Here is a 56,706-nt window from a genome sequence, read left to right on the forward strand (position 1 = left end):
TTTTAGTTGAAATTTCTCTGTGTCAAAATAATGGTTAATTTGCGTATCAATCATAGTTTCATTTATCAAAAATTCGGTTATCAAATGAAGGTATTCCTCTTTCGTGAGCATGTTTTTAAATTCAATTTCGATATGTTGGCTCAAGATTGTTCTTCCTTTCTCTACTCATGCTATGTTTAATTATCGGTTGTTACGTGTTCAATTTCAATATGTGATTGCATGTGAAGTGGATAATTCAGCCACTTATGATAAAATAGGGGAAGTGTGGAGGTATTAAAAATGAGAGAAAAAATTTATGTGGAAAAAGCAATCAAAACTGAAAAAAATGAAGTGATATTAGTAGTAAACAATGATTATTCGATAAAAGAGCTAAGTGCAACAGGTCAAGTACTTGTTGATTCAAATGAATTGGCTTTTGTATACATTGTTGAAAAAGATGACAGCTTTATGTATATTGAGCTAACTCTCAATACATGGCCAATCTTAAAAGAAGGATTGGGAAACAATTGCGAATATAAGCTTTCTAATGGTGAAGAAACTATTGTGTTACCAAACCTGCAGGAAGAATTATTGTACTTAATTGACAATATAAAAGGTAATAGCAACTATGGAGAGGAAATGGTTACAAAAGTAGAAGAGTGTTTTTGTAACTAATATCACCCACCAATATAAAAAAATGGTCCGGATGAGGTGACTTTATGAAGCACTGGGAAAAATTCTTGGCTCCCTACAATCAAGCGGTGGAAGAATTAAAGGTAAAGCTCAAAGGGATGAGACGGCAATTCGAAATGAAGTCCTCTCACTCACCTATTGAATTTGTTACTGGTAGAGTAAAGCCAATCGCAAGTATCTTAGATAAAGCCAATCAAAAATCAATTCCCCTGGATAAGTTAGAGACAGAAATGCAGGATATTGCAGGCCTTCGGATGATGTGTCAATTTGTCGATGACATAAAAAGGGTTGTGGAACTTCTTCGTCTTCGAAATGACTTTGAAATTGTTGAGGAAAGAGACTATATATCTCATAAGAAAGCAAGTGGGTATCGTTCTTACCATGTTGTTGTACGATATCCAGTTCAGACGATTCAAGGGGAGAAAAAGATACTAGTTGAGATACAGATTCGAACACTCGCAATGAACTTTTGGGCAACGATTGAGCATTCCCTAAATTATAAATATCGTGGGCAGTTTCCAGAGGATATTAGAGTAAGACTACAAAGAGCAGCAGAAGCTGCTTTTCGACTTGATGAAGAAATGTCCCTTATTCGTGGGGAAATCCAAGATGCACAAGCATTCTTTTCAAGGAAAAAAGAGCTGCATCAAGAGGGAAATAATTAATTATAGAAGAGAGCGAACTTGGTCATGAAATTTGCGATTACTTCAAAAGGAGACTCAAAATCTAATACTCTCATGCATAAAATGAGAACTTATTTGCAGGATTTTGAACTTATATACGATGAGGATCAACCAGATATTGTGATTTCAGTTGGAGGAGATGGAACGCTACTATACGCGTTCCATCGCTATAGTAGCCGCTTAGATCGAACAGCATTTGTTGGTGTTCACACGGGACATCTAGGTTTTTATGCCGATTGGATCCCAGAGGAAATTGAGAAGCTTGTCATTGCAATTGCTAAAACACCCTATCAAGTCATTGAGTATCCATTGTTAGAGGTAATCGTTCGTTACCAACATGGTGGAAGAGAAACGAGATATTTGGCGTTAAATGAATCCACTGTCAAAAGTGTGGAAGGTACATTAGTAATGGATGTAGAAATACGGGGTCAGCAGTTTGAACGTTTTCGTGGTGATGGACTTTGTTTGTCCACTCCATCTGGAAGCACCGCGTATAATAAAGCGTTAGGTGGAGCGATTCTTCATCCATCATTACCTGCTATACAATTAGCTGAGATGGCATCGATTAATAACCGTGTGTTCCGAACAATCGGGTCCCCACTTGTTTTACCGGCTCATCATACATGTATGCTAAAACCGGTAAATGGACCAGATTTCCAATTAACTATTGACCATTTAACTCTTCTTCATAAAGATGTAAAATCCATTCAGTTTCGTGTTGCTGATGAAAAGATACGCTTTGCTCGTTTCCGACCATTCCCATTCTGGAAGAGAGTAAGAGATTCTTTTGTAGCGGATAACTAACAAGCAGGAGACCGTACATGTCACAATTTAAACTTCAATGGGTTATTGATGAAATACACGCAGGGATGTTAATACGGGAATATTTAAAAGAGAAAGATATATCAAAAACAGCTCTAACTGATATCAAATTCAATGGTGGCCGTATTTTGGTTAATGGAGCGGAAATGACGGTTAGGTATGAGTTAAAACAAGGAGATCTTCTTGAAGTATATTATCCACCTGAAAAACATAGTGAGGGGATCGTAGAAGAGAAGATCCCCTTATTCATTCTTTACGAAGATCCATATGTATTAGTAATTGATAAGCCGGCTGCCATGAATACTATTCCTTCAAGGGAACATCCTACAGGCAGTGTTGCTAATGCATTAGTTGGGTATTATCAATCCATTAATCTTCAATCAACGGCTCATATAGTTACACGGCTTGATCGCGATACTTCTGGCATTGTATTGATTGCAAAGCACCGGCATATTCACCACTTGTTTAGCAAACAGCAAAAGAGTGGGGGGGTTCACCGGACTTATGAAGCATTTGTTCACGGAGCTTTGCCAACAAAGAAAGGAACGATTACCGCACCGATTGGAAGGAAAAAGGATAGCATCATTGAAAGAGAAGTTACGGATGATGGCCAATATGCTTGTACCCACTATATTGTTAAACGTAACTATCCGTTATTTACTCACATCCAGCTACGTCTTGAAACAGGTAGAACTCATCAAATAAGAGTGCATATGAAACATATTGGACATCCTCTTTTGGGTGATGATTTATATGGCGGATTACGAGAACTTATACAGCGGCAGGCATTGCATTGCCGAAAAATTACCTTTTTTCATCCCATTTATCAAAAAGAAATGATGTTTTCCTCTCCATTACCAGAAGAAATGACAAGGCTTTTTGAATAATTATCTTTTCGTTTATTCAAAAGGCCTGAATTTTTCGTGAACAAAAGGCATGGAAGAAGGGACTGATATTAGCTCCATCTCCGGGTAACGAAGGGCAGTTAGTTTCCCTCCGAACACAGCGCCTGTATCAATATTATACGTATTATTCACAATTCTTGGCTCCCTAACGGGTGTATGACCGTAGACGATCGTTGCATTTCCATGATATGATTTTGCCCAATCTCGTCTAACTGGTGTGCCATCGGGATTCGATTTTCCAGTGATATCACCGTATAGAACGAATGTTTTTACTTTTTCACCTTGTTTCCCAATTAAATCCTCTTTTATGCCAGCGTGGGCGATAACAAGCTTTTTATTATCTAACACTTGATAAAGAGGAGAGGACTCATAAAGACGAATGAATTTGTCACAAATTTCGTTTTTTTCTTTTTTTGCTAAATCCTCGTATTCTGCAACAGTTGTTTCAAGACCATGAGTTACTTGAACGTTCCTACCGAGAAAAAATCGATAAAGTTTGTTACAATGATTACCCGGAACGTAATATCCGCTTTTTTGATCCATAACGATGGAATAGACAAGTTCGACCATTTTAAGGGATTGTGGGCCACGATCTGTTATGTCCCCAACAAAAGCCAGTTTACGTTCTGAATGAAAGGGACAATCGTTGCTCCACTCATATCCTAAATTATTTGTTAGCAGCTTGAATTCCTCAAAGCATCCATGAATGTCACCAATGATATCTAATTTCATTTTTTACCTATACTCTCCTTTCCCGTCTCTACAAACTATTTTCTCATAAGTTTCATCACATTATGATTCTACACCGAGTGTTTTTTCATGTTTGGTTTAGGGAAAGGTAAACTACAAATATGAGTGTATGGGGAGGAAGGAGGAGAAAAAATGGCTCATAACAGTCTAGAAAAGAAACAACATATTGATTTTGATTTATTATTCGAATCTTTACAAAATGAAGATATAGGGAAATTTCGAGAAGAATTTTTAGAATTACATCCATATGATCAAGCTTCATTTTTTAAGGATTTGGAAGAAGATATCCAAACTAAGGTCTACCATTATTTGTCACCGGAAGAGATGGCTGGGATTTTCGAGAATATAGAAATTGAGGATGAAGATTACAAAGAAGTTCTTTCGCAAATGACACCGACTTATGCTGCTGAAATGCTTGCTAATATGCATGCTGATGATGCTGTAGATGTTCTTAATGAGCTGAGCAAAGACCAAGTTGCGAGTTATCTTGCTATTATGGATAATGAAGCAGCTCAAGAGATTAAAGAGTTACTTCACTATGAAGAGTATACAGCAGGTAGTATTATGACTACAGAGTTTATCTCGATTGCAGCAAATCAAACCATACGTTCTGCGATGTATATTTTAAAAAGGGAGGCCCCAACCGCTGAGACAATCTATTATCTGTTTGTGGTAGACGATGAAAAGCGGTTAGTTGGTGTTATCTCCCTTAGGGATTTAATAGTCAGTGATGATGATCAGATGGTAGAAGAGATTATGAATGAACGTGTTCATTCTGTTTCGGTTGGAGAGGACCAAGAGGAAGTTGCAAGGAAAATGAAAGACTATAATTTCTTAGCATTACCGGTTGTAGACTTTCAAAATCATCTTCTCGGAATTATCACCGTTGACGATGTAATGGATGTTATGGAAGAGGAAGCATCTGATGATTATTCAAAGCTAGCGGCTGTCTCGGGAATCGATAGTTTTGATAGAGGCCCACTCTCCGCTGCGAGAAAAAGACTGCCGTGGTTAATTATTCTTTTGTTTTTAGGAATGATTACTGCAAATTTAATGGGGCGATTTGAACAAACCTTAGACCAAGTAGCAATATTGGCGGTGTTTATTCCACTGATTGCAGGTATGGCAGGAAATACAGGTACTCAAGCCTTGGCTGTTGCTGTTAGAGGACTAGCAACTGGTGATTTAGAAAAAGAGGAGAAATCAAAGCTAGTTGTAAGAGAAGCAGGAACAGGTGTGATAACAGGAACTACTTGTGGAATGTTAGTGATGATTATTGTATACCTATGGAAAGGAGATATCTTCTTAGGTATGCTCGTAGGGATATCCATCCTGCTGACTTTAATCGTTGCCACACTAGCTGGTGCATTAGTTCCGCTAATTATGCACAGACTCAAGGTAGATCCTGCTGTTGCATCAGGTCCTTTTATTACAACGGTAAACGATATTATTAGTCTTCTCATTTATTTAGGTATGGCTACTATATTTATGGGATATTTGATTAGTTAGGGGGGGAAACAAATGGAACATGGTGCTTCCGTTACATCACTATTAATAGTAGTGGTTGTTGCATTCTTAACACCAATTCTTTTGCATCGGTTTAAATTAAACTTTATTCCAGTGGTGGTTGCTGAGATCATTGTCGGTCTAATCATTGGGAAAAGCGGTTTTGATATTGTTCATGAAGACATGTGGCTAGAAACATTGTCGACTCTTGGATTTATTTTTTTGATGTTCTTAAGTGGTCTTGAAATTGATTTTTCTGCTTTTAAGAAAAGTGGAAATAAAGATCAGAAAGGCAGTAGTAAGAAGGAACCGAATACCTTTCTTGCTGCAACCATTGTTTTCATAGGTATCTTTATTGTGTCATTGGCTTTATCGTATCTATTCGTACTGGCAGGATTTATTGAGAATGCGTTTTTAATGACGTTAATTATTTCAACGATTTCTTTAGGTGTTGTCGTACCGACTTTAAAGGAAGGAAAATTAATGAAGACCAATATTGGTCAGATTATCCTACTAGTGGCGGTAATTGCTGATTTAGTTACAATGATCTTGCTAGCTGTCTTCGTTTCCTTATATGGAGGTGGAGATAGCAACACATGGCTACTACTCGTCCTTTTTGCTGTAGGAGTTGGTTTATTTTTTGTTGCGAAGAGATTTAAAAACAATAAAATATTGGAACCACTCTCCACAGGAACCATTCAAATTGGTACCAGAGGAGTATTTACTCTTATTATTGTTCTTGTTGGACTTTCTGAAACGGTTGGAGCGGAGAATATTCTCGGTGCGTTTTTAGCAGGAGTACTCGTGTCATTATTATCACCGAATCAAGAATTAGTTCATAAGCTTGATTCCTTTGGTTATGGATTTTTAATTCCGATATTCTTTGTAATGGTAGGAGTTGGTTTAAATATATGGGAGCTATTTAGTGATCCGAAGCTCATAATACTTATCCCTCTTCTGTTGATCGCTTTACTCTTATCAAAGCTTATCCCTGCTCTATTCTTAAAGAAATGGTATGATTTCAAAACCGTTATGGCGTCAGGCTTTATTTTAACCTCAACACTTTCCTTAGTGATTGCAGCTGCTACAATTGGGGAGAGAATGGGTGTCATTACGAATGAAATGAGTGGAATGCTTATTTTAGTAGCAGTCATTACATGTATATTCACACCAATTGTGTTTAAAAAGCTGTTACCAAAGGAATCGGTACAAGTCAAAAAACTAAAGATAGCTTTTATTGGTGCCAATCAATTAACCATGCCAGTCTCCAGACAACTAGAAGATAGTCTTTATGAACCAACGATTTATCATACACAGCAAGAAAAAGTGACATATAAAATTGCGGACTCACTGTTTAACATTGTAGAAATTCCAGATTTTGAGCTTGAAACACTCGAAAAGAAAAATGTACTTCATGCAGATATTATCGTTGTTTCAACGGGTAGTGATGAAATCAATGCTCAATTAGCATTGGCATGTAAGGAAAGAGGAGTAGAAAGGGTTATTGCAAGGATTGAAACACATGATTTAGAGGAGGATTTAAAAGCTCAAGACGTAGAGGTATTCTCTATCTTCCTGTCAACAAAGGCATTGTTACGTGCATTAATTGAAACTCCGAGCGTATTGAATATCCTTACCAATCAGGAAACCGCATTATATGAAATCCAGTTAATGAACGTACAATATGAAGGAATGACACTTAGAAAGTTCCCGTTTACAGGAGATGTCATTTTTGTGCGGATTTTCCGTGGAAAAGAAACCATCGTTCCTCATGGAGATACAGAGCTTCACTTACATGATCGTTTAATTGTAACAGGTTCTAAAGAGTATGTTGAAGAGTTAAAGAGGGAGTTAGAATTCCTTATGTAAAAGTAGTCTGCTGGTGGCCCCCAGCAGACTACCTTTATCAATAAGGCTTTTCTTTTTGAAAAAAATCATGTAATATTAGTACTAGGTACTAATAACAGATTCTTATTTAGGAGGATATACATAATGAACCTTTCTTTAAAAGGAAAAAATATAGTTGTAATGGGCGTTGCTAATAAGCGTAGTATCGCATGGGGGATTGCTCGCTCTTTACATGATGCTGGCGCAAACTTAATCTTCACGTATGCAGGAGAGAGGTTTGAAAATGAAGTTCGTAAATTGGTTGAAACGTTAGAAGGTCAACAATCTCTTCTAATTCCTTGTGACGTCACTTCTGATGAGGACATCGCAAAATGCTTCTCATCGATCAAAGAACAAGTTGGAACAATTCATGGTATTGCTCACTGTATCGCGTTCGCAAACAAGGAAGAACTGCAAGGGGAATACATGAGTACAACTAGAGATGGCTTCTTACTAGCTCATAATATTAGCTCTTATTCATTAACAGCGGTTGCGAAAGAGGCAAGAGAGCTAATGTCAGAAGGTGGAAGCATTGTTACGCTAACATACCTTGGTGGAGAGCGAGTAATTAAAAATTACAATGTAATGGGTGTTGCAAAGGCTTCTCTAGAAGCAAGTGTAAGATACTTAGCCAATGATTTAGGACCAAACAATATTCGTGTGAACTCTATTTCAGCTGGACCGATTAGAACATTATCAGCTAAGGGTATTAGCGATTTTAATTTGATTCTTAAGGAAATTGAGGAGAACTCTCCTCTAAGACATGCAACAACACAGGAAGAGGTTGGGGATACAGCACTGTTCCTATTTAGCGACCTGTCACGCGGAATGACTGGTGAGAATCTACATGTAGATTCTGGATACCACTTACTATCTAGATAATAAAAAAATCCTGCTTCTTATGGAAGCAGGATTTTTTTATTGGCTCTTTGATGTTTGAAGTAGTTGCCCGACAGCTACTTTTTTTATTATTTGATTTTTGTTCATAATAACAATTTCATCGTCAAGCTGGACAATGACGGGTTTCAGTGTTCTGTTTTTATTTAATTGTGTATGTGTGCGTCTGATCTTCTCTATAAGTGTTTCGTCAAGTTCTGCGACAGGAAAGCTTGGTCTGGAAATATAATACCCTTGTCCGCAATCAATTCCCAATTGAATTACAGCGTCTAGCTCTTCTTCCAATTCAATGCCCTCCGCAATTATTATTGAATCCATTTTCTTTGCAAAGGTTACAAATGCATCCAAAATATGTTTTTTTACATTGTTTTCATGAATTTTACTAATCAGGGAGCGATCGACTTTTATATAATCAGGTTGAATTTCTGAAATAGCTTGGAGGGAAGAATAGCCTGCTCCAGCATCATCAACAGCAATTTGAAATCCTTGGTCTCGATAATGATATAGAACCTTCGTAAAGGCTGAAAAATCCTCAATTGCACTTCGCTCAGTTATTTCAAACACAATGTTTTGAGGGGATAGTTTATATTGTTTAAGCAAGGATACGGTGTGTCCAGGAGTAAAGCTTGGATCATAAATCACCTGAGGACTTAGATTAATAAATAACTTTTCGTCATTCCTAAGGATAGTTGAGCTATTTTCAAAAGCCAGTTCTCTTGCTATTTTTTCAAGCGTATATAACGAGCCATATTCTTCTGCATACTTAAATAGTTGAAGTGGTGATTGAAAGCTGCTCTGGATAGGACCTCTAGTTAACCCTTCGAATCCTAAGATGCTGCCATTAGTGAGATTAACAATTGGCTGGTAAACGGTTCTTAATTGTTTCTTAGCTAACAGGGTCCTAAACTCTTTTCGAATCTCTAAGTCACTATATGTATGAAGTTGGATAACGTTTTGACTAATTAATGCAGTTGAATTCATTGTAAAAAGCTCCTTTCCCAGGAAAAAGATCAAAGTGGCTCTTTTTCGCTCTATTTCGACAGTATCATATGAATTTATGAATTAAATGAAGAAATTGTAAATATTACTTTAACCTTTGAAATAATAGTGGATGGAAGAAACATACAAATGTAATCCAACATAAAATCTTCTATTTTTGAAAAAATAATTACAAGAATAAGAACAAAAGGATGGAATGATATGAAAAAATCACTCACTCTCACCTTAACTGTACTAACCGCATTGCTCACTTCCTGTAATTCTGACGCTACGCAGCACAGTGGGATGTCTTTAATTCAAAAAAGTGATCCCGATCCAATCATTCTTGATGAGAAAACAGATGATAAACATAAACTAGTGGCCTCAATAAAAAAGGATGTTGCTAAATTTGATGAACTTTATGATGTAGCTGTCATTAAAGGTGAGGAGGAAATATTAGTTGCTTATAAGGTAAAACATATGCAGCGTTTTCATATGGTCAAAATTGAAGGGGAAATTAATAAAATGCTTGAAAAAAAGTACCCGAAGGAAAATTTCATTGTCTCAAGTGATTATAAAATATTTTTAGAAGCTGTTGAATTAAACGATAAAATGAAAAACCCGAATTTTTCCGATAAGGATGCAAAGAAAAAGCTAGAAGAAATCATAAAGCTGAAGAAGGAACTTACTTAAGAAGGGAGCATGTGAAGGTGGGGAACAATAACCAAGAATCAAAAGAGGTAGAACAATATAAGCAATTTGAGAAGAATTTTGAAACAAAAAGACCAGTCTTTAAAAATTGTTTAAAGGCTTTTTTAGTTGGAGGATTCATCTGCCTGATCGGTCAGGCTATTACCTATTTTTATATTTATTTTTTCAGCTTTACAGAGCAAACAGCAGGAAATCCAACTGTAGCAACGATGGTGTTTATTTCGATGCTTTTAACGGGCTTTGGGGTATACGATCGCTTAGGCCAATATGCAGGGGCAGGTAGTGCAGTACCTGTAACGGGCTTTGGGAACGCAGTCATCTCCGCTGCAATTGAACATAGAACTGAGGGATTTGTTCTAGGTGTTGGAGGGAATTTATTTAAACTAGCAGGGTCAGTTGTTTTATTTGGGGTATTTTCAGCGTTTGTGGTTGCGTTAATTAAGACGATATTAATCAAACTGGGGGCAATATAATGCTGAAAGGAAAACAATCATGGGTTTTTAATAATCGCCCCGTTATTGCTGTTACAGGTGTTACTGGTGGTCCGTTCGAAGCAAATGGCAGACTATCGAATGATTTTGATGTTCTGTTTGATGATTTATGGATGGGAGAAGATTCCTATGAGAAAGCCCACCGTCACTTACTCGAAGTTGCAACGAATACAGCGTTCGAAAAAGAGGGTGTGACGGCAGATGATGTACAGTTTATGATTGCTGGAGATCTTATTAATCAAATTACTCCAACTAGCATTGCTGCAAGACAATTGAAAGTCCCATATCTAGGTATATTTGGTGCATGCTCGACATCAATGGAAGGACTTGCACTTGCCTCGTTTTTTGTTAATTATGGGGGAGGAAATTATATTCTAACAGGTGCTACGAGCCATAATGCGGCTGTTGAGAAGCAATTTCGTTACCCCACTGAGTACGGTGGACAAAAGCCACCTACCGCTCAATGGACCGTAACAGGTGCAGGTGTTGCACTGGTCAAAGCAAATCAGGGAAATGCAAGTGGGAAACCAGTTACAACATCAGCCACTATAGGAAAAGTCATTGATCTTGGGCTAACAGATCCTTTTAATATGGGTGGTGCAATGTCTCCTGCTGCAGCTGATACGATCTTAGCTCATTTTAAGGATTTAGAAATTGATCCTTCATATTACGACTTAATTGTAACAGGTGATCTTGGAAAAATTGGACATGAAACAACGTTTGGATTATTGCAACAGGAAGGCTTACCAATTAATAAAGAGCAATTTAAGGATTGTGGCATGTTAATTTACCATGAAGATCAGCCGGTTCAATCGGGAGGAAGCGGGGCAGGTTGTTCAGCAACAGTATTGTATGGCCATCTGCTAAATGAAATGAAAAAGGGGACATACAAGCGAATTCTAGTCGTTGCAACAGGAGCACTTCTTTCCCCGCTTACTGTTCAACAAAATGAAACCATTCCTTGTATTGCCCATGCTGTTTCTATTGAAATGAACGAATAAGGGAGGGAAGAAGATGCTCGCTATGTTTTTTTGGGCATTTGTTGTTGGAGGTGCAATTTGTGTAATCGGACAGCTAATGTTTGATGTAGCACGGCTTACCCCTGCACATACATTAAGTACGCTTGTAGTTATTGGAGCAGTGTTAGACGGATTGGGATTATATGAACCATTAGCAGATTTTGCAGGTGCTGGAGTAACTGTACCAATTACAAATTTCGGGAATACTCTTGTTCACGGTGCCCTTCAAGAAGCTGAACAGCATGGAATTATCGGGGTATTAACGGGCATGTTTGAGATTACAAGCTCAGGTATTTCAGCAGCAATCGTTTTTGCATTTATCGGTGCTCTAATATTTAAACCAAAAGGTTAAAACTTTTTTAATATAGGACAAAGCCTACACGTTTTCAGGTCACTTACATACGTTATAGTAAGTCAAGGAAAAGTGAGGTGACTTGATATGGGTTACGGTTACTGCGGCTACGGATATGGTGGCAGCGGCGGTGGATACGGATCAACTTTCGTATTAATCGTTGTATTATTCATCTTGTTAATTATTGTTGGAGCTAGCTTTTACAACTAATCTCCAAAACGAAGTGTAGGAAGAAAGATCGTTTCTGTACAAAGAAACGGTCTTTTTCCTGTCCAAAAATCACCCTTTTTATGTTTTGTTCATAAGATAAGAGTAGCTTAAAAAGGAGGCGTGGTTTTAAGAATGGATAATCAATTTTTCAAAAATGTTGAAAAGAAAACGGGCGTTAATATGAAAGACATTCTTGAACTGGCTGGTTCATTACAAAATGCAAACTTTAAAGATGAAAAAACAGTTCGCAATGTAATCAAACGTGTATCTCAAATTGCAAACAAACCAGTCACAAAGGAAATGGAAGATAAAATCGTTTCTTCTATCGTTGCTGATGGAAAACAGCTTGATTTTAATACGTTATCTAAAATGATTAATAAAAAATAATTTAAAAAGAGAAGCTCCCGAAATTGGAAGCTTCTCTCTTCTTTTTACTGTTTTATTTAGGAAGGATGGGAGTCAAAAATCTAGAGGGCTTAGCGTTTTTGCCTCTTCTCTTATGCGGTATCGCTATATAGCATTCTTCTCGAGCGCGAGTAATAGCTACATATAGTAGACGACGTTCTTCTTCAATTGGTGCCGACTCACCATTCCTCAAGGAGTCTAGTGCGTAGTCGTGGGGGATTCCTCCATCAACAACATCAAGAATATACACGACTCGGTATTCTAATCCCTTTGCTCGATGAATGGTGCTAAGGGTAATTGCCTGTTCAAGCTGTTTACTAAGTTGTTTTATTTCTTTATTCATAGCACTCATATGCTTCGTGTGGTCTAGGAAGTCGATGATTGTTTGGAAGTTTTTAGCTGCGACCTTCAAATCCCGAATATCGTCAGAGCCTTTTTCAAGACTATTTCCTTCATTGCCGCGCTTTTTTAGATATTCCCCAAATCCTACTTCCTTTTCAATGAATTCAATGCACTCTAGCGGCGTGCGTCCTTTCAAGCTTCTAATGGATGGTAATAGCTTTTTTAGCTTTCTTTCTTGAAAAGCATGTCCGGTTGTAATATTGGATAAGCATTCGAGCAAGGAGCAATCATTCAAAATGCTGTTTGCTTTTAAGTCAGTCATAACGGATTGTCTAATAAAGAGAACCGGGAGTATCTGACTGATAGCGTGCTGGTCATCCTCATTAATAATTAGACGTAGAAAGGACAACATGGATTTTACTAAATAACGTTCATAAAAGTTCTCGGAATCCAGATCTATTCGAAAAGGAAAGCTAGTTGTTGCCAGTCTTTCAAAAACTGCTCGGCTCCCGGTATTCGTTCGGTATAAAATGGCGATATCATTTGGAACATAACCGTTTTGTAGTTTTTCATTTATATCCTGAACAATCATGGTTGCTTCCTCTTCTTCATCAAAAGGATAAAACAACAAAGGTGAAAGAGAATGTTGATATTGAGCTTGCATGGTTTTTTTTCTCCGAGCTGTATTCTTTTCAATGATCCGATTAGCAGTTGAAATAATCTCATGTGAGGAACGGTAATTTTCGTTTAGGATAATCATTTTACTATTTGGAAAATCTTTTTCAAAAGATAGAAGGTAATTAGGGTCACTACCTCGAAATGCATAAATAGATTGATCGTCATCTCCTACGGCAAATAAGTTTTCAGTTTTCCGAGATAGCAATTTAATCAGCTCATATTGAACTTTGTTAATATCTTGAAACTCATCAATTAAAAAGTATTGAAACCGATTTTGGTACATTTCTAAAACATCAGGATGAGCGGTTAAATATTTATAGCAGCCGATGAGCATATCATCAAAGTCAAAAAGGTTCTTCTTTTCCTTTTCAGTTTCATAATATTTATATAAATGCAATACTTGCTCCTCCCACCGACTAGCTGTTTGTACATCCTGTGGAAGAAGAAAGGTATTTTTCCAGTATCCAATTTGTTGTAGAGCTAAATCGTATGCAAACTCCTTCTCATCAAGAGAAATTGTTTTTCCACCTTCTCTAAATATTTGGTCCTTTTGCCAATCCTTTTTTATCAGTTTAGAAGGATGCCATCTTTCTGGCTCATGGTAAGCTAGTATTCTATAAAAAATACTATGAAATGTACCAGTTAACAGCCTATTGATGTCTGTAGGTGAAAGGAGAGGATATTGGTTAAGCCTTTCTTTCATTTCAGTGGCTGCTTTCGCTGTAAACGTAACAAGCATAATTGATTTCGGATCTATTTTTAGCTCATAAAGCATATATGCAGCTCTTGTAGTCAACACTCTCGTCTTACCACTACCAGCACCAGCAACAACTAGGACAGAACCGTTTACCGTTGTAACTGCCTTTATTTGTTGATCATCAAGTTGGAAACCGTTGTTGAATAATCTTTTTATATAATGTGAGGTTATGTTTGATTCTTGCCGAACGGTTGGTTGAAAGGAGGGAGAAGCTTTTACACGTATTGATGGCTGAAACGTATGATGTTTGGCTGGAGATACAATCATACGTGTTACTGGTATTTTGAAGCCATTTCGTTCAACATATTCGATAGGTTCATTACCCATTTCAGCGGATTCACTCTCTAAATCTTTACAATCTGAGTGCTTCCGTAGCATATGATAAAAATAGGGCTCCTCTTGTATTCCTAAATACAGACGAACCTGTTCTTTACAAATGGGACAATGAAGTTTTCCCTTTTTAGCTTCATCATATACAAATTGATAGTTCTCTCTATCTAAAATGTCCAAATTAACTTTTTCATTATTTTTCATAGCAATTTTCATAATTAACCCCTTAAAATCAAAAACTCAATCGAACTCTATCATAACAAAACAATTACTCCTACATAAAGAAGAAAAAATAAAAGTTTTATTTTTCCAAAAGCTCATGGGAGATTTATGAAAGAGGTGAAGAAGATGGGCTATATTGCTCCAGTAGTTAATTTTCAATCAAATCAGTATATAGAGAGAAACTTAATAGCATCAAGAGATCCATATAAATATGAATCGGTAAATAGAGTGATTCCGATAAAAAGTGGAACTTCAGAGGGGAATCAGCACCAGCAATCCTCTTTTTCTAAGAAATTGATTCAAAGAGACGAAAGAAAAGTAGTAAAACCTTCAAATGATGCGTTAGCACATATATATGAGATTACAGGAAAAGGAAAATACTTTGACATAAGCATATAAAAAATGCCTCAACTAATGAGGCATTTTTTTTATATATATTTCTTCATTGTTCGATGTGGAATACCAGCATCCATAAACTCTTCAGATATGACTTCATATCCTAATTTACTGTAAAATGGAATGGCTTGTGTTTGAGCGTTTAATTTTAATGCAGAATATTTATTTTGTTTGGCATATTGTTCAATTTTATCCATTATCAGTTTTCCAGCTCCGGTACCTCTGGTCCCAGACAGTACACAGATTCGTTCCACTTTTCCGATCCCATCTAAATTTCGAAAGCGACCAGCACCTATAGGCATTTCCTGATCATAAAGTACGAAGTGAGTGCATTCATCGTCGTACTGGTCAATCTCTTCTTCCTCCGGTACTTGTTGTTCTTCAACAAATACCAATCTTCGAACACTAAAGGCATCCTCGAGCTGTTCTTTTGTTGTAACGATTTCTACATTCACTAATATCTATTCCTTTCCAAGCCTGAATGTCTCAAAAACAGTCCATGAGCCATTTTCTAATTGATATAAAAGATGGAAACGATCAACGTATTCATCGTGATTCATCTTCTGCATTTTTAATGATCCGAAAACATCCGAATGCTCATCATCTGATAATCTTTGTCCTAACGTTATATGAGGAACAAAGGAATATTCTGTAGCCTCTCCATACCCAAGGGCATCAATCGCCTCATGAAGATCCGTAATCTCGGTAGAAGGTTCTACTTTATAATAAATAACATTGTTTACGGGATGAAAAGAACTAAATTTCGGTATGTGAATATGTAAAGGAGAAAATCTTTTTGCGATATCTTCAAGTTTGTTAGCTAATGTTTTTGCCTCATCCTCGCTAGCTTCAAATGGCGCTTTTAATGTGATATGTGGTGGGATGAGTGAATAATGAGGATCATAGCGCTTTCTGTAAGAATTAGCTAAATCTTGAAGTGTTTTTCCAGGGAAAATAACAATTCCAAATTTCATTTTATGACCTCCGATAAGCTATGTAATATAGAAGAGTTGAATATTAATTATTATAACAAATTTTCAAAATCATTTATATAATTATACCCATACATGGTCCGAAATACCCTTTGTATTATGAGCCAAACATCGCTTTTAGGGACGTTCTCAAGTCTCCTTGCCAATATGTCCAGGTATGATCTCCATCAAATTCGTTATAAACATAGGAAAGAGAATGATTTTTTAAGTATTTGTTCAGTTCTCGGTTAGGTGTTAGAAAATCATAAACCTTATCGTTTGTCATTTTTACGGCCGTCTCGTTTTGTCCAATGCTATGGTAAATAGAGAGAAGGCTAGTTGTGTTTTCATTAACCACTTTTTCAAAGACGCTATTGTTAATGTAAGGGGATTGAAGAATGACCTTTCCAAATGTGTTTGGATATTTTATAGCGGCGAGTAGAGAAATAGTAGCCCCTAAGGAATCACCAATTAATGCCCGTCCCATTCCCATTTGGAAGGTTGGAAACTTTTGATCCAAAAATGGTATAAGCTCATGGGCCAAAAAGCGGATGTAAGCTTCATGCTTATTACCTGTCGGATGATATTTTTCCCTGCGATCTTCAATCGTAAGATAAGGAACTCCAACAACAATAAGATTTTCTATTTCTCTTTCAGAAAGTAGATCATCACAAAGCCTTGCCATTCTACCTAATTGGAAATAATCCTTCCCATCAGCTGTAACAAGGAGATGGTACTTATATAAAGGTGAAAAATTGGCTGGTTTATATACCAAAAGGCTTATCTCTTCTTTAAGTTCGTAACTGTAAAATAATAAGTCTTGGATCGTTCCTTTTAGGATATTCACTTAGTATTTCCCCCTAACTGGAATATAAAGGTACTACTAAAAATTCTATCACAAATATTGTATGTAAATAAATTTATTTTATCTTGTGTATAAATACTGTATAGAAATTACATAAATAAATAGAGTGTATTAGAATGAATCATAGAAAAGTTGTAGCAGATATGCTAGTTGTACCAAATTGTTTGACAAACTGATGAAGGATTATGATAAAATTGATACGAAAAACTGGAAATTTATAAAAGGGGGAATTCCATTGAAAAAGAAACGTTTTCTTCTCTCAACCGTTCTGATGTTGGTACTGTCACTTGTGCTTGCTGCTTGTGGAGCAAACAATGACGAGGGAAATGGTGCTGAGGATAGCGGTGATTCAGGTGCTGAAAAACCAAAGTTCATTAGTATCGTAACAGGTGGGACTGGTGGTACATACTATCCATTAGGTGGATCATTTGCATCGATTATTTCGGATGCAACTGGTATTGAAACAAACGCTGAAACATCAGGTGCTTCTGCTGAGAACATGACCACACTTAAAGCTGGTGACGCAGAAATTGCCTTTTCACAAACTGATATTGCTTCATATGCTAAAGACGGAAAATTAATGTTTGAAGGAAATGCAGTTGATAATGTTCAAGCAATTGGAACATTATATCCAGAAACAATTCAAATTGTTACTACTGCAAAGTCAGGTATCAGCTCTGTTGAAGACCTAAAAGGGAAAAAAGTTTCTGTAGGAGCTCCTGGTTCAGGTACAGCTGCTAATGCAGAACAAATTTTAGAGGTCCACGGTTTATCATTTGATGATATCGAGAAGCAAGATCTATCATTTGATGAGTCTACTGCAGGTATTCAAGATGGAACAATTGATGCTGCATTCGTTACTGCTGGAACACCAACAGGAGCAGTGGAAGGGTTATCTGCAACAGAAGATATTGTGATTGTACCAATTGCTGCTGATAAAATTGCAGAATTAATTGAAGCATATCCATACTATGTTGAGGACGAAGTTCCTGCTGGTACGTACGGACTAACTGATAAAGTGGCAACTGTTGCTGTTCAAGCAATGTTAGTTGTTCGTTCAGACCTTTCTGAAGATGTTGTATATGATATTACGAAGGCTATCTTTGAAAACCTGGATAAAGTGACACATGCCAAAGGTAAATTGATCTCAGCTGAAAATGCTGTAAATGGTGTAGGAATTGACATCCATCCAGGTGCGCAGAAGTATTATGATGAAAAAGGTATTAAAGCTGAATAATAAAGTAGTTTGGTGAAAATGTGACCGGCCGGCTTTTATAACCAATTAAGGTTATTTTGGTCGGTCAATTTTCGCTTTTTAGAGATAAATATGTATTAGAAAATGGACGTGTTACCATGGGGAAAGTGATTAAAAGCAAGTCCTTTCTAAGTTTATTCCTCAGTATGTTACTCATCATTTGTTTATCAATTATTCCATACAAAAAAGCTTTAACTTTTCAGTTAGAGAACACCGGTAAGGTTCTTGTGTATATTCCACTCGGTGACCATCCGGAATTTAAAATAAAATATACACACTCGATTCACCTATCAGACGTAATTGAGAGTTATCAAGTTAATAGCAATGGAGAAATTAAGCAGTTTGAACTCGAATACTCTGATTTTTCCATTGGGATGCCGGAAAATGCATCAAAAGGTGAAGTTTTTAAGCAAAAGAATGGAAAGTATTATATAAAAAATATGAATCGAATTTTTCCATACTTTGATTTAAGAACTGGAAAGATTCGTGCTAATCATACAGTAATATATGGAAACAAAGAGTACCCTTTAAACGAATATATACAGCCAGGTACTTGGGTAAGAATAAAGGTAACTAAGATGAACCTTTATCAACAATGGAAAGGAGTGAATCTCATTGACGGATAAATTCGAATCTCTGTCACAAGAACAGCAAGAAGAGCTTTTAGAAAAATATGATCCGGAAGCTGGTTCGAGAAAGCTAACAGGAATATTTGGTTGGATTGTATTTCTCGGATTATTATCATTTTCATTATTTCAACTTTATACAGGTATTTTTGGTATTCTAACTGCTCAATTGCAACGTTCTATTCATTTAGGATTTGCACTAGCTCTTATATTTCTACTTTTTCCTGCTAGAAAAACGAAAGGGAAAAAAAATAAAGTTGCTTGGTATGATGTATTACTAGCAATAGCTTCAGTTGCAGTGGGTGCCTATTGGCCTCTCATGATCGATGAGTTGGTATTACGAGTTGGTATGTTAACTGATATGGACTTCTATATTGGACTTCTTGCCATTATTCTTGTGCTTGAAGCAACAAGAAGGGCAGTGGGGTTACCAATAACAATTATTGCAGGACTTTTTCTTGCATATGCTGTATACGGACCATATATGCCGAGCTTCTTAGCTCATCGAGGGCTATCACTTGAACGACTTGTTCAAACGATGTTCTATACAACAGAAGGAATCCTGGGTACACCTTTAGGAGTTTCTTCAACGTATATCTTCTTATTTTTACTCTTTGGTGCCTTCCTTGTGAAAACAGGTGTTGGGCAGTATTTCAATGACTTGGCAGTATCAATTGCCGGAAAAAGAGTTGGTGGGCCTGCAAAGGTGGCTATTTTCTCAAGTGCTTTACAAGGGACAATTAGTGGGAGCTCAGTTGCTAACGTTGTTACCTCTGGTTCATTTACAATCCCTATGATGAAAAAACTTGGTTATAAAAAGGACTTTGCTGGTGCAGTAGAGGCAGCGGCGTCAACAGGTGGGCAATTAATGCCACCAATCATGGGTGCTGCTGCATTCTTAATGGTAGAATTTATTGGTGGAATAACGTATTGGGAGATTGCGAAAGCAGCTGCCATTCCAGCTTTATTATATTTTGCTGGAATATGGATTATGACTCACTTTGAAGCCAAGCGACTTGGACTAAGAGGCTTAAAAGATGAGGAAATGCCTAATCGTAAAGAGGTGCTTAAAAAGTTCTATTTATTAACACCGATTATCGCAGTTATTGTGTTAATGACATCTGGTATGACAGTAACAAGAGCTGCACTATTTTCCATCCTTGTAGCAATTATTGTAGGAGCTATTAATAAAGAAACACGTGTAGGTATTAGAGGGATTATTGAAGCACTTGTTGATGGTGCAAGAACAGCGCTTGGAGTGGCAGCGGCAACTGCTGCTGCTGGTATTATTGTGGGTGTTGTTACAAAGACAGGACTTGGATTAAAGCTTGCTAATGGGTTATTAGATCTTGCTGGTGGAGCGTTAATTCCAACATTAATGTTAACCATGCTCGCAGCGATTGTGCTAGGAATGGGATCACCAACAACAGCTAACTATGTTATTACGTCTACAATTGCTGCACCAGCAATCATATTGCTTGGTGTACCTGATTTGTCGGCACATTTATTTGTGTTTTATTTCGGAATCATTGCTGACATTACACCTCCAGTTGCATTAGCAGCTTTTGCAGCAGCGGGTGTTTCTGGAGGCGAGCCGATTCGTACAGGTGTACAATCAGCGAAGTTGGCCATTGCAGCATTTATCATTCCATATATGTTTGTTTTATCGCCAGAGTTGTTAATGATAGATACAACATGGTCGTACCTTATCTGGGTCATCTTCTCTGCACTTGCAGGTATGATGGCGATAGGTGCGGGGGTTATCGGATATTGGATGAGAAAGCTGTTCTGGTGGGAACGAATTGTTGGTATTGTTGGTGGAATTCTTCTTATCTATCCAGAAGGGGTTACTGACATCATTGGCTTGGTGACATTTGCCGTTTTAGTTGCACTTCAATTATTCATAAAACGACCTGAGCCATCAACAGCTATAGGTAAGTAATTTATTGAAAGAGCCTAGCCAATGTTAGGCTCTTTTTGTTTTATTGGGAAAACAGACAATATATTATTAATTTTAAACAATCTCTTTTGCTTTCGTAAAAAGCAATAAGCGCGGATCGTATGTGGATTGATTTCATTTACAATGATTGTTCGTTGAGTAATTTTTTGTTTGTCGGAAAGATAGATGATCTGTATAGGTTGCTCCTCTTTTAATGCTTTTAGTAAAGCCCTCTGCATATGCATCCCTCACAATTAAGGTTGATATTCCTATTATATACGAACAAATGTTCTTTATTCAATAAATGAAAAAAAGTGTGGAAAAAAATCCACACTTTTTTGAATCAGTCATTCTTTTCTAGTTCTTGGTCGATCGTCCCTTCGTAATAACCATCACTTGCTTGTTCATGTGTTTGGGCTAATCCCATTTCGAGTTGGTTTTCACTGTTGTAATCAGAGGGCTCAAATGTTTTACCAGCAATTTTTGATGAGTTGTTTTTTTTCATTCCATTCCCGCCTTTCATCATTTTCCATCAACATACATACCTATTTTTTGATAAAAGGGAGAAGGGCATACAAACTAAAAAATAAAAAAACTGCACATATTTTGCAGTTTTAAGGAATGGTTAATTTTTTCTGATTTTAAACTTACTTCCACATTTACAAATCACACTATGCTTCAAATATTTAATGGGAGTTTGACACTTAGGGCATACACTGTTATGCATAATAATCGCCTTCTTTTTTAATTAGTAACTTCTTTGTTTTCACTACAATTTTTACATACTCCATAAAGCTCGAGCTGATGAGAATGAACACGAAACTTAGTTAACTTGTTAGCTACATCTTCCACTTCTCTTAATAGTGGATATTTAAAATCTTCAATTATTCCACATATATGACATATCACATGATAATGTTCTTCCATTTGAAATTCATATTTGCTTAAACCATTACCATAGGGCAATTCATTTAATATTTTTAATTTCACAAACATTTTTACGTTATTGTAGATGGTTGCAATACTAATAGAGGGGAGTTGTGAATGTATGTCATCTACAGTTGGATGACCTTTGATGGATGCAATCGTTCTTAATATTAGCATTCTTTGTGGTGTAATCCGTAGTCCGCGTTCTTTTAAAAAAGGGATAAGTTTATCGAAATCAAATTCATTATTCATAAAAGAACCTCTTTATTAGAAGATTAGAAAGTTGGAAAGTTCGAGTAGAGTACATAATTATGATAACACTTCTCATTCGAAAATCAATACTTTTTTATAATTATTTTAAATTAATATCTATTTTATTTAGTTGTTTATAGAATATAAAAAACGGCGGTCTGAATTTTCTCAGACCGCCGTACTTTTATGCTTCTTTCACTGGAGGTAAAATTGGGTGGCCCTGTGGAGCATCAGAACTTGAAAGAACATAGGTAGCACCTGTTGAAGATGTAAGAATAAAAGCGATGACAACAAAGGAATAGATTAATTTTTTCATAATATCCTCCTAAATGGTTTTATTCAAATAATATATTGCTTTCTCAAACATACCAGTTGAATGATAATGCTTGGAAAGTAATTGATAAAACATGAGTAAGTCATCTTTATTTTCGTTTGAGCTTTCTAAATATGGAATAACGGTTAAAATGACGTATTGGATTGACTTTGATTGATTCTCCAATGCAAGGAGGTAATATTTTGATAGAATGGAATACTTTTTATTATTTAGAGTTTCTGAGAGAGTGAATGTAATAGTAAAGGCTTCTTTTGCAACTTGATGTAAATGCATCTTAAAAGCAACTTGACCTTTAACGTACTGTGTGACGAGACAATGTGTGGTAGGTGATAATTGTAAGGAAAGACTTTTATTTAAATACAACATTGCTTTATCGTGGTCTTCAAGCTTTTTATAAAGAAGCCCGATATTATGATAAATTTGTGGTAGGAGATTCGTTTCGTTTAATAATGTTGCATTTCTTTCTAAATGGTGAAAACAGCTTTTTGCTTCTTCGAAGATTCCAGAGTGAGTGTAGTTAATTCCTAACAGCATTAAGCAATGAAGGATTCGAATAAAATTATGCTCATTCATATAGGACTGGAGGGCTGCTTTTGCAAAGTGAATGGCGTGACCGGATTGCTGTAAGGCTGCCTTTACCATTGAACGATAATATAGGAATTCGCCCGAAGAAGAGTCATGACTGATTTGAAATAATGAGTCAAACTGTTGATCCGCTTGTTCAAATTGTCCCTTTAATATATACAGTACCGTAATACAATAATGAAATAAATAGATTTCATGTTGGGAAAATGATTTCTTTAGTTTATTAAGAATTTCCTTTTGGTGGTCAGCTTGATCTACATTACCGAGAAACAATAGGTAACGCATCTTATACAGCTCATATGTATGTAGGTAAGAGGTAAACGGAATAATTGCGTCATAATCCTTCAACTGGTTGATAATATCTTCAACCTCGTTTTTTTGGTAAAAATAAATCTTTTCATTTAATCGATTTAATAAGTCACAGATAATTTTTTCCTGTTCCTCGGCCCGATTTATGCTGATATGTAATCGATCGAGCAGGAGAGAAATGGTTTCATCATTTGCTTCCTTTCCGTTATTTTCAATTTTGCTTAAATGGGAAACGGAACAAATTCCATTAGCAAGCTCCTTTTGGGTAAGCCCTTTTTGAGTCCGATAATACTTAATTAAAGGTCCAAATTGCAACGAAATCACCTCCTAATGCTTATACTTTATCACCGTTACCATAAATGTAAACCTATTTTTCAGATATTTTTGAATACAGGAAAAAAGGACGATATTTCGAACGTAAAAAAACCATCCAGAGAATTCTGAATGGTTTTTTTTCCTGGCTTTATCTTACGCGAGGGAATCCAAATCCTGAAGCATAGTCGTCTCCAGCTGCCGCACCAATTCCGCCGTTAATATCGTACGATTTTGCACGATTTTGTAGTTCACTTCTAAGCTGTGTATGTGAGAGTGAAGGATTGGCCCCCCATATTTTCGCCGCTAAACCAGAAACATGTGGAGTAGCCATTGATGTCCCACTAATTGTGTTATATCCACCGTTATACCAAGTAGATTCTATTGCTGCACCAGGTGCTGATACTTCAACATCACGCTCTTGAATAACGAAATCAGCATCAGTATTCGGATTGCCTCTTGATGAAAAATCAGCGACACGGTAAGTTCCATTTTGTTGAACGTTTTCAAGCGCAGCCACCGCAACGGCATTTACTAATGCACCTGGGTAACCAATCGTGTTGCTTGCAGAACCGCTATTGCCGGCAGCTGCAACCACCAATAAACCTTTGCTGTAAGCATAATCAACTGCGGTTGCAATCATGGTATCTTTTGAGCTTGAACCAAGGGACATGGAGATAATAACCTTTGAACCTGTTCTTGTTGCCTCGTCTGCTGCGTGTCGAATAGCTCCAGCAATGTCATCGGAATAGCCTGAACCACGGTCGTTTAGTACCTTATAAGCCCAAAGGTCAGCTTCAGGAGCCACTCCATAAATTCCTAGTCCGTCACTACCACCATGAGCTAATACTGTACCAGCGACATGGGTTCCATGACCGTTTCTATCATTACAAGAGCCGTTAACAAGAGGAGATTTTGTTTGTGTAAAATCTTTACACTGTTCAGCTGAACCTGCTAAGTCAATATGGCTTGTGTATACACCGGTATCTAAAACGGCAACTTTAATTCCTGCACCACCGGATGTTGTTTGAACAGAGCTATCATTATAGATTGCTTGAATTCCCCAAGGAGTTTGGTCACTTGGAAGAGCTTGTGCAGATACTCCTGGCTTTGCTTTTGCTTCTGTACGATCTTCGAGGCTTACCTCTTCAACCAATTCAATAGTAAGATTCTTGTTTTTAAGTAAAGCGTTGTACTGACTTTCGTTTACTGTTGTTGTAAACCCGTCATTTTCAAAGTCCCAGCGCGATCCGTACGTTTGTTTTGCTTTCACCTTTTCGCTCTGAGGTCCTTGGATGTACACTCGATAAGTATCCTTTGAAGCACTTTCCTGCTGGGCACCTAGTGCACCGCTTGCAAATAATGATAGTCCCATTGCTGCGCTAATAAGCACAGATCCTAAAGTTCTTTTTTTCATGTATGAACTCCTTCCCGACTTAAAGGTTCAACCTTAAGAGGTTGTAAGGTAAGTATAGTAATTATTTTCAAACAAAATCAATAGACTTATAGAGTAAGAAAGTTGGGAAAATTTTGTGGAAAAGCAGAGTGGCAATGGATTTTAAAAGAAAATTAAAGACTTCTGTTAAATGAGGGATGATATTGACAATTCTCTTAAATCAAGTATAATAAAATATGTACTTTATAAGAGATCTGTTAGCTCAGCTGGGAGAGCATCACCTTGACAGGGTGGGGGTCGGGGGTTCAAGTCCCTCACAGGTCATTATATAAACACCCAATTGTTTTAAGCAATTGGGTGTTTTTTATATTGGTCGTGGTCTTTTTCACGCTATAAATAGATTCATAACAACAAGTTTTTCAAAAAATGACGAAGCTTAAAAGTTATATTAAAACGCTTGAAAAATGTGTGTTTGACATGAAACAAGTCCAAACCATATTACAAGGATGGAATAAATTAAGTATAGAGAAGGAAGAACATTTATTAAAATTGTCATATACACCTATAAGTGTCTATACAAACTACGGGAACTTGAATAATTTATTATTGTTACATTAAATTGAAAAGGAGTTGTATATCTTAATATGTCTTTTCCGAATATCCCTCCTGAAGGTATTAATCCAATCGATGGTCTTGATTCTGAACAAGTAATTCTCTTACTTCTTGCTTCGATTGCATTTGAAGAGCTTGGTTTAGCGCACCTAATTAATACTGAAGCTGAGAAGCTTCAGGGAGCAATCGGTACTCTTGTGGATGATCAAGGAAATCTAGTAAATCCGAATATTGTTGCTGGAAGCCTTGCTGAGTTATTACAAGTAAATCGTGAAGTGGAAAGAATGTTGCAAACTATCATTAAAAAAGAAATGTTACTTCAATTTAAATTCGAAAATATTCTCGATTTTCTTTCTACATCAACTACAACCACAACCACCACCACAACAACAACAACCACCACAACAACGACTGATACAACGACTGATACAACGACTGATACAACGACCACTACAACTGATACAACGACCACAACGACTGATACAACGACCACTACTACTTCAGCACCTTGTGATTGCAGAACAGATTTTGGATTTTCGACTGAGGGGCAAACGGTACAGGTCCAGCAACAAAATAGAGTAGGTGATGTATCAACAAGTAGTAATATTTGCCCTTCCTGTACTCTTGAGGGTACAAATTTCACGTTTACCTTTACTAGTACTGACGGAATGGATCCTTTTGTTGAATTTACTTTTGTTGCGGATGAATTTTTTACAATTAACTGCCCAGGCGAAGGACAAGAAAATGTAATGTTTGTTACTGGTTCAGGTCAAGTACAGGCAGGTAGCGAAGGAATTGATCCTGGTACGTACACATTTTCTTTATTTGTTGACGATGCGAACGACATCATTGATTTAGAATTATTTAATGAAACAAATACACGAGTTTTCAACACGTTTAATGGTGTCTCTGTACCTTTAGGAGTAGTAATTACCGATTGTGATTAATGTGAAACTTATTTATTGAAAGTGAAAAAACAAGTCCCTAATTAATAGATTAATTGGGGACTTGTTTTTTAATTTATAGTACATACATATACACACATAGGAAGTGAGCAGTCGATCCGAGCATGATGAAAATATGAAAAATCTCATGGAACCCCATAAAACGTGATTGAAGAAATTTAGGTTTCGCTCCGTAAATAATACCGCCAATTGTATAAAAAATTCCTCCTAAAACAAGCAGAAATAAACCAGAGTTGCTCAAAATATCTGCAAGAGGAGAAGCGACAAAGATTACCATCCAACCCATCACAATATAAATGACTGTTGATAACCAACGCGGGCAATTAAACCAAATCATTTTAAATAACACACCACAAAGAGCAGCAAATACGATAATAGAAAACAGTAACCAACCGGTTAATCCATTCAGACTAATTAAACAAAAAGGAGTATACGTCCCTGCAATGAGAATAAAAATCATTGAGTGATCAAGCCTACGCAGAAAAGCAATGACCGAATCTTTTGCAACAACCATGTGGTAGGTGGCTGATGCTGAATAAAGCAATATCATACTTAACCCAAAAATGATAACTGATGTAATTGCTAAAGCGGAGCTCGTTGTAATGGAAGCTTTAATCACCAACGCTAAGAGGGCGATAAACGAAAGAATGGCTCCTGCCAAATGGGTAAGACCATTGATAGGTTCTCTAATATAAGAAAGCATGTGCTTCTCTCCTTTTTTTACATGTAGTTTTTATAACTACTTATTATAGTATACACATTACAACAACTAGTCAACATTTACTTATGCAGAATTGTGAAGTAAAATTGAAATGTATATAGAAGAAAAAAGGAGAGTATTATGAAACATCTTGACGAGCTTATTGACGAGCTAGGATTGCAGCAACAAATTACAATGGATGATATCCCGGCAATTGATTTATATATGGATCAAGTTATTCAATTATTTGATCAGAAATTTAATCATAAGAAAAGAAATAAAGATGAGAAATTATTAACGAAAACAATGATAAACAATTACGCAAAGGATAAATTGTTCATTCCGATAAAAAATAAGAAGTATTCAAAGGAGCACCTTATACTAATTAGTCTCATATTCCAGCTTAAGGGTGGCTTGTCTATTAATGATATTAAGACAACATTAGTTGGTTTGAACGACGGTATCCAATCAGGTAATCTTGATTTAGAGAAATTCTATACATCCTACCTAAATTTGACCATGAAAAATGTTACATCTTTTAACGAAGAGGTAAAGTCACACTGGAAAGATGTGATTGAAGAAATGGAAGATACCACTGAAGAAGAGAATCTTTATTTAAAGAATGTTCTCCTTATCGCCTCATTAATTAATATTAGCAATCATTATCGCAGAGTAGCTGAAAAGCTCGTTGATGAAATAAGCACGAAATAACACCGTTTTCCTTGTGGAAGATGGTGTTTTTTGTTGTCAAACCATAAAGAAAGGGGTTACACATAGGGTTTGTTAGATTATCTAACATGGTATTTTCAGAATGTTTGTAAATAATATTGACTCTTTATAGATATCGTATAAAATAAACTTAATCGAACTGATGTTATATTTTATGACATTATAATGTTAAGTAAAGTTACACAACTAATATTTAGGGGGAAAAGAAAAATGGATGTAAACTACTTAATGAACAGTCTATGGGTAATGGTATCAGCAGTGTTAGTTATCTTCATGATCGGTGGATTTATCATGCTAGAAGCAGGTTCCACTCGAATGAAGAACGCTGGTCATATTGCTGGTAAAACCATTTTTACATTCGGTTTAGCTTCATTAGTATTCTGGGCAGTCGGTTTTGGATTTATTTTTGGTGACAATGCTAACTTCTTCGTTGGTGCTTCAAACTTTTTCTATGGTGGAGCAGAATTAGATTTAGCACTTAATTCCTCAGTATTCTTCTTATTCCAATTAGCATTCGCAGGAATTGCCATAACAATTGCTCTTGGTGGGTTTGCTGAACGTGCAAAATTATCCGTATATTTAATCTTTACAGTATTGTTCTCAGCATTAGTTTATCCGGTCGTTGCTCATTGGATCTGGGGCGGTGGCTGGTTAGCGGAACATGGGAAGCAAGACTTTGCTGGTTCAACAGTTGTTCACTTAACGGGAGCGATGGCGGCACTAGCAGCTACTATTCTATTAAAGCCTCGTATTGGGAAATATAACAAAGATGGCTCTGCAAACAATATTTATGGACATAACCAAGTATTCACAGCATTAGGTGTTCTTATTCTTTGGGTAGGTTGGTTTGGATTCAATGCTGGTAGTACCGTTTCAGTTGATGCTGGATTCTTTGGATTTGTAGCACTTAATACGAACTTAGCTGCAGGTGCTGGTGCAGTGGCAGCACTAATTATTTCTTGGGTTGTATTAGGAAAATCAGATATTCCAACTATTTTAAATGGTGCACTCGCAGGTCTGGTTGCTATTACAGCATCATGTGCTTTCGTTGATACGTGGGCAGCGGTTGTGATCGGATTTGTAGCTGGAATTCTAGTATTCTATAGCGCGAGATTCTTTGAAAAACGTAAAATTGATGACCCGATCTTTGCCTTATCTGTACATGGTACGGCTGGGGTATGGGGAACACTTTCAACAGGGTTCTTTGCAACACCAGAATTAGCGACAGTTGGTAAGCCTGGTTTATTCTATGGCGGTGGCTTAGAGCAACTTGGAGTTCAAGCAATGGGTGTTGGTGTATCAGGTTTATATGCATTCGTCGTCTCATTTGTCATCCTAGTGATTGCAAAGAAAGTACTTGGAGGATTGCGTGTAACTGAAGAAGAAGAAATTATGGGTCTAGATGTAAGTGAACATGGTAGCTACGGATACCCAGAAGTATTTTTAACTAGTGAAAATCAAAAAGTTTCTTCATAATTAATAAGGAGAGCCTCATTTTATGGGGCTTTCCTTATCTACTTAAAGGGCGTGTAGGATTTGAGTTCATATGAATCAATAAAATTATGGAAAGAAACTCATGTTGCAGAGTATATATCAAATTCAGATTCTCTAAATAAGTTCCACGACGAGATTATGATTAAGGTATTTAAGGCTGCGAGTGCCCGAATGAATGCTAAACCACCGTGTGCCTTTGTATGGTTTATTACTGGTAGCGGGGGACGATTTGAACAAGGATTAATAAGTGACCAAGATCATGGGATTATTTTTCAAGAAGATAGTCAAGAGGCAGGTTCTTATTTTAGTGAATTAGGAAAGGAATTATCAATTGGATTACAAATAGTTGGTTACCCATTGTGCGATGGTAAGGTAATGAGTTCAAATCCACTATGGTGTCAAACATCTGCCAGCTGGAATAAACAGGTGGTAAGTTGGATGGAGGAGAGCAGTTGGGTTTCGATTCGCAATTTGCAAATTTTCTATGATGCTAGAAAACTTGTAGGTGACCATGATCTCCTTTACCATTTAAAAAACGTGATCCACGAATATAGTCATTCCCATCCTCAATTTTTAGGCCGATTATTAGAAAATGTAAAACATGTAAAAAAGACGATTGGTCCACTAGGACAAATCATTGTTGAGGAGAAGGGAATACATGCTGGAGCTATTGATTTGAAGTATTCTGCTTTTATACCATATGTGAATGCAGTTCGGCTATTGGCATGGAAAGAAGGAATAATCGAGACTAGTACAATAGGTAGATTAAAAGAGCTAAACAAATTAGAGAAGTATGAGGAGTTATCTCAATATCAGGAGAATTTTTCGCAACTTCTTCAGTTCCGATTAGATCACCTTTCTTTTACGGCTTCTTATGATGATTCCCACTATTTGTATGTAAAAAAACTTACGAAAGACAATCAAAAATTAATTAAAAAGATACTGAAAGATGGAAAGAAGCTGCAGCAATACGTTCATAGAATGATTGAAAAGGGTGGAAATCATGGCGTTTGAACCATTTATTCATTTTGTGAGGGGAATCCAGGGGAAATTGGGGACAAATGTATACAGTGGCTTACAGGGACAAAACGGTCAGCATGTTGCCTTTTTGCGTCAAATTCAAAAAGAACTGAATTCAGACAATGCCTTACTGATTCCATTGTCTGAATTAGAGGTGACGGTTTTTGACCTTGAAACAACGGGCTTCTTTCCTGAAAAAGGCGATGAAATTTTGTCTATTGGTGCTATAAAGACAAAAGGTGCGTATGTGAAAGAAGTCGAGTCCTTTTATTCTTTAGTTCAATATGATAAAGAACTTCCAGTCCAGGTGAAGGAGTTAACAGGAATTTCTGAAGAGGAGCTAAAGAGTGCGCCGCCGTTATCAAATGTTCTGCTGGATTTTTATCACTTTGCTAGAGGAACGCCACTTGTTGCACACCATTCAAATCATGAAAAAAACTTCTTGCAAGCAGCGAACTGGAAACAATTCAAAGCCCCTCAGAAACATCGCATCATTGATACGTCATTCCTATCAAGAGTTGCCGATCCAGAATTAACCCAAAACAAGCTTGAAGATATTTGCGAGCGGTATGGAATAGAAGTAGTGGATAGACATCATGCACTAGGAGACGCTAAATTGACAGCTGTTCTGTGGTGTATTTTTATTGATAAAGCTCAGCGAAAGGGATATGAGACTCTTCAAGATATATATAATCTTATGGCAAAATTGTAAGATTCTATAATTCTTCTTTACTTTTAAAAAAAGTTTGTGCTATTATTATCCATAAATCAACTGAATATTGGATTTCTTATCCAGAGTGGTGGAGGGGCTGGCCCGATGATACCCGGCAACCGATTTTCTTTTTATAGAAAACACGGTGCCAATTCCTGCAAAGCAATCGTGCTTTGACAGATAAGAAGAGATGATAACAATACACCCTCTTCTTTGGAAGAGGGTTTTTTATTTTATCAGAGGAGGAAAACATGATGGAAACGGTAAAAGTGGTTCTTTTAGGATTTGGTACGGTAGGTTCAGGTGTGTATGATTCCATCCTTCATACTCATCAGGAGAAGCTGGAAAAGGTAATTGGTAAGAAGGTTGAAATTGTTGGTATATTAGTGAAGACAGAAAAGGAACGTCAGCTTCCCAAGAATATTATTGTAACTACAAAGATTGAGGAAATCCTAGCTCTCCCAAAAATAGACTATGTGTTCGAAGCAATTGTTGGTATTGAACCAGCCTATTCCTATATACAGTTATTTTTAGATCGTGGCTGTCATGTTATAAGTGCAAACAAGGAATTGCTTGCTAATCGTGGTGAGGAGCTTACGGAATATGCTTTAAATAAAGGTAAGTTCTTAACGTTTGAGGCAGCCGTTGCGGGAGGGATTCCTTTACTTAGAACGATTATTCAACTCCTTCAAGTGAATGGGATTTTAGTTCTAGAGGGTATTTTGAATGGAACGAGCAATTACATCTTATCAAAAATGAGAAATGAGAAATTAAGCTTTGGAGAATGCCTGCAAGAGGCACAACAACTCGGTTACGCAGAGGCTAACCCAGAAAGTGATATTTCTGGTAGAGATGCTTTCTACAAGCAAATGATTTTAAGCAGTTTAATCTACCATGAGCAGCCCGACTGGGAAAAGGTTGAAAGAATTGGGATTGAAGAAGTCGCATTAGAAGATCTAGCCTTAGGTGAGGTGCATGGATTAAGGCTAAAGCTGCTGGCCTCTTTGAAAAGAGAGGATGAGGGAATCAAGGCAACCGTAAAGCCAACGTTTGTAAGCACCGAACATCCTCTTTACAATGTGGAGGGGGTAGATAATGGCATAGTTATTAAGACAGATTTGGTTGGGACTCTTATGCTCCAAGGACCAGGAGCTGGTTCAAAGGCTACTGCAAGTGCTATGATTGAAGATTTAGTACAAATTGAACAACAAAAACAACCGTTGCAGAAAGTTCATCGATATAGCTATCAAGCTCAAAATGAAAAAGAGACTAACGAAAGTACTCAATTAGCGGTATTTCCTCTGCAAAATAAGGAGGAATGGCTTAGCTTAAAAGCGGTTTTAAATGAAAACTCAAAGCATTTAAATATCCTTCAAGAAGTTGTAAAAGAGCTTGATGGTCGTATATACGGAAGCTTCTTATACGAAGGCGAGCTAGAATGTATAAAGCTACCTGTCTTATATAAACGTTATTCAGTATCACCGATCGGTCTAAAAAGAGATCATTTGAATATGGTTTATAGTTTCTAGGAGAAGATGCATAATTATTGCGTCTTTTTTTTGTATCGTAAAGCTCCATAGGGCAAATAATATGTTTGCTATGGAGGTGCAGAATGAGAAAACTATTAATTTTGTTTGGAGTAATTATGCTTATCTTCGGTGTTGCAATCTATACATTGACAAATGTTTCGATTGATTACGCATTTGTACCGGAAGCAGAAGATGTAAGGGAATCAGAAAAAAAATCGAAAATAGCTTCTGTGTCAAACCAAGTGGAGATGGGAACACCTGAACAGATTGAGTTAGGGCGAAAATTATTTTATGAAGAGACCTTTGGGAATGAAGTGTTTTTTTCAGATATTTTAGGTATGTTTAACGGGGCCTTAACGTTAGGCAACATTGGAAAGGCGATCTTAAAATTAAATGGGGAGGGTACGAATAACCTCAGGGTCGAAGCGTATAAAGATTTTTCAGTTGGTGATTTCAGCATAAAAAAAGGTGACTTAATTGATACAGGTCTTGATGTGGCTAAAGGGGCTAAGACACCAGTTGGATTTAAGGTAGTGTTTGATGAAGGGAGATTAAAAGCAGGTGTTAGCTGTGCTGCTTGTCATGCCTCCGTTGATGAAAAGGGGAAAATTATGGAGGGAGTCCCCAATACGGATTTGCAAATCGGTCTAGCTCTTGCGATGGGTACTAATACAGCCTCCTATTTTACTCATACAGAACTAGAGGATATTAAAGAGTATATTAGTCAAAGCTCTGTACAAATAGAAACATCGAATGGAACAAAAGATGCCTTACCTGATATAGATAAGTTTGAAAAATTCGTGGATGCAGAGATTATTAAATGGCCTGCAGGGAGTAATGACACGACCATTGATTTACATAATAATCCTGTTCAAGTTCCTGACGCGATGACGAATGGTGATCGTCCATTTGGTTGGAGCGGACAAGGTCAAATCGGTCCTTTTGATGGGATTTCGGCAGCGATTAATAATGCCCATTCACAAAATATGGATGCGGTCTCAGCCTCTGAGATTAGTAAGTATACGATGAAAATAGATAAGGAAGTATATTTGGGAACCGTTTTACAAAATGCAGCGAATCCAAAGTATCGTTATGATGGAAAGTCATCGCAAAAGCCATCTGACTTTTTTGCGAAAGTAGACCCTACCCCGGGAGTACCTGGTGTGAATCAATTGACTAAATCTCCCACCTATCCAAAAACCTCCTATATGACATCTGTAGGGGTCTTATCAAGCTCGGCTGGGTATAAGGTATATGAACAATTAAACGCGATGAGTGCATACATGAATTCTCTTTCTCCGGTACCAAGTGGAATACAAAAGGATAATGAAAAATCAGAGAAGGGTGAAAAAGTATTTACAAAAGCAGGATGTATTTCTTGCCATGCAGGGACATTTGCAACGAGCAATAAGTTGATTTCAGTGGAGGAAATAAAAACGAATGCCTCACGTTCAAAGGGGTTTTCGCCATTAAAGGACTACCACGATGTACCAAAAGTATATGAAGAGGGAACGTCTGTACCACTTCCTAACAATCCAAAAATAGATGTAATTAAAACAACACCTGAACAAGAGCAGTTGCTTAAACTAGCTTGGGGATTTACGAATACAAAGGGAGCCTACAAAACCATTAGCCTTTATAACCTCTCTAGAAGTGCTCCTTACTTACACGATGGCGGAGTGGCTGTTGGTCCAAATGGAGAGGTTGGAGTAGCAGAAACCATTTTACAAGGGAAGCTTCCTGATCCATACCATAGTCTAAAAGCGATGGTTGACTCAAGGTTAAGAGAAATAGTGATTGAAAGCAATACAAAGAACAAGAGTTTATCCACTGCGAATGTGACTGGTAAAGGACATTCCTTTTGGGTAGATCAAACGACAGGATTCTCTGAATCTGAGCAGGATGCACTTATTCACTACTTGCTGACTCTCACTGATTAGAAGGGGTGAATAAGGTGAAGGCTGTTACTTATCAAGGGTTATTACATGTAGAAGTCAAAAATGTACCTGATCCAGTCATTCAGCTTCCAGATGACATCATTGTACGAGTCACTGCCTCTTCGATCTGTGGTTCAGATTTGCATCTATACCATGGAATGATTCCAAGCCTCGAAAAGGATTATGTTATTGGACATGAAGCGGTCGGTATCGTTGAAGAGCTCGGGAGAGAAGTAACCGGAATAAAAAAGGGTGATAAGGTGGTTATCCCTTTTAACATTGCTTGTGGGCATTGTTTTTACTGTGAAAATGGTCTAGAAAGCCAGTGTGATCTTGCGAATAAAGAGGTGAAGCCAGAAGTTGGTGCCATGTTTGGTTGTTCACGACTGTACGGAGATTATTCTGGAAGCCAAGCAGAATGGTTGAGAGTTCCGTTTGCAAATTTCACTCGATTTAGAGTACCTAATGATAATGAGTTACAAGATGATGCTTTAGTTCTACTAGCGGATGCGCTCCCAACTGCCTACTGGGGAGTAGTGAATGCAGATGTAAAGCCTGGTGATACGGTTATAGTAATCGGAAGCGGTCCGATTGGGTTGTTAACACAGAAGATTGCTTGGCTAAAGGGAGCGAACCGAGTTATCGCCATTGACAGAATTCCTTATCGATTGGAACATGCAAGAAGAACCAATGGGGTAGAGGTATTCAATCTTGAGGAGATAAATGAGCTATCAGACCATTTGTTAGAGATAACCAAAGGGGGAGCAGATATTGTCATTGATTGTGTTGGAGCAAGTGGTAAAATGACACCGGTTGAACTTGCTGAAACAGCACTTTTTCTACAGGGGGGCGGCCTTACAGCAATTAAGATGGCGAGCCAAGTTGTTAGAAAAGGGGGAGTTGTTCAACTCGTTGGGGTGTATGGTCTTAGGTATAATGGGTTTCCTTTGGGTGATTTTTTTGCAAGAAATATTACACTAAAAATGGGCTTTGCCCCCGCCATACGTAATACGCAATTCCTTTATGAGCTAGTGAGTAAAGAGAAAATAAAGGTTAATGATATTATCACCCATCACATCCCTTTAGCTGATGGTGAAAAAGCATATAAGTTATTTAATAAAAGGAAAGAAAATTGCTTGAAAATTATATTAAAACCGTAATGAAAGGGGGCGCATGCCCCCTTTTTACGCAATATGGATGCCTCTTTTCCCATTGAAGCATAGCATGTAGTAATGGAGAAAGGAGGTAAAGGATTTGTGATTATCGTTGCGGGAATGAATGTAGAGATACCCCCTTTTCAATTATCTAGCAAACAAGCAGAAATTTTTCACTTCTTAAAGAACAGTAGTGAAGTGCATATATATGTTCATAGTAGAGAGCTTTTGTTTGAATTGATGTTACGAGAGAACATGATAAATAGTGCCAATGCATTGAACGAAAGTGAAGTAGAATTTTCCGTATTTCAAACATCAAAGTTCCATTCCGTTTATTGGTTAAAAACATCAAGAGGTTATATGCTTAAGCCAAATGTGCTACCCTCTGATGCAATAAAAGATATTTTTCATAATGGGGTAGAGTACGGTTTTGAATGCTCGACAGCCATTGTTGTCATATTTTATTATGCTGTTCTTCAATCCATTGACGAGAGAGCTTTTAATCATCTTTTTAATCATCTACTCGTTTGGGATTGGAGCTATGATGAGGACCTAGGAATTATCACAAAAGTGGGCTCGGATTTTATTCCGGGGGATGTGATGTATTTTTACAATCCAGATTATAATAATTCGGTTTGGATTGGAGAAAATGTTGTATTTCTAGGTGAAGATAAATATTTTGGTCATGGGATTGGAATTGGTACCGCGGAAGAAATGATTAAAGCCCTTAATACATTGAGAAAAACAGGTGCCACGAGATCTGCTCACTTAATACACCAGCACAGTCGTTTAAATTATAAGTATTTATCACAGTTTGCTAAGCAAGTATAATGAGTTGGAAAAGGACAATTGATCCATTTATTAGAAGGGGTCATTGTCCATTTATATTTATTTGATGTTAACTCTTTTTTCCATATGAAAATGGCTGTATACTAATACTATGGAAGGAAAGTAGGAGAGAAATACATGTTAAAAAAGCTTCTTATCATTATTATCTTGTGCAGTGTAGGCTTTTTCTTACTGCCGTATAGTTTGCCATTAGTTTTTGCTTTAGTTACAGCTATATTTTTAGAAGGATTAGTTGAGTTTTATAAAAATAAACTTAGGATTGCACGAGTACATGCTGTATTAGCATCATTCTTAACGTACATATTAGGTTTAGTAATCATTGGCTATCACTTTTTTACTTTAATCATTCAACAAACTCTTCGTTTGTCAGAGAGCACTCCGACTTTTGTAAAGGATTTTTATCGGAGTACACTTTTACCAATAATGGGTAGCCTAGAAAGATATTTACAAACACTTCCAGAAGAAGTGTTAAAATCGATGGAAAACACAATAGAGTCAAGTATCGCTTCCTTAGATGCCTTCTTACAAACTATGTTTGAAACCATCATATCTTTATTAACAGCCATTCCTGGTTTTTTAATTGAATTTTTAGTATACTTGGTTGCTTTATTCCTGTTTTCTTTAGAGCTACCTAGATTAAAAGAGAATATAAAAAGACATCTAACAGAGGGAAGTTTAAAGAAAGCATCCCTTGTCATAAATCAGCTCACATGGGCAGGGGTTGGCTTTATAAAGGCTCAGCTTTTTTTAAGTGTAATTACCTTTGTGATGGCATTCACAGGATTATGGATTTTAGGTGTTTCAAATAAAACTCTTTTATCATTATTAATAGTCATTGTTGATATATTACCTATTTTGGGTACAGGCTCCGTTTTAGTTCCTTGGGGAATTGTGGCAATATTACAGGAAAATCAATTGCTAGGAGTAGGCTTAATTATTTTATTCGGGTTAATCACAGTAATTAGAAGGATAATTGAGCCGAAGGTATATTCGAGCAGTCTAGGGATTTCTCCACTAGCATCTTTAGTAAGTCTGTATATAGGCTTTAAGCTTATTGGTTTTCTTGGATTATTTTTAGGCCCGGCTATCGTTATTGTTTACGATACGTTAAAAAAGGCAAATGTTATTAAAGTAAACTATAAAATATAATAATGAAAAGCCATCGATGGATGGCTTTTCGTTTTTATTCCCAATCTTCATATTTGACAATTCCGCCTGTTAAATCAAGCTCTGATCGATCTCCTTTGTAGTACAGCTTTCCATTTTCAGATACAATCAAGTTTTCGTACGTATAAACTTTTTTCCCACTCGGTAAGATGATGATGATCTTTTCCCCTGGTTCGTCCTCCTTAGGTTGATCGGTTACGTTAGTATTATTAGCGTAAAGCTTCGCTACTAAAAGAAAAAGTACGATGAGACAAACTAGTAAAAAAACAATTTTCAAACTTACCCAAGGTTTATACGTCATGTATTCCTTCAATCGACTCACTCTTGTTCTCCGCCTTTACTTCAATCTACCTTTAAATCTATGCAGGAATAAGATGGAAGTTTCCTTTTTTTATAAAATCTATTAAACTACTTTAGAATGGTTTTTTAAAATAATAGACGGTAAATTTACATCAATATTGGTAATGTATGATAGAAACATACAACAAACGTCCTGATCTTCAATAAGAAAAAGAAAACGACAAGTACTTGCTAGGTCAATTGTCCAATTTTTTAAATCGACAAATTGTGATATGTTATGCATACATACGAAAATGAGGAAATAAAGGAAATGGAAAAGATGAAAAAAAATATTACATTAATTTTTAAAACGATTGATGGTGTCTCTCTTTGGAAAATTAATAGAATGCTAAAGAAGCTTTCTAGATCAAAATTAATGATTTTGGAGCAAATAAAGGATGAAAAAATTGTTATTCATCTTCCTTCCAAAAAGGAGAAAGAAGTAACGAGTCTCGAAATGAAAAGGCAATTACTTAAAGAATTAGTTCAATTGGATGGTTTTGAATCCTTCAATGTAAGTGTATTAGAAAATTGTCGACCAATTTACAAAGAACAAATTACTCAATTTGGTCTGTATCGTTGGATTGAACTTCCCTTGCCAAATCAGATTCAATACGAATATAATTTTGCTGAAATGAAAGAATCAATAATTAATAATTATGAAATGAGACCGATCATGTAGAAACAAGAGCCTCCCCATTTGGGGAGGCTCTTGTTTAATATGCGTTAGAATCCATGTACAAGCCGCCTCCGCTTTTTACCTAAAAAAGGGCGTTTGACTATTCGCACATTTTGGGTTTCTTACATAGGATATATTGACTTACAACTAAGGAGGTAATTTAAATGTCAGAAACATTTGGTGGATACGGCGGAGGTTTCGCTCTGCTAGTAGTTTTATTTATCCTTTTAATTATCATTGGTGCTTCTTGGGGCTATGGTTTCGGTTATTAAAAATTAATTAAAACTTTAAAGGGGGGAATTTAGATGTACGGATACGGATCTCCTTACAGCGGTTGCGGTTATCCAGCAGTTGGTGGAGTTGGGTACGGTGGTGGCTTCGCGCTAATCGTTGTACTTTTCATCCTATTAATCATCGTTGGTGCTGCTTGCTTTAAGTGGTAATAAAAAAGAATGAAGGTGGGGTTTCTCACCTTCATTCCTTTATAAACGAAAGAAGTGTTTTGTATTTACATACAGTGTTTCATATGTCTTTTCCACTGAGATAGCTTTCAATTCAGAAAGTTGTCTTATTGTTTGATGAATCATGTTGGGGTGTGTCATTCTTCCGCTAAACGGTCCTTCAAAGGGCCAAGGACCGTCTGTTTCCACCATCATCTGTGAAAGGGGAAAACGCTTAGCGATATGTTGAATTTCTTTTTCGTAAAAAAGGTCAGGAGTAAGCGATATGAAGTGTCCGTTTTGAATGATTCGATCCATATCTGTGTCTGCTCCTTTAAACCAGTGAAAATGAGCATTTTCAATACTATGCCTTTCTAACAGAGAGCAAACGGTTGGCACGTCATCATAAATTGCATGAAGCGAGATAGGAAAGTTTTTCTTGCTAGCCAGCTTTATCCACTCTTCAAGAAGTTCTATATACGGTTCCAGAGAAGAGTTCCAGGAAGTGGAAGTCCGTAAGTAAAAGGGGAGGCCAACCTCTCCAACCGCTATCATCTCATCGAAATGTGTGTACACCCATTGAAAAAGGTCTGCCATTTCTTCGTCTGAACCTATTGCTTGCTCAGGGTGAAATCCAAATGCTGTTTTGACATGTGGGTATATCCTTGAAAGATAAGCGTTTCTTTTACAGGATTCTAAGTCATAGGAAACGCTTATGAGCATTTCAACTTCGTCAAGTGTCTCCATCATCGTATGAATCTCTTCATCTAGGTACTTATCTAGATGTAAATGGCAGTCTGTTATTTTCCTCATTTTTGATCAACCTTTTCTTTTAAAAAATCATGAATCATTTTTTTGTAACGAAGAAATTCTCCGGAGAACATCATTTCCTCGTTTCTTGGTCGCGAGAAGGGAACAACAACCTCTTGTTTGATTCTTGCAGGTTTATCGGATAATACGAGTATTCGGTCGGAAAGAAAGAGTGCCTCCTCTATATTATGGGTAACAAAAATAATTGTTTTTTTGTACTGATCCCAAATCGAAAGTAGCCATAACTGCATTTCCTGACGAGTTAACTCGTCTAAAGCTGAAAATGGCTCATCTAAACATATGATGGGCTGGGGACTTAGAAGTGCCCGTAAAAATGCAACCCTTTGCTTCATACCCCCTGAAAGTTCGTGAGGAAAAGCATTTCTATACTCCATTAGCCCCGCTTTTCGCAGCATCTCCATAGCCATTTCGTAATCCTTTTTAGCTTTCAGCTCTTGGCCAAGAACGACATTTTGAATGATTGTTCGCCAAGGTAGTAAGGAAGGGGTTTGGGGCATATAACTAATATGTCCTCTGTTACCTGTAATGTCATTTCCTTCGAGTATAATGGACCCTGCTTGTGGAGCCTGCAGGCCACCGATTAACTGGAAAATCGTACTTTTTCCACTTCCGGAGGGACCAAGAATCGTTACGAACTCCCCGTTCTTAATAAAGAGGTTGAGATCATGTAAGATTTGTTTATCTCGATAAGAAAAAGACACATTTTGTAATTCAAGATGCTCCACGATTGTTCCCCTCAGCTTTCCAACGAATTATAAATCTCTCCAAACAATTAATCATGATAAAAAATAACAAACTTAATGCCATAATGAGAAAAATGGCAACAAACACGCGATCTGTTCGAAACGATGAGGAAGAGAGTGTCATATAGACTCCAATACCATTTTCTGATCCTAACCATTCAGATATAACGGCTCCCATGACACTGTAAGTCGCTGAAATTTTCAGACCTGAAAAGATTGAGGGAAGGGCAAACGGAAACTCAAGTTTCCAAAATAACTGTCGTTTTGTTGCTCCTGCCATTTGCATATAATGGAAGAGATCTGGAGCAACCTGGCGAAATCCATCCATGGCTGAAATCGTAATTGGAAAGAAACAAACCAGAGTGATAACAATTAATTTTGGTAATAGACCGAAGCCGAACCATATAACAAGAAGTGGAGCAAGTACGATAATGGGTATATTTTGCGATAAAATGAGAAGCGGATATAAAGATTCTTTTAAAAAAGGAATATTATGTAAAATAAAGGCAGTTAACAGACCTACGGTAACTCCAGAAACAAAGCCTAGAAAAATAAGCTGAATGGTGGATGTAAGATGTACAGAGACACTGCTCCAACCATTTATGAGTTCGTTAAAAATTTGTGATGGAGTTGGGAGAAGCCAAGTTGGAACCTGAGTAATTCTTGCGGTGAATTCCCAGCCAATGAATAAAAGGAGGAGAACAAAAATTGGTCTCCACCCTTTTTGTAATTTTTGTATCATGAACGATATTTCTCCGTAAGTGTATCCATTTTTATTCCACCTGGTTGATAAAGAATCTTCACCTGCGAAATAACATTGCTGCTTCCCATTTCAATCATCTTTTCGTTCATTTTCGTAATGACTGCAAAAAGTTCCTGAAGATCACCCTCCATAGTTGTTTCCAAGGGATGAACCTCATACTTTACTCCTGACGCATCAATAATGGCTATTGCTTCATCTACGTAAGGAATCACATTTTCACCGTTTTTTGTCTTAGGGATAATTTGTATACTAACAAGCGCGTTTGCCATATGACCAACTCCTATTGTGGTAAAAATTCATTAGTAAAGGCTTTTTCTGCATCTAACTCTGATTCTAGTAACCCATTTTCAAGCATCCAAGAAGCATAGTTTTCCCATACTTCTAAACGTTGCTGACCCCATTGGTCTGCATCGTCTTGATATTTGGTTGCAAGCCATTCCTGACTTTTCTTAACAAGCTCTGCGTCAAGCTCAGGAGCAGCTTTGATTAGGACGTCCGCCGCATCGGAAGGATTGTCGATAGCAAATTCATAGCCTTTTGAAGCCGCTTTAACAAAAGCTTTTACTGTTTCTGGATCGTTGTTAATCATGTTTTCACTAGTTGTTAACACAGGTGTATAGTAGTCTAGCTTTTCGGAGTAATCGGTTAAGTAGACCATATTTATGTCTTCTCCTCGTAATTCCGCTTCCACGCCTGTCCAACCGTAGTATATCCATGCAAAGTCAATATCACGTTCAACAGCGGTAAAGAAGTCTGCATCGCCTATGTTTACAATATTCACCTTTTCTACATCTGCTTGTTCCTGCTTCATAAGTGAGTCGATGACGGATTCTTCAACAGGTGAACCCCAACCACCATATGTTTTTCCTTCAAAATCCTTAGGAGATTGAATATTTTTAGATGCCGGTGATGCGAAACCAGATGTGTTGTGTTGAATGACCGCAGCTATAGAAACAAGCGGTACCCCTTGTACTCTAGCCTGTGTAATGCCCTCTTGATAACCTACACCAAAGTCTGCTTTCTCAGAAGCAACAAGTTGGTCAGCACCAGCCTCTCCAGGCATCTGAATGGTCACATCAAGACCTTCCACTTCAAAAAAGCCTTTTTCTTTTGCGACATATAGCCCTGTGTGATTTGTATTTGGAGTCCAATCAAGAACGACAGTCACTTTTTTTAATTCAGCACTTGATTCCTCCTTTTCTGTTTGTTGTTCATTTGTTCCTGAACATCCTGCGAGTAATACAGAAGCTGCTAATGCAGCTATCCATTTTGTCATTACTTTCTCCTCCAATGGTATAAGTAGGAATATGAACTGGACTTATAGACGTCAAAAAACGCCGCAGTTTTTGAACCGGGCGCATATATTTAAACAAGTTTATTGTTTAAAGAATATGTTCCCTACGCTGGTATCATCCAGATCAGGTTCAAAGGGTCAGCATCAATTGGATGCACTCTCAACCGGTCTTCAACCGGTCCCCCTACAATTCTTACCTATTTAGTTTGATTTCTATCTCATTATAGCAGAAATTATTTTCTTGAAAAGGAAGAACTTTCTTGAATAGATGAACATAATGATATGTTTGTTATCGCTTTTGTAAAGAACACATTGCAAACTTCATACAGTCACGATAAGATTGAAGTTATGGATGAATTTGTGTAAGGAAAGAAAGGAATTTCTATAATGGCAAAAAATTTTAAAGATGATGTACAATCGCGTCGCACATTTGCGATCATTTCCCACCCGGATGCTGGGAAAACGACATTAACAGAAAAGTTATTGTTATTTGGTGGTGCAATTCGTGATGCGGGAACAGTTAAAGGAAAGAAAACGGGTAAGTTTGCAACGAGCGATTGGATGGAAATTGAAAAACAACGTGGTATTTCCGTTACGTCGAGTGTGATGCAATTTGATTATAATGACTGTCGAGTGAATATTCTTGATACACCAGGTCACCAAGACTTCAGTGAAGATACGTATCGTACTCTTACAGCTGTTGATAGTGCGGTCATGATTATCGATTCAGCAAAAGGGATTGAGGAGCAAACCTTAAAGCTATTTAAAGTGTGTCGAATGAGAGGTATTCCGATTTTTACCTTTATCAATAAGCTTGATCGTCAGGGGAAGTCTCCATTAGAACTATTAGCTGAGCTAGAAGAGGTTATGGGAATAGAATCATATCCGATGAACTGGCCGATCGGTATGGGGAAAGAATTTCTCGGTATATATGACCGTTTCTACAAGCGAATCGAACAATTCCGTGTGGAAGAGGAAGAACGATTTGTTCCGTTAAATGAAGATGGAGAAATCGAGGGAGATCATAAACTAAAGCAATACTCCTTGTATGACCAAACGTTGGAGGAAATTATGCTTTTAAATGAAGCGGGAAATGAATTTTCTCGTGAAAGAATAGCAAATGGGGAACTAACACCTGTATTCTTCGGTAGCGCCCTAGCGAACTTTGGTGTTCAAACTTTTCTAGAAACATATCTTCAATTTGCTCCTGCACCTCAAGCTCGGGAATCTACAGAAGGGGAAATTGATCCGTTATCAGAGGATTTCTCAGGCTTTATTTTTAAGATTCAAGCAAATATGAATCCTGCTCACAGGGACAGAATTGCATTTTTACGTGTTTGTTCAGGAAAATTTGAAAGAGGGATGACAGTCAATATTCCACGCTTAGGAAAGTCAATGAAGCTTTCTCAATCAACACAGTTTATGGCTGATGACAGAAACACGGTTGATGAAGCGGTTAGTGGAGATATTATTGGTTTGTACGATCCAGGTACGTACCAAATTGGAGATACATTGACAGTTGGGAAAAACAACTTTCAATACGAAAAGCTTCCACAATTTACTCCTGAACTCTTTGTTCGAGTTTCTGCTAAAAACGTAATGAAGCAAAAGTCTTTTCATAAAGGAATTCAGCAGCTTGTTCAGGAAGGTGCCATTCAGCTCTTCCGTACGGTTCGAACAGATGATTATTTGTTAGGGGCCGTTGGTCAACTCCAATTTGAGGTGTTTGAGCATAGGATGAGAAACGAGTACAATGCAGAAGTATTAATGGAAAGATTAGGTTCAAAAATCGTCCGTTGGGTTGAAAATGAAGAAATTAATGAAAATCTTTCTAGCAGTCGAAGCCTATTAGTAAAGGATCGCTATGATAAGAAAGTATTTCTTTTCGAAAACGATTTTGCTCTTCGCTGGTTCCAAGAAAAAAATCCAGACATTACACTTTATAATCCTATGGATGATTACCAATAAGTACCTAGAAGTCCTCGTGTTTTGAGGGCTTCTTTTTTCTAGGAAAAAACTCTGCTTTTGGTATAATAGTATTGATTCTTAAGACCTGGAGGAGCTTCTATGAAAAAATGTACCGAATGCGGAGTTAGTTACAAAATTGATACCTCAGGGTACTTATTTATCGAGGGGATGAATAATGAGAATACTTTTACTGAGTATGAATACTCTTCGTTTCAAGAATTAGAAGACCATTTAAATACACTGACTATAGATCTGAAAAATCGTCCGGAAGTAAAAGCAGCTTTATCGAGTGAAAGGGTAAAGCCAATATTATTGACGTCTTTACCTGTTTTATTAGAGAGAGTAAAAAATCGGGAGATTGTTCAAGTAATTCAAACTGGGGAGTTAATTGGACATATACAACCAATCATCGATTTACAGAACAACCAATTATTTGCATTTGAATCTCTTTTACGTACGAATGGCATGAACCAAATGCCACCAGGACAGCTATTTCAGGTGGCAGAAAAAACAGGGCTACTATCGATGCTCGACCAAAGGGCAAGAGAGGTGGCCATACAGACTCGTAGAAAGTATATAAAAAAAGGGGTCAAAAGCTTTATTAATTTTTTGCCATCGACCATTTATAATCCGGAATTTTGTCTACAGCATACCTTTCATCTAGTTAATAGATATGGAATTGATCCAACAGATTTAGTGTTTGAGGTTGTAGAGACAGAGAAAATCGAAGATGTTGAACATTTGCAAAAGGTGTTTATCACTTACAAAAAACAGGGGATGAAGGTAGCCCTTGATGATGTAGGCTCAGGCTTTTCTACAATAGACATGCTAGAACTGCTACATCCCGATTATGTAAAAATTGACCGAAGCTATATTGACCACTGCGATCAAGATAGGCAGAAACAAAAGTTTTTAAGGGAAGTTCAACTAGTTGCACAAGACCTAAACATTCAAGTTCTGGCAGAAGGAATTGAAAGAATGGAAGAACTAGAGTTGTGTAGAGACCTCGGGATGAACCTAGCTCAAGGGTATTTTATTGGAAAACCAAAAGCAGGGGATCAATATCTAAATCTACAACTATAAGAATACTTTTTATGTAAGCTTCTCCAATAATGGGGAAGCTTTTTTAGCAGAGAGTTTGAATACAGCGCTTATTTGCATACGATATTGTGCTTCTTTATAATATGGGGCATAAAAGCTTTCAGTCGGCTGAATCTGTTAGGGTTTGAGAGGAGTTAGCAATCGAATGAAGATTAGCGAATATGCTATAAAAAGACCAGTTTTTACAATTGTCACAATGTTCTTAGTGCTGATTCTAGGAATCGTTTCGGTAGTGAATATCCCTTTAAAGCTAATACCGGAGATAAAACCTCCTGTAGGTGTGGTAGTAACGAATTATCCAGGTGCAAGTCCTGAGGAGATTGTAGAAAAAATAACAAAACCACTGGAGAGTAACTTAGCCACTCTGCCTGGTATAAAAACTCTCACCTCAACCTCACAGGAAGGCGCAAATTTTATCCTTCTTCAATTTTCTTGGACGACACATATTGATGAAATACAGGATGAAATTATTCAACGCATTGATTTAACAACTCTCCCAGACGATGCAGAAAAGCCTAGGTTCTTAAAATTTGACCCTTCGCAGTTTCCCGTAATTCAACTATCGTTAAGTGCGGATGAGAATGAGGAGATGTTGAGACAGTTAGCCCAGGAATTAGAACTGGAGTTAACAAAAGTGGATGGAGTTGCGAGCGTAAATTTATCTGGAACCTCTGCAAAGGAAGTAAAGGTTGAACTTGATCAGGAAAAATTAAAGGCGTACTCATTAAGTCAAAGCGATTTAGTCGATTTGATTCAGGCCAATAATATTTCGATGCCGGGCAACCCAATTTTAACTGAAGGTAAACAACTAACGACAAGAATTATATCCACCCTTGATTCTATAGACACATTACAAAATTTAACGGTGTCAATGAATCCTTTAACGGGTGATGAGATACAGTTACGTGATGTAAGTGATGTAAAACTAGAAAATCAGGATGATCGTACCATTACCCGCACAAATGAAAATCCTTCTGTGCTTCTTAGTGTTCTTCAGCAATCTGATGCGAATACCGCAGAAGTATCTAGAGCATTTGTTCAAGAATTAAAGAAACTGTTGAATAAGGAAAAATATCAAGATATTCAGTCAGATATTATATTTGATCAAGGGGAATACATAAAACAAGCCATAGGAAATATAACAACTTCCTTACTCCTTGGTGGCCTATTTGCAATGCTAGTTCTTTTTTTCTTTTTAAAAAATGTAAAAAGTCCACTGATTATCGGTGTTTCTATTCCGTATTCAGTTATTTTTACCTTTGTATTAATGTATTTTTCAGATTATACACTTAATATTATGACTCTTGGAGGACTAGCATTAGGGATTGGAATGTTGGTGGATAACTCCATCGTGGTCATTGAAAATATTTATCGTCACTTGGCGTTGGGCAAGAATGCAAAGGAAGCGGCTCGTGTTGGCTCACAAGAGGTAGGTGGGGCCATCACTGCTTCTACTCTTACAACAGTTGCTGTCTTTTTACCAGTTGTTTTTATTACAGGAATTATTGGAGAGCTTTTTAAAGAATTTGCTGTGACCATTTCGTTTAGCTTAATAGCGTCGTTGTTAGTATCGTTAACTGTAGTTCCTATGCTAGCAAGTAGGTTATTAAAGGCATCTATACATAATGCTGAGAAGGAAAGACAAAGCTCCTATGTTCTTCTTAGGCTTGAAAAGGGAGTGAGATGGTGTTTACAACATCGAATATTTGTTTTAATCGTTTCGACTTTGCTATTAGTTGGAGGAGGGTTTAGTTTAACAACTGTAGGTATGCAGTTTTTACCGAAAACGGACGAAGGATTTTTTACCATTCGTGTCAAGTTAGGAAATGGAATGGCGTTATCAGAAACAGAAAAAGTACTAACTTCCATTGAAAAAGAGCTTAAAAAGGAATCGGATGTTGAGACATTTGTTAGCCTAATTGGAACAACACAGGAGGGCTCCTTCAGAGGAGCAAGAAACGCGAATGAAGCAGAGATGTACGTAAAAATGAAACCGCTTAATGAACGTACACGCTCCATCTTTCAATTTGCGGATGACGTAAAGGAATCAATTGAAGCGGCAGCAAAGTCCACGAATAAAACCGCTAAACTATCATTTAATATGCAGTCAACTGCTGGGTCGAATCCCAATACCCTTACATTCAGCATCCTGGACACGAAAAAGGAGAGGCTAGAAGAATCGGTTGGTAAAATCTATGCAAGGTTGAACAAACTGAGTGAAGTAAATGAGGTTACAACAGACTTAATGGAACAACTAGAAGAAATTCAGATCACGGTGAATCGAAAGGAAGCATTAAAGCAAGGCTTGACACCAGCGGCAGTTGCGATGATTGTAAATAACGTAACTCGTGGGAGTGTTGCCACCCAAATAGTAGATGACAACTCAGAGATCTATCGAGTAATTGTTGAATATGATAAATGCGTAAGCGAAAGTATGGAAAGCATAAAAGGACTGCTAATAAAAAACCCTGCTGGAAACTATATTGAGTTAGGTGATGTTACCAATATTAACCGTGGATATGGACCTGTCAAAATAGAAAGAATTAACCAACAGGCTGCTGTTCAATTTACTGTAAAGTATAAAGACACGACGAATCTCGGTTTTATTTCAAGAAAAGTGGATCGAGAGATTGAAAACTTGAAACTAGCAGATGAAACAGAAGTTGTTTTTAGTGGGGATCGTGAATTGCTTGATAGTGCGTTAAATCAATTGTTATTAGCATTTGTCTTGGCTATTACGTTTGTGTATCTCGTTATGGCAGCGCAATTTGAGTCCTTGAAATATCCACTTGTTATCATGTTTACGGTTCCGTTAATGGTTATAGGAGTTGCCCTCGCTCTGACCATTACAAACACGCCAATTAGCTTGACCGTTATCATTGGAGTAATTGTTCTAGCAGGGATTGTCGTTAACAATGCAATTGTAATAATAGACTATATCAATCAAAAGAAGAATCAAGAAATGGAAACGACTGAAGCAATTGTAATTTCTGTAAAAGAACGGTTTCGTCCGATTCTAATGACCGCTTTGACAACGATTTTGGGACTTATTCCGCTTGCGCTTGGTATAGGGGATGGTACAGAAATTAATCAGCCTATGGGGATTACGGTGATTGGTGGATTAATCAGCTCGACGTTCTTAACATTGTTTGTTATCCCAGTTGTTTATAGCCTTTTTGATAGAGGAATTTCGAAAATTAATGGAAATAATGTCTAATGTCGAAAAATGTAGGAAAAGTCTTGCATGTTCAAGTGATAATTCTTCTTTATTTCGTACAACCTATAAGTAATGAAAATTAGCTGGTGATTAGGATGAAAAAACAAGGGAAGTTAGAAGCTGTATTGTGGAGTATTGCGCTACCTGGATTTAGTCAGCTTCTTAGTGGAAGCTACGTGAAAGGGGTACTATTTGTACTACTTGAGTTTGTTGTTAATGTAATGAGTAATTTTAATGAGGCCATTATGTTAAGTTTTTTATGGGAGATAGATCAAGCATTTGCAGTACTTGATTATCAATGGCTGATGTTTTACCCTTGTCTTTATATGTTCGCTATGTGGGATGCATACCGATCTGCAATGCCAGAAACGGAGGAATACTCTTATCTTCCTTTTGCTTTCGGAGCTTATTTAGTTACGGTCGGGTTGATGTTATCAAAAAAAGTGAAGCTTTTTGGTGTCGTATTTGGACCAATCTTTCTTCCTATGATTTTTTTGGTGCCTGGATTGCTTATTGGTTTCGTGATCAGATACCTAATTTTAAGAGCAAAGGTACCAAAAGTGAAGTTCTAACTTTTTGTTAGAACTTTTTTTGTTTTTTCTACTTTTACACCCCCATAGCATTCACATGTTGCTCGTAGGTATTTAGTGACTAGAAGATAGCGGCCGCTTCTTACAATACAACTGAGGTGAATAAGATGAACAAACATACAATCTTTGATATGAACAAAATTATAAAAGGAGCCTTTGCTATTGTTTTAGCTGGTTCACTTTCATTGACAACATCTAAAGCATTTGCAGATGAAAATGAGAATACAGAATCTCAAGCGGTTGAACAAACAGTTACAAGTGAAGAAACAAATACAAACGAGGAAGTTATTTCTTTAGATGACGCACTCGTTGATGAAAATACAAACGAAGTAGAAGAGCCAGAGCTATTACCAGGAGATTTCTTCTATTTTGCAAAAACGGCGTTAGAAAAAATACAGTTAATCTTAACTTTTGATGATGTAAAGGAAGCAAAGTTACTAGCTGAATTCGCAACAGAAAGATTAGCAGAAGCAGAAGCATTATTCTCAGCAGGTCAAGAGGAAGAGGCTTTAGCTGTAATGGAGAAAGCTTTAGAAAATCTATCTGTTGCTGAAGAGACAGTAAGTGAAAATACAGATGCAACTGAGGAAACAACAGAAGAAGAGGTTGATCCTACAGAAGCAACAGAAGAAGATGTAGATGCAACGATTGAAATTATTGAGAATGATGAAGAAGTAGTTGAAGAAACGGAAGAAGTTGAAAAGCAAATTTCTCAAAATATAATTGCTCTCACAGCGGCAATGGAAAAAGTAAAAAATCCTGTGGCTAAAGCAGCTCTACAAAAGAATATTGAAAAGAGTTATGCAAAACTAGCTAAAAAAATGGCTAAGCTTGAAAAGAAAGCGTCTGAAGAAGAAAGTGAAGAAGTGACTCCAGTTGACACTGAAGATGAAACAACAACTGAAGAAACAGATTTAACAGTAGTAGATGAAACAACTACTGAGGAAGAGGTTATCGAAGAAAATACTGAGGCAGTAACGACTCCTGCTCCGGCTGCAAAAGTAACAAATCAAGTGAAGGTTGATCAAGCTCAAAAGAAAGCTGAAAAGCAAGAAGTAAAGCAGGAGAAAAAAGCTGAAAAGCAACAAGTAAATAAGTCAAATAATCAGCAAAAATCAAATGCGAGTGAACAAAAAGAAAACGGAAAAAACTAACATTTCTTCATAAAAAGAGGCCATTTTTTAAATGGCTCTCTTTTTTCCAAAAGCTTACCCTTAAAAATCCCAACAAAGTATCGTATGATATATGGTGATAAGTGAGGTGAAGCTGTTGTTAGGTTTATTATTTTTACCAAAAAAGAAAAAACGCACATTAGAAGAGACTGTTTTTGCCATTCAAAATGGAGATCAAGGACTTCAAAATGAACTCATTCATCAATATAAACCCTTTATTGCAAAAACGGTATCTTCCGTTTGTAAAAGATATATTAGTGAAACAGACGATGAGTTTAGCATCGGATTAATTGCATTTAATGAAGCGATACAAAAGTATAGTTCAGATAAAGGCAGCTCCCTGCTTAGTTTTGCAGAGGTTATTATAAAAAGGCGAGTAATAGATTATATACGTCAGCAAATCAAGCATCAAAATCTATCAATGGATGTTAATGGATTTGAGGAAACTGATGAAGAGGTTACTCAGACTAGTCTAGAAGCAAATATGTCCCTAGATGAGTACTACAAGAAAACGGACGAAGAGTTAAGAAGGCAAGAAATCATGCATTTCTCAAAGCTTCTAACGGAATTTGATCTGTCTTTTAAAGATTTAGTAGAGAACTCTCCAAAGCATGCGGATGCAAGAAAAAACGCCATGCTAGTTGCCAAGGAAATCGTTTCTAATGAAGAGATCAAGCAAATTTTAGTAGAGAAAAAGAGACTCCCAATCAAACAAATTGAGGATTCTGTAAGTGTTAGCAGGAAGACGATCGAGCGGAATCGAAAATATATTATTGCTATATCTATTATCTTAATGAATGATTATTTATATTTACAGGATTATGTCAAAGGGGTGTTGGAAACGTGAAACAAGGAATCATAATGGAAGTTAATGATCGTTTTTTAACCTTATTAACCCCCGAAGGTGAATTTTTAAAGGCACCTAAACAAAATAGGAATTATCAAATAGGACAAGAAATCTCCTTTGTTCCGGTTGAGAAAGAAAGTTTCTTTAATGGATGGAGCAAGGTTTTTCATAAAAAAACAGCAGGAATACTTGTCGCAGCTTCTCTTCTTCTTTTATTTACTTTCATTCCATCTAGAGTGGATAACGAAGTTTATGCTTATATGTCGATAGATGGAGAATCAAGCATTGAACTTGCTGTAAATAAAGATCTAGAAGTGATAGACGTGATTGCTTATAACGAGAGCGGTAAAGAAGTTATTGCTGACATTGATTGGAAAAATGAGCAAGTTGATAAAGTATCATCTGAAATCTTATCTAGTATTGAAAACCAGGAAGTAAATTCTGAAACGCAGGAAATTGTCGTTGGGACGGTCTTTGCTGGTACTCAAGTAAACAAAACAGATGAAAAACTTCATCAAGTGATTGATTCATTAAAGAAAGAAACTGAAGTGGAAATTGCCGATGTTCAAGCGACTGCTGAAGAAAGAAAAGAGGCAAAAGAACAAGGTGTGTCTGTTGGTAAATACAAAGCTCAGCAAGCAAAAGAGAAAGCAAAGGAAAAGAAAGAAGATAACATGAAGCAAGAGGAGACATCAGTAGAAACACCTGCTCCAAGCGTGACTGAACCAAATAACAATACAACAAATATACCTGCAGCTAATAATAATGGGAATGGAAACGCCAATCCAAATGCTCAAAAAGATGAACTGAAGCAACCACAAAACTCTGGAAATGGTAAATCTAATCAAAACAATCCCGGACAACAAAATAATGAAATAAAAAAAAATGAAAAAAATATGAGTTCAGTAAAGAAACAAGAAAAAACAAATAATGGTAAAAAAGAAGAAAAGCCCCGCAAATAATGCGGTGGCTTTTTGCCATTTATATGAAGTTTTTTAAAAATTACGACCTGACATTTGTGCCTGTGCTTGTTTTACAAGTCGCTTTGTAATTTCTCCACCAACTGAACCGTTACCTCTTGATACTGTATCTCCACTTAACGTAACGCCGAATTCTTGAGCGATTTCGTATTTAACTTGATCTAAAAATTGCTCCACGCCTGGAACTAAAAGCTTGTTACTATTCCTTGCCATAATCTCAGCTCCTTTTTTTAGTAATTACAGAGAAAACATCTCTGTATGTGTAGTATGCAAGTAATGACTTAATTACATAAGTGGTAAGTTTTCGTATTTGAGGGAAAAGTGGTATTAATCTTTCCCATGACTAACATCTTTTGTAGGGTGCATAAAAGGGTATCCCTTTGGTTTTTTCTTACTTTCCACAAGTTCCCTATTTTCACTTGTATTCCATCCAATATCATTTGTCGGATGTACCCATTCGTCTCCTGACATAATGGCAGGATCCGTATCCTTACTCCATTGTTCTAATGGCGAATTAGGTGAAGCATATTGGCTATCTCCGATAACAACCCCTTGAGAGTTAATAAATGGTGGTTGAATGGTTATGCCTGTACCCTTGAAGTCAGGAGAGTTTATTTGATGTGGTAATGTCCCGTCAATTGAATAATTTTCTTCGATCTTCTTTCTTTTTTTGCTCATAGCATTCATCCCTTTTTCTTTTATATTTTGTTTTCAGTGGTTTTTTATAAGTAGAAAATGAAGACAAAAAAAGGAAGATTGAAACATGAAAGAAGAGTGAAAAATATATGTAATTCCATTAAGGAGGAATGAAAAATGGCTAAAAGAAAAGCAGAGCGAGATGCAGCCGTTAAATATAGCAAAACACCTAAGAAAAATGTAAATGAATCTGAATTCTCAGCAGAATTCACTTCTGATGAGAACACGATGAAGGGATTTAATCGAAATTCTAAACAAGGAAGAAAAGGTAGATCCTAATGAAAAATAAAAAACAAGCACCAAATGTTGAATTTGGAAGTGAGTTTGGTGATATCAATGCAGCAAAACATTATGAAGTTCCACTAATGAATAGTGAAAAAAAGCAAGGAAGTAAGAAAAAGCAAAATAAGAAAAACTAAGGAGGTGCTTAAAAGCACTCCTTAGTTTTTTATCATTTTTTTGTTCCGAATAATAGTGATTGTTGCTTAGTAGGTTCAAAATATGCTAACAGACTTGTTTTTCTTCGTAAAAATACTCCTGTTTGCATATATTCTTGATAGTCAAAAGAAAGCTCTTCTACGATGGAATGCTTGTAAAGCTCCTTCTCTTTAATACCTAAAGCCGCAAAATCTTCTCCTAATAGGCGAGGCTCCTCAAGAAACATGTGATAAAGTGCCGATCTATCATCCTTCTCAAGACGATCTTCCCACCAGGATTTTCGTGGTTTAAATTTTGCATTCTCCAAATAGTCTATCTTCATTAAGCTTAAGATAATATCTTGGTCAGGAAGATTTATGGATTTGATAAAGTCAAACAAACGCTTAAATAAATCTTCAAGCTGGTGACCTATTCTAGACCATCCTCTATCTTCCCAATAAGACCCAAATTGTTGAAAAAATTCAAAGGATGAAGAGAAGGAGTTCGTAACTAAATATTCAATCGTATGGTCCATACGATGATCATTCCAATACTTCTCTAGCACGTCTTCAACTTGTTTGATTTTAATAATATCATCAAAGGATAAAACATTATTACCTAGTATTTCATAAGGGGACTGGTCCATATAAATGTATTGATGGTCTGCGGCTCGTAAACGCAAACCAGTACCTCTTAGCATTTTTAAGAATCCTAGTTGTAGTTCCTCAGGTCTCATCTCAAATACATCATTAAATGTCTTTTTGAACGTATCATAATCTTCTTCAGGGAGCCCCGCAATTAAGTCAAGATGCTGATCAATCTTCTTTCCTTCTTTAACCATCGTTACGGTACGAGTAAGCTTCTCAAAGTTTTGTTTTCTCATCACAAGCTCATTTGTATAATCATTTGTAGATTGAACACCAATTTCAAAGCGGAATAAGCCTGGAGGTGCTTCTTGGTTTAGAAATTCGATAACCTCAGGTCGCATGATATCAGCAGTAATTTCGAACTGAAACACTGTGCCAGGTAAATGCTCGTCTATAAGAAAACGAAACATTTCTAGAGCATAACTACGGCTAATGTTAAAGGTTCGATCAACAAACTTAATAGTTTTTGCACCGTTTTTCATTAAATAACGGATATCTTCTTTAATTTTTTCCCGATCAAAATAACGTACACCTACTTCAATAGAAGAAAGGCAAAATTGACAACTGAAAGGACATCCACGGCTAGTTTCAATATACGACACTCGTTTTCCTAGGTGTTCAATATCCTCTTTAAAACGGTATGGAGAAGGAAGTTCACGTAAATCGAGCTTATGACGCTGCGGATTTAGTTTGATTTCTCCAGTCTCGGTACGGTAGGAAATTCCAGCCACTTGTCGATAATCTTTCTCAGAGTCAAACTGCTGAAGGAGATTTTTAAATGTTTCCTCACCTTCACCAATGACAATAAAATCAAATTGAGGTACTTTTTCCATCCATTCCATCACATCATAAGTGACTTCAGGACCACCTACTACTATTTGAATCGAAGGATTAATCTTTTTAATCATACTAATGACTTTTATTGTTTCTTCAATATTCCATATATAACAGCTAAATCCAATTACATCCGGCTTTCTTTGGACAAGGTCTGTCACTATATTCATAGTTGGATCCTTGATCGTATATTCTGAAAGCTCTACTTCAAATTCAGGTTCTGCATAAGCTTTAAGATAACGAATAGCTATATTTGTATGAATAAATTTTGCGTTAAGTGTTGCTGCAATAACTTTCATCTTTTGCTCCTTTGTGTTTCTTGATACAATCAGTATATTTTATCATATTTTCTCCAAATATAGAGAAGGGAAAACATAACATACATACGCATAGAAAAAAAGGAAGCCGAAGTCTTAATGACTGAGCTTCCTTTTTTCTATATATTGCTGAAATCTTGTAAAGAATTGCTTCATGCGTGACATCTTTAGTTCTATTAAAGGCTGTGCAAAGGTCGTAAAAAGCTTGCTTGAGAGCAACACTGTAATAACAAATGAAATTAATAGAAGCAGAAAGAAGGTTTCCATATTATAAAAATAATCTTGTACTTCGCTATGGCGAAATGGCTGAACAATAAATCCGTGAAGCAAATAGACGTAAAGTGTATTTTTCCCAAAGGGAGTAAAGAATAATTGCCTCTTAGGAATGAGTGAGAAAAAGGCTAGAACCAGCAAAGTACTTAGCAAAAGAAGCCCCAATCGCATCATAGGTGCAGTATAGATTTCTGCGCCTAATGCTTCGTAAGGTTTTGATCCAAATAACCATTGATAGTTCATATCAGGTGCTACATAAAAACCAGTGAAGACGATAGCAAATAGAATAAATGATGCTGCTCGGTACGGTGCACTTGTAAGGACTTTAAAATGCTCCTTTTTTAAATAAAACCCAAGTAAAAAGAGTGGGAAAAATACAAATGTCCTTGAGAGACTTAAATAATTCGTCATCCAATCTACATACCCAACAAGTAAACTTAGAATAACAGCAACCGTAAGGGCAATTTTCCTATCCACTTTCGTAAAAGCAAATAAAAATAGATTCCAAAAGAAAAGACTGATTAAAAACCAAAGTGACCAATGGGGATCAAATGGGTCCACAACAAAAGTCTCTTTTGAATCTAAAAAGAAATAGAAAACCGAATATATTAGTTGGAAAATTAAATAAGGAATAATTAGTTTAAGGGAAATTTTCCGTAAATAGCCTTCCTTCTGAAATCCTTTAGCAAAGTAGCCTGAGATGAGAATGAAAGCTGGCATATGAAAGGTGTATATCGTTTTATATATAGTATAGACCGTATGGTGGTCTTGAATGAACGATTGGATTAAGTGACCAAACACAACAAAAAAGATTAAAATAAATTTTGCATTATCAAAGTAGTAGTCTCGTTTTTTCATCTTATCCTCCTCCCGAAAGTCTACTATTTCTTACCCTTTTTTTCTAGT

The 56,706-nt window shown here is 36.8% G+C and carries 62 protein-coding genes, 1 tRNA gene, 1 pseudogene and 2 riboswitches (1 of these 66 cut by a window edge); of the genes and pseudogenes, 40 read left to right on the forward strand and 24 right to left on the reverse strand.

Annotated features, from left to right (window positions below):
- A protein-coding gene (locus ACRX5O_RS13025; protein ID WP_433906354.1) for a CYTH domain-containing protein crosses the window boundary here: on the reverse strand, window positions 1-144 show its 5' end (the start). 438 nt of this gene lie to the left of the window's left edge; only the first 144 of its 582 coding nucleotides appear in the window; the start codon lies at window positions 142-144; the stop codon falls past the left edge of the window.
- A gap of 135 nt (window positions 145-279) precedes the next feature.
- Here ACRX5O_RS13025 and ACRX5O_RS13030 point away from each other — a divergent pair, with 135 nt between their 5' ends.
- The 4 genes from ACRX5O_RS13030 to ACRX5O_RS13045 are packed head-to-tail and all read left to right on the forward strand — an operon-like array spanning window position 280 to window position 3,064.
- Entirely contained in the window at window positions 280-654 is a 375-nt protein-coding gene (locus ACRX5O_RS13030) for a UPF0738 family protein (protein ID WP_433906355.1), read from the forward strand.
- Between the two features lie 44 nt (window positions 655-698).
- Entirely contained in the window at window positions 699-1,337 is a 639-nt protein-coding gene (gene yjbM / locus ACRX5O_RS13035) for a GTP diphosphokinase (protein WP_066054880.1), read from the forward strand.
- A gap of 24 nt (window positions 1,338-1,361) precedes the next feature.
- On the forward strand, window positions 1,362-2,159 hold the full coding sequence (locus ACRX5O_RS13040; protein WP_119710511.1) for an NAD kinase: 798 nt from the start codon (window positions 1,362-1,364) through the stop codon (window positions 2,157-2,159).
- A 17-nt stretch (window positions 2,160-2,176) separates the two neighbouring features.
- Complete coding sequence (locus ACRX5O_RS13045; RefSeq protein ID WP_433906356.1) at window positions 2,177-3,064, forward strand: RluA family pseudouridine synthase; 888 nt, start codon at window positions 2,177-2,179, stop codon at window positions 3,062-3,064.
- Window positions 3,065-3,076: 12 nt separating this feature from the next.
- Here ACRX5O_RS13045 and prpE read toward each other — a convergent pair whose 3' ends face one another.
- Window positions 3,077-3,814: a bis(5'-nucleosyl)-tetraphosphatase PrpE gene (gene prpE, locus ACRX5O_RS13050; RefSeq protein WP_433906357.1), complete on the reverse strand. Its 738-nt coding sequence runs from the start codon at window positions 3,812-3,814 to the stop codon at window positions 3,077-3,079.
- Between the two features lie 150 nt (window positions 3,815-3,964).
- On the opposite strand from prpE, the gene mgtE reads away from it, so the two are divergent.
- The 3 genes from mgtE to fabI all read left to right on the forward strand — a co-directional run bounded on the left by mgtE (window position 3,965) and on the right by fabI (window position 8,107).
- Window positions 3,965-5,341, forward strand: coding sequence for a magnesium transporter (mgtE, locus tag ACRX5O_RS13055; RefSeq protein WP_433906358.1), 1,377 nt, complete (start codon window positions 3,965-3,967; stop codon window positions 5,339-5,341).
- A 12-nt stretch (window positions 5,342-5,353) separates the two neighbouring features.
- Entirely contained in the window at window positions 5,354-7,207 is a 1,854-nt protein-coding gene (locus ACRX5O_RS13060; RefSeq protein WP_433906359.1) for a monovalent cation:proton antiporter family protein, read from the forward strand.
- Between the two features lie 123 nt (window positions 7,208-7,330).
- On the forward strand, window positions 7,331-8,107 hold the full coding sequence (gene fabI, locus ACRX5O_RS13065; RefSeq protein WP_433906360.1) for an enoyl-ACP reductase FabI: 777 nt from the start codon (window positions 7,331-7,333) through the stop codon (window positions 8,105-8,107).
- 36 nt (window positions 8,108-8,143) lie between these two features.
- On the opposite strand, the gene ACRX5O_RS13070 is transcribed toward fabI, so the two are convergent.
- On the reverse strand, window positions 8,144-9,103 hold the full coding sequence (locus ACRX5O_RS13070) for an EAL domain-containing protein (protein ID WP_433906361.1): 960 nt from the start codon (window positions 9,101-9,103) through the stop codon (window positions 8,144-8,146).
- 219 nt (window positions 9,104-9,322) lie between these two features.
- Here ACRX5O_RS13070 and ACRX5O_RS13075 point away from each other — a divergent pair, with 219 nt between their 5' ends.
- From ACRX5O_RS13075 to spoVIF, 6 genes are all read left to right on the forward strand, one after another.
- The gene (locus ACRX5O_RS13075) at window positions 9,323-9,793 is read left to right on the forward strand and encodes a sporulation protein (protein ID WP_433906362.1); all 471 of its coding nucleotides are present in this window, start codon (window positions 9,323-9,325) and stop codon (window positions 9,791-9,793) included.
- Window positions 9,794-9,810: 17 nt separating this feature from the next.
- Window positions 9,811-10,284, forward strand: a complete 474-nt coding sequence (gene spoVAC, locus ACRX5O_RS13080; RefSeq protein ID WP_433906363.1) for a stage V sporulation protein AC — start codon at window positions 9,811-9,813, stop codon at window positions 10,282-10,284.
- Window positions 10,284-11,303 (forward strand): stage V sporulation protein AD, encoded by a 1,020-nt coding sequence (gene spoVAD / locus ACRX5O_RS13085; RefSeq protein ID WP_433906364.1) that lies wholly within the window; start codon window positions 10,284-10,286, stop codon window positions 11,301-11,303. Before spoVAC ends, spoVAD begins: the two co-directional genes overlap by 1 nt.
- Before the next feature lie 13 nt (window positions 11,304-11,316).
- Window positions 11,317-11,673 carry a stage V sporulation protein AE gene (gene spoVAE, locus ACRX5O_RS13090; RefSeq protein ID WP_433906365.1) on the forward strand — a complete coding sequence of 119 codons (357 nt, stop codon included), beginning with the start codon at window positions 11,317-11,319 and terminating at the stop codon, window positions 11,671-11,673.
- Window positions 11,674-11,760: 87 nt separating this feature from the next.
- The gene (locus ACRX5O_RS13095; protein WP_433906366.1) at window positions 11,761-11,883 is read left to right on the forward strand and encodes a YjcZ family sporulation protein; all 123 of its coding nucleotides are present in this window, start codon (window positions 11,761-11,763) and stop codon (window positions 11,881-11,883) included.
- A gap of 132 nt (window positions 11,884-12,015) precedes the next feature.
- Window positions 12,016-12,270, forward strand: a complete 255-nt coding sequence (spoVIF, locus tag ACRX5O_RS13100; RefSeq protein ID WP_119707282.1) for a sporulation-specific transcription regulator SpoVIF — start codon at window positions 12,016-12,018, stop codon at window positions 12,268-12,270.
- Between the two features lie 52 nt (window positions 12,271-12,322).
- Here the strand turns inward: spoVIF and ACRX5O_RS13105 are convergent, their stop codons facing one another.
- Window positions 12,323-14,611 carry a UvrD-helicase domain-containing protein gene (locus ACRX5O_RS13105; protein ID WP_433906367.1) on the reverse strand — a complete coding sequence of 763 codons (2,289 nt, stop codon included), beginning with the start codon at window positions 14,609-14,611 and terminating at the stop codon, window positions 12,323-12,325.
- Between the two features lie 132 nt (window positions 14,612-14,743).
- Between ACRX5O_RS13105 and ACRX5O_RS13110 the strand changes: the two genes are divergently transcribed.
- On the forward strand, window positions 14,744-15,016 hold the full coding sequence (locus ACRX5O_RS13110; protein WP_433906368.1) for a hypothetical protein: 273 nt from the start codon (window positions 14,744-14,746) through the stop codon (window positions 15,014-15,016).
- A gap of 29 nt (window positions 15,017-15,045) precedes the next feature.
- On the opposite strand, the gene ACRX5O_RS13115 is transcribed toward ACRX5O_RS13110, so the two are convergent.
- The 3 genes from ACRX5O_RS13115 to ACRX5O_RS13125 form a co-directional block, all read right to left on the reverse strand.
- A complete protein-coding gene (locus ACRX5O_RS13115; RefSeq protein WP_433906369.1) occupies window positions 15,046-15,468 on the reverse strand; it encodes a GNAT family N-acetyltransferase in 423 nt (140 codons plus the stop codon).
- A 6-nt stretch (window positions 15,469-15,474) separates the two neighbouring features.
- Window positions 15,475-15,987 carry a YjcG family protein gene (locus ACRX5O_RS13120; RefSeq protein WP_433906370.1) on the reverse strand — a complete coding sequence of 171 codons (513 nt, stop codon included), beginning with the start codon at window positions 15,985-15,987 and terminating at the stop codon, window positions 15,475-15,477.
- 115 nt (window positions 15,988-16,102) lie between these two features.
- Window positions 16,103-16,825, reverse strand: a complete 723-nt coding sequence (locus ACRX5O_RS13125) for an alpha/beta hydrolase (RefSeq protein ID WP_433906487.1) — start codon at window positions 16,823-16,825, stop codon at window positions 16,103-16,105.
- A gap of 259 nt (window positions 16,826-17,084) precedes the next feature.
- Between ACRX5O_RS13125 and ACRX5O_RS13130 the strand changes: the two genes are divergently transcribed.
- From ACRX5O_RS13130 to ACRX5O_RS13140, 3 genes are all read left to right on the forward strand, one after another.
- Complete coding sequence (locus ACRX5O_RS13130) at window positions 17,085-18,086, forward strand: TAXI family TRAP transporter solute-binding subunit (RefSeq protein ID WP_433906371.1); 1,002 nt, start codon at window positions 17,085-17,087, stop codon at window positions 18,084-18,086.
- Window positions 18,087-18,202: 116 nt separating this feature from the next.
- Complete coding sequence (locus ACRX5O_RS13135) at window positions 18,203-18,730, forward strand: DUF1850 domain-containing protein (RefSeq protein ID WP_433906372.1); 528 nt, start codon at window positions 18,203-18,205, stop codon at window positions 18,728-18,730.
- Window positions 18,720-20,672: a TRAP transporter permease gene (locus tag ACRX5O_RS13140; RefSeq protein WP_433906373.1), complete on the forward strand. Its 1,953-nt coding sequence runs from the start codon at window positions 18,720-18,722 to the stop codon at window positions 20,670-20,672. Before ACRX5O_RS13135 ends, ACRX5O_RS13140 begins: the two co-directional genes overlap by 11 nt.
- Before the next feature lie 14 nt (window positions 20,673-20,686).
- On the opposite strand, the gene ACRX5O_RS13145 is transcribed toward ACRX5O_RS13140, so the two are convergent.
- The 6 genes and pseudogenes from ACRX5O_RS13145 to ACRX5O_RS13170 all read right to left on the reverse strand — a co-directional run bounded on the left by ACRX5O_RS13145 (window position 20,687) and on the right by ACRX5O_RS13170 (window position 24,805).
- Window positions 20,687-20,908, reverse strand: coding sequence for a hypothetical protein (locus ACRX5O_RS13145; RefSeq protein WP_433906374.1), 222 nt, complete (start codon window positions 20,906-20,908; stop codon window positions 20,687-20,689).
- 104 nt (window positions 20,909-21,012) lie between these two features.
- Window positions 21,013-21,171, reverse strand: a pseudogene (locus tag ACRX5O_RS13150) (YozQ family protein); the annotation flags it as partial.
- 242 nt (window positions 21,172-21,413) lie between these two features.
- Window positions 21,414-21,848: a Fur family transcriptional regulator gene (locus ACRX5O_RS13155; protein WP_433906375.1), complete on the reverse strand. Its 435-nt coding sequence runs from the start codon at window positions 21,846-21,848 to the stop codon at window positions 21,414-21,416.
- Window positions 21,849-22,032: 184 nt separating this feature from the next.
- The gene (locus tag ACRX5O_RS13160) at window positions 22,033-22,164 is read right to left on the reverse strand and encodes a hypothetical protein (protein ID WP_433906376.1); all 132 of its coding nucleotides are present in this window, start codon (window positions 22,162-22,164) and stop codon (window positions 22,033-22,035) included.
- Window positions 22,165-22,173: 9 nt separating this feature from the next.
- Window positions 22,174-23,391, reverse strand: coding sequence for a helix-turn-helix domain-containing protein (locus ACRX5O_RS13165; protein ID WP_433906377.1), 1,218 nt, complete (start codon window positions 23,389-23,391; stop codon window positions 22,174-22,176).
- Between the two features lie 148 nt (window positions 23,392-23,539).
- Entirely contained in the window at window positions 23,540-24,805 is a 1,266-nt protein-coding gene (locus tag ACRX5O_RS13170; RefSeq protein WP_433906378.1) for a S8 family serine peptidase, read from the reverse strand.
- Window positions 24,806-25,035: 230 nt separating this feature from the next.
- On the opposite strand from ACRX5O_RS13170, the gene ACRX5O_RS13175 reads away from it, so the two are divergent.
- A tRNA-Val gene (locus tag ACRX5O_RS13175) sits at window positions 25,036-25,108 on the forward strand.
- A gap of 320 nt (window positions 25,109-25,428) precedes the next feature.
- Window positions 25,429-26,343, forward strand: a complete 915-nt coding sequence (locus tag ACRX5O_RS13180) for an alpha-helical endospore appendage domain-containing protein (RefSeq protein ID WP_433906379.1) — start codon at window positions 25,429-25,431, stop codon at window positions 26,341-26,343.
- A 73-nt stretch (window positions 26,344-26,416) separates the two neighbouring features.
- Here the strand turns inward: ACRX5O_RS13180 and trhA are convergent, their stop codons facing one another.
- A complete protein-coding gene (gene trhA, locus ACRX5O_RS13185) occupies window positions 26,417-27,064 on the reverse strand; it encodes a PAQR family membrane homeostasis protein TrhA (RefSeq protein ID WP_433906380.1) in 648 nt (215 codons plus the stop codon).
- A 138-nt stretch (window positions 27,065-27,202) separates the two neighbouring features.
- Here trhA and ACRX5O_RS13190 point away from each other — a divergent pair, with 138 nt between their 5' ends.
- The 9 genes from ACRX5O_RS13190 to ytvI all read left to right on the forward strand — a co-directional run bounded on the left by ACRX5O_RS13190 (window position 27,203) and on the right by ytvI (window position 37,634).
- The gene (locus tag ACRX5O_RS13190; RefSeq protein ID WP_433906381.1) at window positions 27,203-27,772 is read left to right on the forward strand and encodes a DUF1836 domain-containing protein; all 570 of its coding nucleotides are present in this window, start codon (window positions 27,203-27,205) and stop codon (window positions 27,770-27,772) included.
- Between the two features lie 228 nt (window positions 27,773-28,000).
- Window positions 28,001-29,266: an ammonium transporter gene (locus ACRX5O_RS13195; RefSeq protein WP_119707296.1), complete on the forward strand. Its 1,266-nt coding sequence runs from the start codon at window positions 28,001-28,003 to the stop codon at window positions 29,264-29,266.
- 60 nt (window positions 29,267-29,326) lie between these two features.
- The gene (locus tag ACRX5O_RS13200; RefSeq protein WP_433906382.1) at window positions 29,327-30,298 is read left to right on the forward strand and encodes a DUF294 nucleotidyltransferase-like domain-containing protein; all 972 of its coding nucleotides are present in this window, start codon (window positions 29,327-29,329) and stop codon (window positions 30,296-30,298) included.
- Window positions 30,288-31,016 carry an exonuclease domain-containing protein gene (locus ACRX5O_RS13205; protein ID WP_433906383.1) on the forward strand — a complete coding sequence of 243 codons (729 nt, stop codon included), beginning with the start codon at window positions 30,288-30,290 and terminating at the stop codon, window positions 31,014-31,016. Before ACRX5O_RS13200 ends, ACRX5O_RS13205 begins: the two co-directional genes overlap by 11 nt.
- A 73-nt stretch (window positions 31,017-31,089) precedes the next feature.
- Window positions 31,090-31,203: riboswitch (SAM riboswitch) on the forward strand.
- 67 nt (window positions 31,204-31,270) lie between these two features.
- Window positions 31,271-32,545, forward strand: coding sequence for a homoserine dehydrogenase (locus ACRX5O_RS13210; RefSeq protein ID WP_433906384.1), 1,275 nt, complete (start codon window positions 31,271-31,273; stop codon window positions 32,543-32,545).
- Between the two features lie 83 nt (window positions 32,546-32,628).
- Window positions 32,629-34,485 (forward strand): electron transport protein, encoded by a 1,857-nt coding sequence (locus ACRX5O_RS13215; protein ID WP_433906385.1) that lies wholly within the window; start codon window positions 32,629-32,631, stop codon window positions 34,483-34,485.
- A gap of 14 nt (window positions 34,486-34,499) precedes the next feature.
- Window positions 34,500-35,642, forward strand: coding sequence for an alcohol dehydrogenase catalytic domain-containing protein (locus tag ACRX5O_RS13220; protein WP_433906386.1), 1,143 nt, complete (start codon window positions 34,500-34,502; stop codon window positions 35,640-35,642).
- 96 nt (window positions 35,643-35,738) lie between these two features.
- Window positions 35,739-36,467 carry a protein-glutamine gamma-glutamyltransferase gene (locus tag ACRX5O_RS13225; protein WP_433906387.1) on the forward strand — a complete coding sequence of 243 codons (729 nt, stop codon included), beginning with the start codon at window positions 35,739-35,741 and terminating at the stop codon, window positions 36,465-36,467.
- 135 nt (window positions 36,468-36,602) lie between these two features.
- Window positions 36,603-37,634: a sporulation integral membrane protein YtvI gene (ytvI, locus tag ACRX5O_RS13230; protein ID WP_433906388.1), complete on the forward strand. Its 1,032-nt coding sequence runs from the start codon at window positions 36,603-36,605 to the stop codon at window positions 37,632-37,634.
- Between the two features lie 34 nt (window positions 37,635-37,668).
- Here ytvI and ACRX5O_RS13235 read toward each other — a convergent pair whose 3' ends face one another.
- Entirely contained in the window at window positions 37,669-37,974 is a 306-nt protein-coding gene (locus tag ACRX5O_RS13235) for a hypothetical protein (RefSeq protein WP_433906389.1), read from the reverse strand.
- A 288-nt stretch (window positions 37,975-38,262) separates the two neighbouring features.
- On the opposite strand from ACRX5O_RS13235, the gene ACRX5O_RS13240 reads away from it, so the two are divergent.
- From ACRX5O_RS13240 to ACRX5O_RS13250, 3 genes are all read left to right on the forward strand, one after another.
- A complete protein-coding gene (locus tag ACRX5O_RS13240; protein WP_433906390.1) occupies window positions 38,263-38,673 on the forward strand; it encodes a hypothetical protein in 411 nt (136 codons plus the stop codon).
- A gap of 161 nt (window positions 38,674-38,834) precedes the next feature.
- Complete coding sequence (locus ACRX5O_RS13245; protein WP_119707305.1) at window positions 38,835-38,942, forward strand: YjcZ family sporulation protein; 108 nt, start codon at window positions 38,835-38,837, stop codon at window positions 38,940-38,942.
- A gap of 33 nt (window positions 38,943-38,975) precedes the next feature.
- Window positions 38,976-39,113, forward strand: coding sequence for a YjcZ family sporulation protein (locus ACRX5O_RS13250; protein WP_433906391.1), 138 nt, complete (start codon window positions 38,976-38,978; stop codon window positions 39,111-39,113).
- A 39-nt stretch (window positions 39,114-39,152) separates the two neighbouring features.
- Here ACRX5O_RS13250 and ACRX5O_RS13255 read toward each other — a convergent pair whose 3' ends face one another.
- Genes ACRX5O_RS13255 through ACRX5O_RS13275 form a run of 5 tightly spaced genes read right to left on the reverse strand, consistent with a single transcriptional unit; the run spans window position 39,153 to window position 42,723 of the window.
- Window positions 39,153-39,923 carry a TatD family hydrolase gene (locus tag ACRX5O_RS13255; RefSeq protein ID WP_433906392.1) on the reverse strand — a complete coding sequence of 257 codons (771 nt, stop codon included), beginning with the start codon at window positions 39,921-39,923 and terminating at the stop codon, window positions 39,153-39,155.
- Entirely contained in the window at window positions 39,920-40,666 is a 747-nt protein-coding gene (locus tag ACRX5O_RS13260) for an ABC transporter ATP-binding protein (protein ID WP_433906393.1), read from the reverse strand. The genes ACRX5O_RS13255 and ACRX5O_RS13260 overlap by 4 nt, the downstream gene beginning before the upstream one ends.
- Window positions 40,653-41,426 (reverse strand): ABC transporter permease, encoded by a 774-nt coding sequence (locus ACRX5O_RS13265; RefSeq protein WP_433906394.1) that lies wholly within the window; start codon window positions 41,424-41,426, stop codon window positions 40,653-40,655. The genes ACRX5O_RS13260 and ACRX5O_RS13265 overlap by 14 nt, the downstream gene beginning before the upstream one ends.
- On the reverse strand, window positions 41,423-41,716 hold the full coding sequence (locus ACRX5O_RS13270; protein ID WP_433906395.1) for a thiamine-binding protein: 294 nt from the start codon (window positions 41,714-41,716) through the stop codon (window positions 41,423-41,425). Before ACRX5O_RS13270 ends, ACRX5O_RS13265 begins: the two co-directional genes overlap by 4 nt.
- Before the next feature lie 11 nt (window positions 41,717-41,727).
- Window positions 41,728-42,723, reverse strand: coding sequence for an ABC transporter substrate-binding protein (locus tag ACRX5O_RS13275; protein WP_433906396.1), 996 nt, complete (start codon window positions 42,721-42,723; stop codon window positions 41,728-41,730).
- Window positions 42,724-42,825: 102 nt separating this feature from the next.
- Window positions 42,826-42,937, reverse strand: a riboswitch (TPP riboswitch).
- 191 nt (window positions 42,938-43,128) lie between these two features.
- On the opposite strand from ACRX5O_RS13275, the gene ACRX5O_RS13280 reads away from it, so the two are divergent.
- The 7 genes from ACRX5O_RS13280 (at window position 43,129) to ACRX5O_RS13310 (ending at window position 52,598) form a co-directional block, all read left to right on the forward strand.
- On the forward strand, window positions 43,129-44,709 hold the full coding sequence (locus ACRX5O_RS13280) for a peptide chain release factor 3 (RefSeq protein ID WP_433906397.1): 1,581 nt from the start codon (window positions 43,129-43,131) through the stop codon (window positions 44,707-44,709).
- Between the two features lie 99 nt (window positions 44,710-44,808).
- A complete protein-coding gene (locus tag ACRX5O_RS13285) occupies window positions 44,809-45,792 on the forward strand; it encodes an EAL domain-containing protein (RefSeq protein ID WP_433906398.1) in 984 nt (327 codons plus the stop codon).
- 163 nt (window positions 45,793-45,955) lie between these two features.
- Window positions 45,956-49,027, forward strand: coding sequence for an efflux RND transporter permease subunit (locus ACRX5O_RS13290; protein ID WP_433906399.1), 3,072 nt, complete (start codon window positions 45,956-45,958; stop codon window positions 49,025-49,027).
- 95 nt (window positions 49,028-49,122) lie between these two features.
- Window positions 49,123-49,599: a hypothetical protein gene (locus ACRX5O_RS13295; RefSeq protein WP_433906400.1), complete on the forward strand. Its 477-nt coding sequence runs from the start codon at window positions 49,123-49,125 to the stop codon at window positions 49,597-49,599.
- Between the two features lie 125 nt (window positions 49,600-49,724).
- Window positions 49,725-50,771, forward strand: coding sequence for a DUF5667 domain-containing protein (locus ACRX5O_RS13300; protein ID WP_433906401.1), 1,047 nt, complete (start codon window positions 49,725-49,727; stop codon window positions 50,769-50,771).
- Between the two features lie 115 nt (window positions 50,772-50,886).
- On the forward strand, window positions 50,887-51,636 hold the full coding sequence (gene sigI / locus ACRX5O_RS13305) for an RNA polymerase sigma factor SigI (RefSeq protein WP_433906488.1): 750 nt from the start codon (window positions 50,887-50,889) through the stop codon (window positions 51,634-51,636).
- Entirely contained in the window at window positions 51,633-52,598 is a 966-nt protein-coding gene (locus ACRX5O_RS13310) for an anti-sigma factor domain-containing protein (RefSeq protein ID WP_433906402.1), read from the forward strand. The genes sigI and ACRX5O_RS13310 overlap by 4 nt, the downstream gene beginning before the upstream one ends.
- A gap of 33 nt (window positions 52,599-52,631) precedes the next feature.
- Here ACRX5O_RS13310 and ACRX5O_RS13315 read toward each other — a convergent pair whose 3' ends face one another.
- Window positions 52,632-52,829, reverse strand: coding sequence for an alpha/beta-type small acid-soluble spore protein (locus ACRX5O_RS13315; protein ID WP_119707319.1), 198 nt, complete (start codon window positions 52,827-52,829; stop codon window positions 52,632-52,634).
- 114 nt (window positions 52,830-52,943) lie between these two features.
- On the reverse strand, window positions 52,944-53,294 hold the full coding sequence (locus ACRX5O_RS13320) for a DUF3905 domain-containing protein (protein WP_433906403.1): 351 nt from the start codon (window positions 53,292-53,294) through the stop codon (window positions 52,944-52,946).
- A 135-nt stretch (window positions 53,295-53,429) separates the two neighbouring features.
- Between ACRX5O_RS13320 and ACRX5O_RS13325 the strand changes: the two genes are divergently transcribed.
- Both ACRX5O_RS13325 and ACRX5O_RS13330 read left to right on the forward strand, forming a co-directional pair.
- A complete protein-coding gene (locus ACRX5O_RS13325; protein ID WP_162927708.1) occupies window positions 53,430-53,591 on the forward strand; it encodes a protein YkzP in 162 nt (53 codons plus the stop codon).
- The gene (locus ACRX5O_RS13330; RefSeq protein WP_433906404.1) at window positions 53,591-53,731 is read left to right on the forward strand and encodes a hypothetical protein; all 141 of its coding nucleotides are present in this window, start codon (window positions 53,591-53,593) and stop codon (window positions 53,729-53,731) included. Before ACRX5O_RS13325 ends, ACRX5O_RS13330 begins: the two co-directional genes overlap by 1 nt.
- 32 nt (window positions 53,732-53,763) lie before the next feature.
- On the opposite strand, the gene ACRX5O_RS13335 is transcribed toward ACRX5O_RS13330, so the two are convergent.
- Window positions 53,764-55,509: a B12-binding domain-containing radical SAM protein gene (locus tag ACRX5O_RS13335; protein WP_433906405.1), complete on the reverse strand. Its 1,746-nt coding sequence runs from the start codon at window positions 55,507-55,509 to the stop codon at window positions 53,764-53,766.
- Window positions 55,510-55,623: 114 nt separating this feature from the next.
- Entirely contained in the window at window positions 55,624-56,658 is a 1,035-nt protein-coding gene (locus tag ACRX5O_RS13340; RefSeq protein ID WP_433906406.1) for an acyltransferase family protein, read from the reverse strand.
- Between the last annotated feature and the right edge of the window lie 48 nt (window positions 56,659-56,706).

It is taken from the genome of Robertmurraya mesotrionivorans (assembly GCF_050971805.1).
Lineage (GTDB): Bacteria > Bacillota > Bacilli > Bacillales > Cytobacillaceae > Robertmurraya_A.

What these genes read in the sequence shown, in the direction of transcription:
- ACRX5O_RS13195 (WP_119707296.1), top strand. Translation starts at nt 28,001, where the DNA reads ATGGATGTAAACTACTTAATGAACAGTCTATGGGTAATGGTATCAGCA.
- ACRX5O_RS13290 (WP_433906399.1), top strand. Translation starts at nt 45,956, where the DNA reads ATGAAGATTAGCGAATATGCTATAAAAAGACCAGTTTTTACAATTGTC.
- ACRX5O_RS13030 (WP_433906355.1), top strand. Translation starts at nt 280, where the DNA reads ATGAGAGAAAAAATTTATGTGGAAAAAGCAATCAAAACTGAAAAAAAT.
- ACRX5O_RS13170 (WP_433906378.1), bottom strand. Translation starts at nt 24,805, where the DNA reads ATGAAAAAAAGAACTTTAGGATCTGTGCTTATTAGCGCAGCAATGGGA.
- ACRX5O_RS13155 (WP_433906375.1), bottom strand. Translation starts at nt 21,848, where the DNA reads ATGAATAATGAATTTGATTTCGATAAACTTATCCCTTTTTTAAAAGAA.
- ACRX5O_RS13320 (WP_433906403.1), bottom strand. Translation starts at nt 53,294, where the DNA reads ATGAGCAAAAAAAGAAAGAAGATCGAAGAAAATTATTCAATTGACGGG.
- ACRX5O_RS13300 (WP_433906401.1), top strand. Translation starts at nt 49,725, where the DNA reads ATGAACAAACATACAATCTTTGATATGAACAAAATTATAAAAGGAGCC.
- spoVAD (WP_433906364.1), top strand. Translation starts at nt 10,284, where the DNA reads ATGCTGAAAGGAAAACAATCATGGGTTTTTAATAATCGCCCCGTTATT.
- ACRX5O_RS13205 (WP_433906383.1), top strand. Translation starts at nt 30,288, where the DNA reads ATGGCGTTTGAACCATTTATTCATTTTGTGAGGGGAATCCAGGGGAAA.
- ACRX5O_RS13275 (WP_433906396.1), bottom strand. Translation starts at nt 42,723, where the DNA reads ATGACAAAATGGATAGCTGCATTAGCAGCTTCTGTATTACTCGCAGGA.
- ACRX5O_RS13270 (WP_433906395.1), bottom strand. Translation starts at nt 41,716, where the DNA reads ATGGCAAACGCGCTTGTTAGTATACAAATTATCCCTAAGACAAAAAAC.
- ACRX5O_RS13190 (WP_433906381.1), top strand. Translation starts at nt 27,203, where the DNA reads ATGAAACATCTTGACGAGCTTATTGACGAGCTAGGATTGCAGCAACAA.
- ACRX5O_RS13210 (WP_433906384.1), top strand. Translation starts at nt 31,271, where the DNA reads ATGGAAACGGTAAAAGTGGTTCTTTTAGGATTTGGTACGGTAGGTTCA.
- ACRX5O_RS13315 (WP_119707319.1), bottom strand. Translation starts at nt 52,829, where the DNA reads ATGGCAAGGAATAGTAACAAGCTTTTAGTTCCAGGCGTGGAGCAATTT.
- ACRX5O_RS13070 (WP_433906361.1), bottom strand. Translation starts at nt 9,103, where the DNA reads ATGAATTCAACTGCATTAATTAGTCAAAACGTTATCCAACTTCATACA.
- ACRX5O_RS13180 (WP_433906379.1), top strand. Translation starts at nt 25,429, where the DNA reads ATGTCTTTTCCGAATATCCCTCCTGAAGGTATTAATCCAATCGATGGT.
- ACRX5O_RS13040 (WP_119710511.1), top strand. Translation starts at nt 1,362, where the DNA reads ATGAAATTTGCGATTACTTCAAAAGGAGACTCAAAATCTAATACTCTC.
- ACRX5O_RS13060 (WP_433906359.1), top strand. Translation starts at nt 5,354, where the DNA reads ATGGAACATGGTGCTTCCGTTACATCACTATTAATAGTAGTGGTTGTT.
- ACRX5O_RS13105 (WP_433906367.1), bottom strand. Translation starts at nt 14,611, where the DNA reads ATGAAAATTGCTATGAAAAATAATGAAAAAGTTAATTTGGACATTTTA.
- ACRX5O_RS13135 (WP_433906372.1), top strand. Translation starts at nt 18,203, where the DNA reads ATGGGGAAAGTGATTAAAAGCAAGTCCTTTCTAAGTTTATTCCTCAGT.
- ACRX5O_RS13295 (WP_433906400.1), top strand. Translation starts at nt 49,123, where the DNA reads ATGAAAAAACAAGGGAAGTTAGAAGCTGTATTGTGGAGTATTGCGCTA.
- ACRX5O_RS13110 (WP_433906368.1), top strand. Translation starts at nt 14,744, where the DNA reads ATGGGCTATATTGCTCCAGTAGTTAATTTTCAATCAAATCAGTATATA.
- trhA (WP_433906380.1), bottom strand. Translation starts at nt 27,064, where the DNA reads ATGCTTTCTTATATTAGAGAACCTATCAATGGTCTTACCCATTTGGCA.
- ACRX5O_RS13075 (WP_433906362.1), top strand. Translation starts at nt 9,323, where the DNA reads ATGAAAAAATCACTCACTCTCACCTTAACTGTACTAACCGCATTGCTC.
- ACRX5O_RS13340 (WP_433906406.1), bottom strand. Translation starts at nt 56,658, where the DNA reads ATGAAAAAACGAGACTACTACTTTGATAATGCAAAATTTATTTTAATC.
- ACRX5O_RS13240 (WP_433906390.1), top strand. Translation starts at nt 38,263, where the DNA reads ATGGAAAAGATGAAAAAAAATATTACATTAATTTTTAAAACGATTGAT.
- ACRX5O_RS13245 (WP_119707305.1), top strand. Translation starts at nt 38,835, where the DNA reads ATGTCAGAAACATTTGGTGGATACGGCGGAGGTTTCGCTCTGCTAGTA.
- mgtE (WP_433906358.1), top strand. Translation starts at nt 3,965, where the DNA reads ATGGCTCATAACAGTCTAGAAAAGAAACAACATATTGATTTTGATTTA.
- ACRX5O_RS13095 (WP_433906366.1), top strand. Translation starts at nt 11,761, where the DNA reads ATGGGTTACGGTTACTGCGGCTACGGATATGGTGGCAGCGGCGGTGGA.
- ACRX5O_RS13325 (WP_162927708.1), top strand. Translation starts at nt 53,430, where the DNA reads ATGGCTAAAAGAAAAGCAGAGCGAGATGCAGCCGTTAAATATAGCAAA.
- ACRX5O_RS13335 (WP_433906405.1), bottom strand. Translation starts at nt 55,509, where the DNA reads ATGAAAGTTATTGCAGCAACACTTAACGCAAAATTTATTCATACAAAT.
- ACRX5O_RS13160 (WP_433906376.1), bottom strand. Translation starts at nt 22,164, where the DNA reads ATGAAAAAATTAATCTATTCCTTTGTTGTCATCGCTTTTATTCTTACA.
- ACRX5O_RS13330 (WP_433906404.1), top strand. Translation starts at nt 53,591, where the DNA reads ATGAAAAATAAAAAACAAGCACCAAATGTTGAATTTGGAAGTGAGTTT.
- ACRX5O_RS13285 (WP_433906398.1), top strand. Translation starts at nt 44,809, where the DNA reads ATGAAAAAATGTACCGAATGCGGAGTTAGTTACAAAATTGATACCTCA.
- spoVIF (WP_119707282.1), top strand. Translation starts at nt 12,016, where the DNA reads ATGGATAATCAATTTTTCAAAAATGTTGAAAAGAAAACGGGCGTTAAT.
- ACRX5O_RS13215 (WP_433906385.1), top strand. Translation starts at nt 32,629, where the DNA reads ATGAGAAAACTATTAATTTTGTTTGGAGTAATTATGCTTATCTTCGGT.
- ACRX5O_RS13250 (WP_433906391.1), top strand. Translation starts at nt 38,976, where the DNA reads ATGTACGGATACGGATCTCCTTACAGCGGTTGCGGTTATCCAGCAGTT.
- ACRX5O_RS13265 (WP_433906394.1), bottom strand. Translation starts at nt 41,426, where the DNA reads ATGATACAAAAATTACAAAAAGGGTGGAGACCAATTTTTGTTCTCCTC.
- spoVAE (WP_433906365.1), top strand. Translation starts at nt 11,317, where the DNA reads ATGCTCGCTATGTTTTTTTGGGCATTTGTTGTTGGAGGTGCAATTTGT.
- ACRX5O_RS13120 (WP_433906370.1), bottom strand. Translation starts at nt 15,987, where the DNA reads ATGAAATTTGGAATTGTTATTTTCCCTGGAAAAACACTTCAAGATTTA.
- ytvI (WP_433906388.1), top strand. Translation starts at nt 36,603, where the DNA reads ATGTTAAAAAAGCTTCTTATCATTATTATCTTGTGCAGTGTAGGCTTT.
- ACRX5O_RS13045 (WP_433906356.1), top strand. Translation starts at nt 2,177, where the DNA reads ATGTCACAATTTAAACTTCAATGGGTTATTGATGAAATACACGCAGGG.
- ACRX5O_RS13255 (WP_433906392.1), bottom strand. Translation starts at nt 39,923, where the DNA reads ATGAGGAAAATAACAGACTGCCATTTACATCTAGATAAGTACCTAGAT.
- fabI (WP_433906360.1), top strand. Translation starts at nt 7,331, where the DNA reads ATGAACCTTTCTTTAAAAGGAAAAAATATAGTTGTAATGGGCGTTGCT.
- yjbM (WP_066054880.1), top strand. Translation starts at nt 699, where the DNA reads ATGAAGCACTGGGAAAAATTCTTGGCTCCCTACAATCAAGCGGTGGAA.
- ACRX5O_RS13145 (WP_433906374.1), bottom strand. Translation starts at nt 20,908, where the DNA reads ATGCAGAGGGCTTTACTAAAAGCATTAAAAGAGGAGCAACCTATACAG.
- prpE (WP_433906357.1), bottom strand. Translation starts at nt 3,814, where the DNA reads ATGAAATTAGATATCATTGGTGACATTCATGGATGCTTTGAGGAATTC.
- ACRX5O_RS13280 (WP_433906397.1), top strand. Translation starts at nt 43,129, where the DNA reads ATGGCAAAAAATTTTAAAGATGATGTACAATCGCGTCGCACATTTGCG.